This is a genomic window from Streptomyces guryensis (assembly GCF_021261325.1).
Classification (GTDB): Bacteria; Actinomycetota; Actinomycetes; order Streptomycetales; family Streptomycetaceae; genus Streptomyces; species Streptomyces guryensis.
The window spans coordinates 1-57130 of sequence record NZ_JAJSBI010000012.1 but is presented as its reverse complement, the minus strand read 5'-3'; the positions used below and the strand labels follow the sequence as shown (position 1 = coordinate 57130).

Below are 57130 nucleotides of genomic sequence, written 5' to 3'. Positions count from 1 at the left end.
CCGGCACGCACCACGTGTCAAGTGGGTGGGACGGGAGTCTCATTATGTGAGCGGAGGGCACTACCGCCTCCCAGGACAGCGGGCACACCACCTGTGTACACCCCGGCGCCACCGCCCGCGAACGCAGGCTCGATCGGTCCGTGCGGCACCGGATAGTGGCCGGAAGTCAGCGCCCGGCGCAGCCGGTACTCGTCCAGCGGACCGGAGAACGCCATGCCCTGGCCGTGCGTGCACCCCATCGCCCGCAGCGCCACGACCTGCTCGGGCAGGTCCACACCGTCGGCCACGGACTGCAGCCCGAGGTCGCAGGCGATCCGCAGCAGCCCACTGGTGATCTTGTGCAGCCGCGCGGACTCGACGACTCCCTCGACCAGACCGCGGTCGAGTTTCAGTACGTCGACGGGGAGTCTGCGCAGTGCCGTGATCGCCGCGTGACCGCTGCCGAAGCCGTCCAGGGCGATCCGGACGCCGAGCCTGCGCAGCGCGCCGAGACGTCGCTCCAGTTCGTCCAGGGAGACCCGGGGGTCGGTGTCGGACAGCTCGATCACCAGGGACCCGGACGGCAGCCCGTGCCGGGTCAGCAGGGCCTCGATCGAGCCGAGCGGCATCGACCGGTCGAGCAGCCGCCGGGCACTCATCGGGACCGCGACGGGCACGGTCAGCCCCGTGCCGGTGCGCTCGGCGGCCTGCTCCACGGCCTCCTCCAGCATCCAGCGGCCCAGCTCGGCCGTCCGGTCGCTGTCCTCGGCGACCCGCAGGAACTCGGCAGGGGTGAACAGCACCCCCTGCGAGGAGCGCCAGCGCGCCTGGGCCTCGACCGACGTGATCCGGCCGTCCTCCAGACAGACCACGGGCTGGTGCAGCAGGGCGAACTCGCCGTCGTGCAGTGCGGCACGCAGCCGTGTGGCCAGCTCCGCCTTGCGTACGACGTCCTGCTGCATCTGCGGGGCGTACAGCTCGACGCGGCCCTTGCCGGCCCCCTTGGCGCGGTACATGGCGAGGTCGGCGTTGCGCAGCAGTTCGCCCGCGCCGAGGCCCGGTTCGGCGAAGGCGACGCCGATGGAGGCCGCCACCCGGACATCGTTGCCGTCGATGAGGTACGGCTGCGAGAGCGTGAGCCTCAGGCGGTCGGCGAGCTCCAGGATGTGCCGTTCGCGCGCGGAGCGGTCACGGGTGCCGTCCCCCGCGATCAGGGCCGCGAACTCGTCGCCGCCGAGCCGGGAGGCGGTGTCCCCGTGCCGGACCGCGTCCTGGAGTCTGCGGGCGGCCTGGACGAGGAGCTCGTCCCCCGCCTGGTGCCCGATCGTGTCGTTGACGGCCTTGAAGCCGTCGAGGTCGATGAAGAGGACCGCCGTCCCGCGCAGGGACACCCGGTCGGCGGCCCGGCGGCCGGACAGGGCCTGCTGCACGCGCCGGGTGAACAGGGCGCGGTTGGGCAGGTCGGTGAGCGGGTCGTGCTCGGCGTTGTGCTGCAGCTGGGCCTGTAGACGCACTCTTTCGGTCACGTCCCGGCTGTTGAAGATGAGGCCGCCGTGGTGGCGGTTGACGGTGGACTCGACGTTGAGCCAGCTTCCCCCGCCGCCGGACCGGAAACGGCATTCGATGCGCGTAGTGGGTTCCTCGAGCGGGCTGGCGGCGAGGAAGCGGCGCACCTCGTGCACCACGCAGCCGAGGTCCTCCGGGTGGATGAGATTGGCCAGTTCTGTTCCCACCAGTTCCTCCGCGGGCCGTCCGTAGACCCCGGCGGCGGCCGGGGAGACGTAGCGGAGGATGCCGTTGGGTGCGGCGATCATGATGACGTCGCTGGAGCCCTGCACCAGGGAGCGGAAGTGGTTCTCCTTCTGCGCCAGTTCCTGGGTGAGGGTGATGTTGTCGAGCAGCATGATGCCCTGGCGCACCACGAGGGCGAGCACGACCGTGCCGCCGGTGAGGAGCACCACGCGGTCGACCCGGTGGCCGTTCAGGACGGTGTAGAGGATTCCGAGGGTGCACACGGCTGCGGCGAGATAGGGCGTGAGGGCGGCCAGGGAGCCGGCGATGGGCCGGGCGGCCGGATACCGGCCGTGATCACCTCCCTGTGGTGCGGCGTGATGCTGGTGCGCGCCGCCCCGCTGTCCCGGCACGTGTTCGTGCACCACGCGCGTGTGCCCGTCGAGGTCGCACCTGTCGGCCTCGGACTGCTGCCCGTGCCGGGGTGCGGCCCAGGGGGCGTACGCGAGGAGCAGGGAGCCGGCGAACCAGCCCGCGTCGAGCAACTGGCCGGAGTGGTAGCTGTTGTGCAGCAGCGGCGAGGTGAACAGGGCGTCGCACATCACCGTCAGCGCCAGCGCGCCGATGGCGGTGTTGACCGCCGTGCGGTTCACCGCGGAGCGCCTGAAGTGCAGCGCGAGCACCATGCTGACCAGGGCGATGTCCAGCAGCGGGTACGCGAGTGAGAGCGCTGTGTGCGCGACGCTCGGCCCGTCGAACTTGGCCGCCTGGGCCAGCGCGAGGCTCCAGGACAGCGTGAGCAGCGAGCCGCCGATCAGCCAGGCGTCGAGCGCGAGGCACACCCAGCCGGCCTTCGTCACCGGCCGCTTGGCGAGCACCAGGAGCCCCACGATCGCGGGCGGCGCGAAGCACAGGAAGAACAGGTCGGCATAGCTGGGAGTGGGCACCTGCTCCCCCAGGACGACCTCGTACCACCCCCAGACCGCGTTGCCAAGGGCGGCCATCGCCGAGGAGAGGGCGAACAGCAGCCAGGCGGGTCGAAAGCGGACACGGCGGCTACGGGCGTACAGGAACAGCGACACGGCGGCGGTGCCCGCCGCGGCGCTCAGTCCGAAGTCACCCATGATCAGCGAGAGTTCGTCCGAACCCCAGCCGAACGCGGAACCGACGGCGTATCCCGCGCAGACAAGGGCCAGAACGAGTTGGCGGACCAGACCGGGTCCGCGGCCGGTGGCCGGCGGACGGGGCAGCAGCGTCCCTGACGAAGGCTGTACCCGCAGCGCTCCGTCGAGGGTGGGAGCGGGAGGCAGGGGCGAACTCACCGGGCCCACCCGGTCCGCGTCGCTCCCAGGTCCCGCGGCTCCAGGTGCGCCGGGTGCGCATGTCCCCGGCGGCCGTGCCTGCGGTGGTGGTGGCTGTGACGGCAGCCGTGACTGCCGTGGTGACCGCGTCTGCGCGCGGCCGTACGCCAGAGTCGCCTCCGGCGGCCCCGTCGCGTCGGATCGCTCGCCCATAGGCCGTGCATCGCCCGTCGCCCCCCTCACAGTCTGAAATGTTCATCCAGTCTGAAATGTTCATCCCCGGCGCCGATCGGTACGCGGCGCAGCCCCTGCTCGGGACGATACACCAGTCTCGTCACTCAGGGACATAGTTCCTCTACGCTCCGTGACGACCAGCGGGAATGCGAGCACGGACCGCGTCCGCAAGGTTGCGGAGCGTACCGGAAACGGATTACGCGCCTGTTGCGCCCGTCGCGCGGGGCGTGCACGGGACGCTCAAGTCGTCGGGGTCACACGCCGGTTGCGCCTGTCGTAAGGATCACGTTGCGCAGCGGCTCCCGGTTCACGAACCGGGTCAACTGGTCCACCAGAAGTCGCTTGGCACGGGGCAGGAACGCGGACGTGGGGCCGCCGACATGGGGGCTGATCAGGACGCCGGGCGCATGCCACAGGGGGTGTTCGCGGGGCAGCGGCTCCGGGTCGGTGACGTCGAGGGCGGCGGTGATACGGCCGCTCTCCACCTCGGCGAGCAGGGCCTTGGTGTCGACCACGGGGCCGCGGGAGACGTTCACGAGGAGTGCGCCGTCCTTCATGCGCGCCAGAAATTCGGCGCCGACCAGGCCCCGGGTGGCCCCGGTGAGGGGCGTGACGAGGACGACGACATCCGCTTCCGGCAGCAGGGTGGGCAGATCGGTGAGCGGATGCACCGGACCGCGCGCCGTGGTGCGCTCAGAGCGCGCGACGCGCGCCACCCGCGCCACCTCGAACGGAACGAGCCGGTCCTCGATGGCGGACCCGATCGCCCCGTAACCGACGATGAGGACGTTCTTGTCGGCCAGCGCGGGCCGGAACCCGCCGAGCCACTCCCCGTTGCCCTGGGCGCGCACGAAGTCGGGGACGCCGCGCAGCGAGGCGAGGATCAGCGTGAGAGCGAGTTCGGCGGTGCTCGCCTCGTGCACCCCGCGCGCGTTGCACACCCGCACGCCGGGACGCAGGTGCTTCAGCCCCGGCTCCAGGGTGTCGATGCCGGCCGACAGGGTCTGCACGACCTGCACGCCGCTCAACTCGGGCAGGGGACGTACGCCCACCTCAGTGGGCTTCATGTACGGCACGACGTAGTAGACACAGTCCGCGGGGTCGGCCGGGAACTCGTCGGCGCCGTCCCAGAAACGGTAGTTGGGGCCTTCGGGAAGCCCTTCGATGGTGTCGGGCGGGATGGAAAGCCACACGTCAGCAGTCATGTCAGGAGGCTATGTCAGGGCCGCGGCAGCGCAGAGGTTAGGTTGGGGGGCCAGGAGAGGGAGGGTCACGAGCAGGTGGAGCGCAGGACGATCGGCGCGGGGGCACTCGCGGTGGGGGCCGTCGGACTCGGGTGCATGCCGATGAGCTGGGCGTACAGCGGGTCGCGGCAGCGTGGCGACGCGTCGCTCAGGGCGGTGCACCGCGCGCTGGACGCGGGCTCGACACTCCTCGACACGGCCGACATGTACGGCCCGTTCACCAACGAGCTGCTGGTGGGGCGGGCGTTGAAGGAGCGCCGCCAGGACGCTTTCGTGTCGACGAAGGTGGGGCTGCTGGTGGGCGAGCAGCACATCGTGGCCAACGGCCGCCCCGGCTATGTGAAGCGCGCCTGTGACGCGTCGCTGCGGCGCCTGCAGACGGATGTCATCGACCTCTACCAGCTGCACCGCGAGGACCCCGAGGTCCCGGTCGAGGAGACGTGGGGCGCGATGGCGGACCTCGTCCGGGCCGGGAAGGTACGGGCGTTGGGACTGTGCGCGGTCGGCGCACGAGCCGGCCGCCGGTCCGGCGGACGGCTGCACGACGCGACGATCAGGCAGCTCCGGCGCGTCCAGCAGGTGTTTCCGGTGAGCGCGGTGCAGGCCGAGCTGTCGGTGTGGTCGCCGGAGGCCCTCGAATCGCTCCTGCCGTGGTGCGAGGCGCGCGACGTCGGCTTCCTGGCCGCGATGCCACTCGGCAACGGCTTCCTGACCGGCACGCTCACCCCGGGCCAGGGCTTCGAACCGGACGACGTGCGCGCCCGCCATCCCCGTTTCACCGCGGAGATGATGGCCGCGAACCAGCCGATCGTGGCCGGTCTGCGCCGGATCGCGGCCCGGCACGGCACCGAGGTCACGCCCGCCCAGGTGGCCCTGGCCTGGGTGCTGGCGCAGGGACGGCACGTGGTCCCGGTCCCGGGCACCAAGCACGAGCGCTGGGCGACGGAGAACGCCGCGTCCGCGGCACTCCGGCTCAGCCCGCAGGACCTCGCCGAGGTGGCGCAGCTGCCGGGCGCACGGGGATCCTGGGACTGACGACAACGGTTACCGCGGAACCAAGTCACGCCCACCCGGGACCGCCTGGCCCGGGCACCGGCGCAAAGGCAGCACCTCGCCCCGGTCCCCGGCACCGAACAGGAACGCTGCGCCACGAAAACGCGGCGTCCGCGACCCTGCGACCGGTCCCCGGCGACCTCACCGAGGTGGCGCAGCTGCCGGGCGCGGGGATCCTGGGACTGAGGACAGCGGTCGTGAGGCCGGAAGCGGAGGGGTCCGGGGCGTCGGGGATTCGGTACCCGTGGACCGGGAACCTGCGAGGCGCGAGCGGTGTAAGACAAGTAGAACCTGCCGCCGGACCGCCGCCCGAAGGGACCAAGACCGTGCTACGACGAGCTGTGCCGGCCGTGCTGGCCACGACCGCACTCCTGCTGACGGCGGGCTGTTCCTCCGGGGGAGGGTCCGGAGGCGGCGGCGACAGTACGGCGCCAAGGGGTGCATCCGGGAACGCTTCCGCGTCGGAGCATGCCGCCGGACAGGCGGCGCCCGCCAAGGGTTCCGTCAAGGTGCTGCGCACGGTCACCACGGGCCTGAACACCCCCTGGGGCCTCGCCCCGCTGCCCGGCGGCGGCCTGCTGGTCTCCTCCCGGGACAAGGGGACGATCACGAAGGTCGACGAGAAGACGGGCCGGAAGACCGAGCTGGGCAAGGTTTCCGGGGTGTCCCCCGCCGGAGAGGGCGGCCTCCTCGGCATCGCGCTCTCCCCGGACTACGCCGCGGACCACATGATCTACGCGTACTTCACCTCGGCCTCGGACAACCGCATCGTCCGCCTGCTGTACGACGCGAAGAAGCCGGCCGGCGAACAGCTGGGCGCGCCGGACACCATCTTCAAGGGCATCCCCAAGGGCTACATCCACAACGGCGGCCGGATCGCCTTCGGCCCGGACAAGATGCTGTACGCGGGCACGGGCGAGAGCGGAAACCGGGGGCTGGCCCAGGACAAGAACTCCCTGGGCGGCAAGATCCTCCGCCTGACCCCGGAGGGCGACCCGGCTCCCGGCAATCCGTTCGCGGACTCCCCCGTCTACACCTACGGCCACCGCAACGTTCAGGGCCTGGCCTGGGACCCCGAACAGCGCCTGTTCGCCTCGGAGTTCGGCCAGGACACCTGGGACGAGCTGAACGCGATCAAGCCGGGCGACAACTACGGCTGGCCGGACGCCGAGGGAAAATCGTCCGACCCCAAGTACCACAACCCGATAGCCCAGTGGCACACGGACGACGCCTCCCCCAGTGGCGTCGCCTACGCCGGGGGCTCGATCTGGATGGCGGGCCTGAAGGGCCAGCGCCTGTGGCGCATACCGCTGAAGGGCACGGCGGCCTCGGCCGATCCGCAGCCCTTCCTGGAGGGCAGGTACGGCCGTCTGCGCACCGTGGTCTCGGCCGGCGGCGACAAGCTGTGGCTGACGACGAGCAACACCGACGGAACGAGGAGACCCGAAGTCCGGAGACGACCGAATACTGGAGCTGCAGGTCGGCTGAGGAATCACTCCTCGGCAGCGTCCTCCCGCCGGGGCGGCCGCACTACGACCTTCCCGGCCTCGAGGTCTATCGGCCCGCGACCGGGGTCGTTGTCGCCGACGTCCTCGCGGGTCAGTTCCAGCCTCTTCTTCTCGTCACGGGTGTGCTTGCGGCCGGGTGCGAAGAGTTCCTCGAAGACGTTGAACATCGCTTTCCCTTCAGCTGCTCCGTCATCCGGCGATCAGCCGGTCGCCGTCCCCCGGCGGGAAGAGTCCCCGTCGGTGGGCCACCGCCGCCGCCTCTCCTCTTCCTGAGACGCCGAGCTTGGCCAGAATGTTCGACACATGCACGCTCGCGGTCTTCGGGGAGATGAAGAGCTCCTCGGCTATCTGGCGGTTGGTGCGACCGGCGGCGACCAGGCGCAGGACGTCGCGTTCCCGGCCGGTGAGGCCGAGGGCTTCGGCGGCGTCGGCGGGCCTCTGGTCCGGGACGCGCTTCAGAGGAAGGCGGGCCCGCTGGGCGAGCAGGGTGACGGCGTCGCCAAGGGGACGGGCGCCGAGGTGGTCGGCCACGGCGTGGGCCAGGCGCAGCAGTTCGGTGGCGCGGTCGCGTTCGTCGTCACCGCCCGAGGTGAGGAGGGCCTCGGCCAGCCGGTGGCGGACGCGGGCGAGGTCGTAGGGGCGGTCCAGCGATTCGAAGGAGGTGACCACGTCCGACCAGGTGTCGGTGGTGTCGCGGCCCTCGGCGCGGGCGAGTTCGGCGCGGACCCACTGCTCGTGGGCGAGCCAGATGGGGGTGTCGGTGGTGGTTTTCTTGACGGCCTCGCGGAGTCGTTCGAGGGCGTCGGCGCGGCCTTGTGCCGCGGCGGGCAGGGCGCGGGCGTCGGCCTCGGCGGTGGCGGCGGCGAGGAGCAGGGGCCAGCCGTAGTCCTGGGTGCCGGGCGGGAAGCCGGGGGCCAGGACTCGGGCGAGTTCGGCGCGGGCGTCGAGGATCCGGCCCTCCGCCGCGGCGACGCCGACTGCGATGCAGGAGAGCGGCAGTGACTGCTGGGGCATGGGGTCGTGCGTGCCGAAGTGTCCACGGGCGGTGCCCAGTTGACGGGCCGCCTCGGCCACGTCGCCCCGGCCCAGTGCGACCTTCGCCAGGCACATGGCTCCCGTGCCCTGAGGTTTGGCGTTCTGCCCCCGCAGCAGTGTGTTCTCCGCGGCCTGGGCTGCCTCGTCCCAGCGGCCGAGCGCGTAGAGCGCGTCGGAGAGGTTGGCCCACACCCATGCCTCGGAGTTCAGCAGCCCGAACTTCCGGGTGTGGAGGACCCCCTCCTCGAGGATCGGGACGGCTTCACGTGAACGCCCCACCGAGTCCAGCTCCGACGGCAGGTTGATGTAGGCCCGGCCGGCGACATAGGCGATGCCGTCCGCGACCGCCCGTTCCTTGACCTCGTACATCGTCGCGAGCCCCGCTTCTACGTCACCCGCGTCGACCATCAGGCCGCCGAGCGTGAGACGGGCGTTCATCTCGGTTTCCTGGGCACCCACCATGCGCGCGTACTCCACCGCACGCTCGGCGGCGTGGAAGGCGTCCGGACCGGGTGCGCGCAGCATCGACCAACCGGCGACGGCGGCCAGCACCTCGGCGTGCACCTCCGACGGCGGCAGGCCGCGCACCAGTTCCTGGGCGGTGGCGAGTTCCTTCCAGCCGTCGCCACGCGCCTGGCTCTGCACCAGCATGGAGCGCTGCGTCCAGAACCAGGCCGCGCGCAGCGGATCGCCCTCGTCCTCCAGCAGATGCAGGGCCCGCTTGGTGATCTTCAGGGCGCGTTCGCGTTCACCGGACAGCCGGCCGGCGACCGCGGCCTCGGCCATCAGGTCGAGGTAGCGCAGGGGTGTGGTGGCCGGGTCGCAGCCGCTGGGAGGGTGGACCTCGGTGTAGTCGATGGGGCGCAGCTGGTCCCGTACGTCTTCGGGGGCGGTGTCCCACAGCTCCATCGCCCGTTCCAGGAGCCGCAGTTGCTCGCTGTAGGCGTGGCGGCAGCGGGCCTCGACGGAGGCGTCCAGGACGGCGGGGAGGGCCTTGGCCGCGCTGTGGGCGTGGTACCAGTAGCTGGCCAGGCGCATGACGCGCTGGTCGGCGGGGACGAGCGCCGGGTCGGCCTCCAGGGCCTCGGCGTAGCGGCGGTTGAGGCGGGAGCGCTCGCCGGGCAGGAGGTCGTCGCTGACGGCCTCGCGGACCAGGGAGTGGCGGAAGCGGTAGCCGTCGCCGACGGGCGTGGCGAGCAGGATGTTGGCGTTCACCGCGGCCCGCAGCGCTTCGATGAGGTCGTCCTCGGCGAGCCGGGCGACGGCGGCGAGCAGCCGGTACTCGACGGTGGAGCCGCCCTCGGCGACGATCCGGGCGACCCGCTGGGCGATCTCGGGCAGGCCCTCGACACGGACCAGGAGCAGGTCGCGGAGGGAGTCGGTGAGGCCGGTTCCGCAGCCCTCGGTGGCGCAGACGGCGAGTTCCTCGACGAAGAAGGCGTTGCCGTCGGAGCGTTCGAAGATGTCGTCGACCTGGGTGGGGTCCGGTTCCGCGGCGAGGATGCCGGCGATCTGGCGGCCCACTTCCTCCCGGTTGAAGCGGCCGAGTTCGACGCGGCGGACGGTGCGCAGCCGGTCGAGTTCCGCGAGCAGGGGGCGCAGCGGGTGGCGGCGGTGGATGTCGTCGGCGCGGTAGGTGGCGAGGACGACGAGGCGGCCGGTGCGCAGAGTGCGGAAGAGGTAGGCGAGGAGGTGGCGGGTGGAGGCGTCGGCCCAGTGAAGGTCTTCGAGGGCGACGACGACGGTCCGGTCGGCGGCGACGCGCTCCAGGACGCGGACGGTGAGTTCGAAGAGGCGGGCCATGCCTTCCTCGTCATGCCGGCCTCCGGAGGTTTCGCCCAGCTCGGGCAGGAGCCGGGTGAGCTCCTCCTCCTGCCCGGCGGCCGCGGCGGCAAGCTGGTCGGGCAGTTCACGGCGCAGGGCGCGCAGGGCGGTGGAGAAGGGGGCGAAGGGCAGTCCGTCGGCGCCTATCTCCACACAGCCGCCGAGCGCGACGACGGCACCCGCACGGCAGGCCGCGGTGGCGAACTCCTCGACCAGCCGGGTCTTGCCGACCCCGGCCTCCCCGCCGATCAACAGTGCCTGCGGGGTGCCCGCGGCGGCTTGGGCGAGGGCGTCGTTCAGGGTGTCGAGTTCTTCGGCTCGGCCGACGAACACGGGACTTACGGACCTGGTCTCCACGACGCCGAGCATCGCATGGGGGGCCGATGGCGTGGGAGCGGTTTTCGTCTGGGGGCCGCCGCCCCCAGACTCCCGCTTCGGCCCTGAACGGGCCTCGACCTCAGACACCGGACGGGCTGGAAATGTGCCGCCGCCCTCCCGGAGAGGCCCCGCGCTCACGCCGCGCGGGCGGACCGGAGCCGGCGAAGGCGTGGGCTATGGCTTTCGTCCTCGGCGGAGCGCTGTGTGGCCTCGCGGCGGGCGGCGCGGCGGCCGCGGACGACCGCGCGTGCCAGTCGCTCGTGCTCGGCCTGGCGGATCAGTTCGGCGGAGCGGAACTGGGAGATCTCGTACTCGTACATGTGGTGTCCCTTGTGAGAGGCGGTTTTCGGGCTTCGCTTGCTGCGATGCCTCAACCTTCGTCTCCAAGGGGGGTGCGCCACATCGGGAGAGTTCCGCATCTTCGGGCGCACCGGGGGCCTTAGATGCGCGTGAGGGGCCTCAGGACCTCCGTAAGGTGCTTACGGACGCCCTAAGACCCCTCAGGACCTGCGCTGATTCAGCCGGCGGACGGCAGCCCGAGCAGGATGTCGGTGTACTTGAGGACGGCCAGGAGCAGGCCGATGACGCCGAGTGCGACACCGCCCCAGGCGACCGACTTGATCCACACCGGCTGTGCCTTGCCGGGCGCGCCGAAGGCGGGCCGGGCGAGCACCACGACACCCACGACCAGCGCGAGGAGCGCAAAGAGGCCACCCCACAGGGCGCTGGTCTGCCAGGCGTCGCCGTAGACCGCCTTGACCTGCTTGGCGACGGTCGCGGACTGGGAGGTCCCCAGCTGGCCCACGAGCGTCTGGCGTGCGGCGGCCACCGTGCCGATCCAGCTGCCGGTCAGCGAGACGATGCCGAGCCCGGCGGAGACGACGGCGCCCGCACCCATGCCGACGCCGGCCGGGCCTTCCTCGTCGCTCGCACGGTCGCTCTCGACAAGGTCTGCCTCGGCGGTCGCCTCCTCGGGGGTCTTTTCGGCCGCGGTGGCGTCCACCGTCTCCTCGTCGGGCTTCACTTCGGTGGCCGCGGTCGTGCCGGCCTCGTCATCAGTCTTGGTGGTTCCCATACCTCGCACCGTACGGACGCTGTCTGAGAAGTCTCTTAATGATCGTCGCGGCGATCGCGGAGGCCTCTTCTTACTGATCTTTACTGATCGTTCTGTTCGGCACGCGCGCGTGCTTCACGCCACTCCGGGGCGAGGATCGACCACACCTCGAGGTCGTGCCGCACCCCACCATAGGGGTGCGCCTGGCGTCGTACCCCATCGCGGGTCATTCCGAGGCGCCGGGCGACGTTCAGGCTGGGTACGTTCCCCGAGGCGGCGACCCATTCGATGCGGTGGATGCCGCGCTCCTCGACCACCCAGTCGATGAGCACCCGCATCGCGCGGGTGATCAGCCCGCGGCCCGTCGCCGCGGGCTCCAGCCAGCAGCCGACCTCGGCGTTTCCGGTCTCCGCGTCGAAGTTGAGCGTGAGCACGCCGCCCACGAGCCTTCCGTCCAGCCAGATGCCGTGGTGCGAGGCGGTGTCGGCGGCGCGCATGTCGGCGTACCGCTGGAGCACCTCCCGCGCGGAGGGCACGTCGACGGCCTTGGAGCCGAACCCGATGAACTGCCCGATGAAGTCCCGCCCCCGCTCCAGGTGCGCCAGGAACTCCTCGGCGTGCCAGGGCTCCAGGGGACGAAGTTCGGCATCGTCACCCAGAGGTATCGCGTACATCCTCTTCCTGCCCCTTCGCCAGCACGTCCGCCACCTCGGCGTCCGTCGCAGCGGCCAGCCTTTCATGAGCCGCGCGGGCCTCAGGAGGTTCGATGCTGATGCGGGGCAGGCGCTGGTCGAGCCAGCGGGGCAGCCACCAGTTGGCGCCGCCGAGCATGTGCATGAGGGCCGGTACGAGCAGGGTGCGGAGCACGAAGGCGTCCAGGGCGACGGCGGAGGCGAGCGCGATGCCGAACATGGCGATCACACGGTCGCCGCTGAGGACGAAGGCGAGGAAGACGGAGATCATGATGACCGCGGCGGAGTTGATCACCCGGCTGGTCTCGGCGAGGCCGACGCGAACGGCGCGCCGGTTGTCGCCGGTCTCCAGCCACTCCTCGTACATCCGGCTGACCAGGAAGACCTGGTAGTCCATGGAGAGACCGAACAGGACGGACACCATGATCACGGGGAGGAAGGGCTCGATCGGCCCGGCCCGCCCGAGGCCCAGGAGTTCGCTCCCCCAGCCCCACTGGAAGATCGCGACGACGACACCGAAGGCTGCGGCGACCGCTGCGACGTTCATCGCTGCGGCCTTCACCGGGATGCCGATCGACCGGAAGGCGAGCAGCAGGAGCAGGCAGCCGAGGCCGATGACGACGCCGACGAACAGGGGCAGCTTGCCGACGATGACGTCCGCGAAGTCGTCGTACGAAGCCGTCACACCGCCGACGTGCAGGTCGAGCGAGGTGCCGGTCTCGGCGCGCGGCAGCACCTCGGTGCGCAGCCGGTCGACCAGGTCGCTGGTCTTCTGCGACTGGGGCGCCGACTCGGGGACGATGGTGAAGTACGCGGTGTCGCCGCCGGTGTCGTACGTCACCGGGGTCACCGACGCGACACCCTCGGTGGTGCGGATGGTGGCGTCGAGGTTGTCGAGGGCGAGTTTGTCCTCGGCCCCGTCGACGCGCGTCACCACGGTGAGCGGGCCGTTGACGCCGGGCCCGAAGCCGTCCCCGAGGAGGTCGTACGCCTGCCTGGTGGTGGACGACTTGGGGTCGTTGCCCTGGTCGGAGGTGCCCAGGTGGAGGGAGAGCGTGGGCAGCGCCAGGACGGTCATGACGACCAGCGCGACGATGCCGAGCACCTTGGGGTGGCGTTCCACGAACGCCGACCAGCGGTGGGCGAAACCGGTCGGCAGCTCCGGTTGGGGGCCGTGCTCCTCCAGATGGCGCCGCTCACGCCGGCTCAGGGCGCGCGGGCCGATGAAGGTCAGCAGGGCGGGCAGCAGGGTGACGGAGGCCGCGACCGTCAGGACGACGGTCAGACAGGCGGCGATCGCGACGCCGTTGAGGAAGCTCAGCCGCAGGATCAGCATCCCCAGCAGGGCGATGCAGACCGTGGCACCCGCGAAGACCACGGCGCGTCCCGTCGTCGCCACGGCGCCCGTGACCGCCTCGGTGACGGACAGCCCGCGTTTGAGTCCGCGCCGGTGTCTGGTCACGATGAACAGCGCGTAGTCGATGCCGACGCCGAGCCCGATCAGCATCCCGAGCATGGGCGCGAAGTCGGCGACGGTCATGGCGTGCCCGAGCAGCACGATCGCGCCGTACGCGGTCCCGACGCTCACCAGCGCGGTCGCGATGGGCAGCATCGAGGCGGCGAGCGAGCCGAAGGCGAGGAACAGCACGGCTGCGGCGACGACCACGCCGACCACCTCGGCCAGGTGTCCGCCGGCCGACTCGGTGAGCGCGACGGCACTGCCGCCCAGCTCCACCTGGAGACCATCGGCCCGGGCCGCCTCGGCCGTGTGGACCACCGCCTCGGCCTCGGGCTTCTTGATGTCCTCGGCCCGGTCGTCGAAGGTGACCGTGGCGTACGCGGTGTGCCCGTCGGCGCTGATCCGGCCCGTGCCCTGACCGTCGTAGGGACTGGCGACGGAGGCGATGCCGGGCAGGTCGGCGATCTTGTCCAGGGTCTCGGTCATCGTCTGCTCGACATCCGCGGCGCGGACGGTGCCGGACGTGGTGTGCCAGACAACGGTGTCGCTGTCGCCGCCGAACCCCGGGAAGCCCTCCTGCAGCAGTTGCATGGCCCGGCCGGACTGGGTGCCGGGAGCCTCGTAGTCGTTCGAGTACGCCGAGCCCGTGACGGCGGCGGCCGCGCTCACCCCGCCGAAGGCGAGGAGCCACAGCAGTACCGCGACGAGGCGGTGCCGAACACACCAGCGTGCAAGGGCTGCCACGAACGTGCTCCCAGGTGGATTTGTGGATCTTTGACCGGGAACAGTCGTTCACAAGATGAACAGCCCGCAAAGAACGCATGAGCAATGCGAAGACCACTCTTGCAGGGAGAAGTGATCGTTTATGCCGTTCGTGGACTTATTCACACGAGTGGGAGGCAGATCACAGGACAGTAACGGGAACTCTGTCACCTCAGTCGAACTGGTCCCCCAGCGCCATCACCATCGCCCCGATGATCAGCAGCCACAGCGCCCGTCGGGTGTGCCCCCGAAAGCCCAGCGCCGCGGCCGCCGCGCACACGAAGGCACCGGAGGCACAGGCGGTCGGCACCGGCGCCGGAGCGGAGCCGGTGCCCCGGAGCACCGACGCGGCCAGCCCCGCGAGGGTCAGCAGCGCCCCGGTCCCGGCCGCCGTCCAACGGGCCCGCCGCGCGTCCCCGCCCGGATCCGCGACGTCATGCACCTCCCCCCGAGAAACCGGGTGCGGTGCATCCGGGGCAGTTGCTAGCGTCCGTCCGTCGACCGTTCCCGGCTCCTCGCCGACGACCGAAGCGGGTGCATTGTTTGAAGGTCCGACCGAGCTCCTACGCATCTCTTTCCCCTACGAAGGACTCAAGGAGCCCGTTCACCGATGTCCGGCACCAGGACCACGAACGACGACCTGACTGACCGCGTCACCCACCCCCGCTACCCCCGCAGCAGCCGCTACGACGCCCGCTGGTGCGTCGAGAACCAGATGGGCCCGCACGCCCTGTGGCTGCTGGAGTGGCTGGCCCCCGCACTCGGCCTGGAGGAACTGCGCCCCGGCGCCCGCGTCCTCGACCTGGGCTGCGGCCGCGCCATGACCTCCGTCTTCCTCGCCAAGGAGTACGACGTCCAGGTCACCGCGGCCGACCTGTGGGTGAAGCCCGACGACAACGCCGTACGCATCGCCGAGGCGGGCGTGGGCGACAAGGTGCTGCCCGTGTACACCGAGGCGCACGACCTGCCCTTCGGCGAGGGCACCTTCGACGCGATCGTCTCCGTCGACGCGTACCAGTACTTCGGCACCAATGATCTCTATCTGCCCACGCTGACCCGGCTGTTGAAGCCGGGCGGACGGATCGGGATCGTCGTACCGGCACTTCGGCAGGAACCGGAGGGCGACGAGCCGCCGGAGCACCTGAAGGAGTACTGGGAGAAGGACCCCGGTTTCTGGGCGTTCCACACCCCCGCGTGGTGGCGCCGCCTGTGGACCCGCAGCAAGGCCGTGGAGGTCGAGACGGCCGACTGGCTCGAGGACGGCTGGCGCGACTGGCTGCTGTGGAGCGAGGTGTGCGCCGAGGAGAGCTCCAGCGAGTTCATGGCGGACATGGCGCGCTGGTCGGTGGACCTCATGCACGCCGACGTCGGGCATCTGCTCGGTTTCGCGCGGATCGTGGGACGCCGACTGTGAGTTGACATGACTCGGGGGCTGCGCCGGTACGCCGGCGCAGCCCCCGAGTCGCGTGCTCAGCCCTCGCTGACGCCCAGCTTCTGGAGGATCAGCTCCTTGACGCGGGCCGCGTCTGCCTGACCGCGGGTCGCCTTCATGACCGCACCGACCAGGGCGCCGGCCGCGGCCACCTTGCCGCCGCGGATCTTGTCGGCGATGCCCGGGTTGCCGGCGATGGCCTCGTCGACCGCCGTACCCAGCGCCGAGTCGTCGGAGACGACCTTCAGACCGCGCTTGTCGACGACCTCGTCCGGGGTGCCTTCGCCCGCGAGAACGCCTTCGATGACCTGGCGGGCCAGCTTGTCGTTCAGGTCACCGGAGTTGACCAGCGCGGTGACCCGGGCGACCTGCTCCGGCGTGATCGCCAGCTCGTCGAGCGAGGTGCCCGACTCGTTGGCGCTGCGCGCCAGTTCACCCATCCACCACTTGCGGGCGGAGGCCGCGTCGGCGCCGGCGTCGATCGTGGCGACGATCGGGTCCAGCGCACCGGCGTTGAGGATCGCCTGCATGTCGGTGGCGGAGATGCCCCAGTCGGCGAGCAGCCGGGTACGGCGGGCCAGCGGCATCTCGGGGAGCGCCGCCCGGATCTCCTCGACCCACTCGCGCGAGGGGGCCACCGGCACCAGGTCCGGCTCGGGGAAGTACCGGTAGTCCTCGGCCTCTTCCTTCACTCGGCCCGAGGTCGTCGACCCGGTGTCCTCGTGGAAGTGGCGGGTCTCCTGGATGATCGTGCCGCCGCTGTTCAACACGGCCGCGTGCCGCTGGATCTCGAAACGGGCCGCGCGCTCCACGGACCGCAGCGAGTTGACGTTCTTCGTCTCGGAGCGGGTGCCGAACTTCTCGGTGCCGTTCGGGCGCAGCGACAGGTTCACGTCGCAGCGCATCTGGCCCATCTCCATACGGGCCTCGGAGACGCCGAGCGCCCTGATGACCTCGCGCAGCTCACGGACGTACGCCCGCGCGACCTCGGGAGCGCGCGCCCCCGCGCCCTCGATCGGCTTGGTGACGATCTCGATGAGCGGGATGCCGGCGCGGTTGTAGTCGAGCAGCGAGTGCGAGGCGCCGTGGATACGGCCTGTCGCGCCGCCCACGTGGGTCGACTTGCCGGTGTCCTCCTCCATGTGGGCGCGCTCGATCTCCACACGGAAGGTCTCGCCGTCCTCCAGCTGTACGTCGAGGTAGCCGTTGAAGGCGATCGGCTCGTCGTACTGGGAGGTCTGGAAGTTCTTCGGCATGTCCGGATAGAAGTAGTTCTTCCGGGCGAAGCGGCACCACTCGGCGATCTCGCAGTTCAGCGCGAGACCGATCTTGATCGCCGACTCGATGCCGATCGCGTTGACGACCGGGAGCGCGCCGGGCAGGCCGAGGCAGGTGGGGCAGGTCTGCGTGTTGGCGTCCTGACCGAGTTCGGTCGAACAGCCGCAGAACATCTTGGTCTTGGTGCCGAGTTCGACATGGACCTCTAGGCCCATGACGGGGTCGTACGACGCCAGCGCGTCCTCGTACGACTCCAGGTCGGTCGTGGTGGTCACGGTGAAACTTCCCTCTCAGCCCAGCAGGACGTCGTCGTCGCCCAGCCGCTTCAGCTCGCGGTACAGGATGGCGAGGCCGGTGACGACGGCGACGGCGGACACGGTGGCGTCGATCAGGACCAGCGTGTCGTTCTCGGCACGGGCCTTCTTGAGCCGCTTGGCGACACCGATGGCGCCGAACGCCGTGGTGGCGATGGACAGGTACGTACCGGACTTGGACTTCTTGAAGTCCTTCGCCTTGGACAGCTTGCTCACAGCGACGGTGCCTCCTCCAGGAGCGGGTGGCCCCACTTTTCCACGAAGGCGGCCTCGACGGCAGCGCCCACCTTGTACAGCCGGTCGTCCTTCAGGGCCGGGGCGATGATCTGCAGACCGACCGGGAGGTTGTCCTCCGGGGCGAGACCGCAGGGCAGCGACATGGCCGCGTTGCCCGCGAGGTTCGTGGGGATGGTGCAGAGGTCGGCCAGGTACATCGCCATCGGGTCGTCGGCGCGCTCGCCGATCGGGAAGGCGGTGGTCGGGGTCGTCGGCGAGACGATGACGTCGACCTGCTCGAAGGCCTTCTCGAAGTCGCGCGTGATGAGCGTGCGGACCTTCTGGGCGGAGCCGTAGTAGGCGTCGTAGTAGCCGGAGCTCAGCGCGTACGTGCCGAGCATGATGCGGCGCTTCACCTCGGGGCCGAAGCCCGCCTCGCGGGTGATCGAGGTGACCTCCTCGGCGGAGTGCGAGCCGTCGTCGCCGGTACGCAGGCCGTAGCGCAGGCCGTCGAAGCGGGCGAGGTTGGAGGAGCACTCGGAGGGCGCGATCAGGTAGTACGCCGACAGCGCGAGGTCGAAGCTCGGACAGTCCAGTTCGACGATCTCGGCACCCAGTTCCTTCAGCAGCGCGACGGACTCGTCGAACCGCTGGATGACGCCGGCCTGGTAGCCCTCGCCGCGGAACTGCTTGACGACACCGACGCGCATGCCCTCGACGCTGCCGTTGCGCGCGGCCTCGACGACCGGCGGGACGGGCGCGTCGATGGAGGTGGAGTCCAGCGGGTCGTGGCCGGCGATGACCTCGTGCAGGAGCGCCGCGTCCAGGACCGTACGGGCGCAGGGCCCGCCCTGGTCGAGGGAGGAGGAGAACGCGACCATGCCGTAGCGGGAGACCGCCCCGTACGTCGGCTTCACGCCCACGGTGCCGGTGACGGCGGCCGGCTGGCGGATGGAGCCGCCGGTGTCGGTGCCGATGGCGAGGGCGGCCTGGAAGGAGGCGAGCGCGGCGGACGAGCCACCGCCGGAGCCGCCGGGGATGCGGGTGAGGTCCCACGGGTTGCCGGTCGGCCCGAAGGCGCTGTTCTCCGTCGACGACCCCATGGCGAACTCGTCCATGTTGGTCTTGCCGAGGATGACGACGTCGGCGGCCTTGAGCCTCTTGGTGAGGGTGGCGTCGTACGGCGGAATCCAGCCCTCGAGGATCTTCGAACCGACGGTCGTCGGGATGCCCTCGGTGGTGAAGATGTCCTTGAGCGCGAGAGGGACGCCGGCGAGCGGGCCGAGCTTCTCGCCCCGCTCCCGCTTCTCGTCGACGGCACGGGCCTGGGCCAGCGCACCCTCGCGGTCGACGTGCAGGAAGGCGTGCACCTTCTCGTCGACGGCCTCGATACGGGCCAGATGAGCCTCGGTGACCTGGACGGCCGTGAGCTCACCGGCGGAGATCTTCGCGGCGGTCTCGGCGGCGGTCAGTTTGATGATGTTGACGTTGTCCGTCATGGCGGTTAGTCCTCCCCCAGGATCTGCGGCACCTTGAAACGCTGCTGCTCCTGGGCCGGGGCGCCGGAGAGCGCCTGCTCGGGGGTGAGCGACGGACGGACCTCGTCCGCCCGCATGACGTTCGTCAGCGGGAGCGGGTGCGAGGTCGGCGGTACGTCTTGGTCGGCGACCTCGCTGACGCGGGCCACCGCGCCGATGATGTCGTCCAGCTGTCCCGCGAAGTGCTCGAGCTCTTCGGGCTTCAGCTCCAGACGCGCCAGCCGGGCGAGGTGGGCGACCTCCTCGCGCGTGATGCCAGGCATGCAGCGTTCCTCTGGGGTGAGTGTGTGTGGTTTGGGGCCAATCCTATGGGGCGGGGCCCCGTGCCCGTGAAACGGTTTGCCGGAGCCCTGCTCCGACTCAGCCGCGGCGGCTCTCCCAGGTCTCGCTCTTGAGGAATCGGTTGTCGTACCGCTCCTGCACTTCGAGGATGCTCTCCGGGGTGGCCGCGCCGAGGCGGATGCGCTGGAGGTGGCGGAAGTACTCGAAGCGCTCGACGCCCGGGGTGATCACGATGAGGATGTCCGCCGTGGCCCCCGGGACTGCGGCGAAGGCGTGCGGCTTGTCGGGCGGGACGATGACGAGATCGCCGCGTTCGGCGGTGACGATGTCGTCGCCGGACAGGATCTCGGCGGACCCGTCGAGCAGGTAGAACATCTCGGCCGAGTTGCGGTGGAGGTGGGGCCGCGCGCCGTCGGCGCCCTCCGCCAGGGTGACGCGCACGGTGGACAGCGCCCCTCCCGTCGCACTGCTGTCGGCCAGCAGACGGATACCGACGGGGGTGCCCCCGACCACCTCGGCCTCGGCTTCGCGGACGATCACGGAGTCGTCGGACTTCGGCACGAACAGTGACATCGCTTCCTCCCATTGTGGTGCCGTCGGATGTGGTGCCGTTTTGGTGCGGCCAGATGTGGTGCGGCCAGATGTGGTGCGGCCAGATGTGGTGCCGTCAGATGTAGTGCCGTCAGACCGCGAAGAGAAGTCCGGCGCTGATCAGGATGACGACTGCGGTGGCGAAGTGGATCCCGAAAGCCACGGCCTTGGTGCCGCCGTGACGCAGCACTATCAATGTGTCTCCGAGCGGTACGAGTGCCACGACGAGCATGAACCACGCCTCGGCGCGCGCGCCGGCGAAGGCCAGAAGGGCCAGGCCCAGCAGGCCGAAGGTGCCGTCATTCAGCCCTTTGTTCGAGAGGTAGGCCCCGGCGTCGCCGTCCGGCCGGGCGGGGACGCCGTATCCGGCGGCGGCAGGACCGGGCTGGAACAGGAACCGGTAGCCGAGGAACAGGCAGAACAGGTCGAGCAGGACAGCCAGGGTGTACGCGGTGACGGTCACGTCTTCTCTCCTCTTCGGCATTTCCTAGCAACGCTAGGCACAAGAGCGAAGCTAGCAGAGCGTCGAAAGATTGGCTAGCGCTGCTAGAATTTCTGGCATGTCGATCCAGACGCGCCGGGAGCGCGAACGAGCGGAACGGGAACGGCTGATCGTCACAGCCGCCCGTGAACTGGCCGAGGCGGAGGGCTGGGACGCGGTCACGACACGGCGCCTGGCCGCCGAGATCGAGTACAGCCAGCCCGTCCTCTACAGCCACTTCAAGGGCAAGGACGCGATCATGGCGGCGGTCGCGGTCCAGGGATGCGCGGATCTGGCCGAGGAGTTGCGTACGGCGCGTACGGCGGCCAAGGGCGTGCGGGAGGCCCTCGCGGCGGTGGGAACCGCGTACACCGCCTTCGGACGGCGGCGACCGGCCCTGTACGACGCGATGTTCACCCACGCCGTGGACCTCCCGTTCGCCACACCCGAGGCTCCGGAGCCCCTCAAGGCGGCGTTCGGCGAACTGCTGCAGGCCGTGGAACCGATCGCGAACGAGGGCGACGACCCGGGCCTCCTGACGGAGACGTACTGGGCAGGCCTGCACGGCCTGGTGACACTGATGCGCAGCGGCCGGCTACCGGAGAACGCCCATGAGGACCGACTGGCGCTGCTGATCGGTCATTTCACGGCGGGGTGAGCCGAGGCGAACGCACTGGGACTCGGCCCCGCAACCGACCGCGCCGGCCAGCACACGGACACAGCTCGGGTGGGCACACCAAACGGCCCGGCGCCGATCGAACACGGCGCGGCCCGCGCAGGCCTCCGACGGGCCGCCCACCCACGCAACCAAGGCCGCCCGGCTGAGCACACCACACGGCCCGACTGCTGGTCGGGCGTGGCGCAGTGCCGCGTCAGGGCGTCGGCCGCACCAGCCGTGCGACCGCCCCTTCCTCCCCCCGCCGTCGCCGACGGCGGGCAACCTCGCGGGCGCCGTCGCGTCTTCGCCGTCTCGCGCGGGCGGGCTACTCGTCGGTCGCCACGGCCGGCAGTGCCGCGCGAGGCCGCTGCCAGCCCCGCGAGCCGCGCGCCCGCAGCCACGCCGTCGTCTCCTCCGCCGGCATCGCGGCTGCGACCAGCCAGCCCTGTACGGCGTCGCAGCCGAGATCCCGCAGCCGTTCCCAGGTCTCGTCGTCCTCGACGCCTTCCGCGACGACCAGCAGTCCGAGGGAATGGGCGAGGTCGACCGTGCAGCGGACGATCTCCGCGTCCTCCGTGTCGACGGCGAGGCGGGCCACGAACGAGCGGTCGATCTTCAGCTCGCTCACCGGAAGCCGCCGCAGATGCACCAGGGACGAGTAACCGGTGCCGAAGTCGTCCAGCGACATCTTCACGCCGTGACCGGTCAGGCCGGCCAGCGTGTCGGCGGCACGCTGCGGGTCCTCCAGGAGGACGTGTTCCGTTATCTCCAGCTGGAGCGCTCCCGCCGGGACCCCGTGCCGGGCCAGCCGGGCGGCGACGGAGCCCGCGAAACCGGGGGTGTGGACGTCACGCGGGGAGACGTTGACCGCGACCGGCACATAGAGTCCTTGGGCCCGCCACCGGGCCACCTGCGCCAGCGCCGTGTCCAGTACGTACTCCGTGAGATGGGGCATCAGCCCCGAGGACTCGGCGATCGCTATGAACTCGTCCGGCGGCACCTTCCCGCGCTCGGGATGCACCCACCGGACCAGGGCCTCCAGGCCGGCGACCTGTCCGTCGAAGCGGACCTTGGGCTGGTAGTGCAGCTGCACCTCCCGCGCGTCCAGCGCCCGGCGCAGATCGCCCAGCAGGCCCAGCCGGTCCGGTGTGTTCGAATCCCGCTTGGACTCGTACACCTCGACGCCCGTACGGTCCCGCTTCGCCTGGTACATCGCCACGTCCGCCCGCCGCAGCAGCCCCTCGGCATCCAGCGCGTGGTCCGGGAAGACGGCGACACCCGCGCTGGCCTCCAGGACGAGGGTGAGCCCGTCGAGGTCCAGCGGGGAGCTGAGCTCGGCGACCAGGCCGCGGGCGACCCGGGTGGCGGAGGTCGTGGAGTCGGCCACCGGCAGTAAAACGGCGAACTCGTCGCCGCCGAGCCGCGCGGCCTCCGCTCCCCGTGGGAGCGCGAGACGCAGCCGGTCGGCTATCTGCAGCAGCAGCCGGTCACCGGCGAGATGCCCCAGCGTGTCATTGACCGAGCGGAAACGGTCCAGGTCGATCAGCATCAGGGCGGCGCGGGCGCCGATGCGTTCGGCGTCGTCCAGCGCGGTCCAGATGCGCTCCAGCAGCCACTGCCGGTTGGGCAGCCCGGTCAGCGGGTCGCGCAGCTGCTCCTCGGCCCGGGCGCGGGCTATCCACAGGGTGGAGTCGAGGGCGATCAGCGGGATGGCGAACAGCGGCAGCAGCACCGGCTGGGCTACGGCGACCACGCAGACCAGCGGGGCGATGCCGAGCAGCGCGACCGCGACGAGTCCCTGTCTGGCCAGTGCGGTGCGGGCGACGGTGGGCAGGCCGCCGTGGCGCGGTGCGTGCAGATACCAAAGGAGGGTGCGGGTGACCAGGAGGTACCCGACGGCGACCAGCATCACCTCGGGCGCGGTGTAGAGGGTCCAGCTGTCGGGGTTCCAGGGTTTCTCCACGGACGGCACGCGGCCGAAGGCGCCCAGCACCAGGGCTCCGGCTCCAATGCCGAGGATGTCCACCGAACCGTGCAGCACGCCCTGGCGCCAGCGGTTGCGCCGGGCTATGCCGACCAGCACGACCACGGTGAGGCTGACCATTCCGGCGGGCACCCAGCCGTACAGCATCAGGACGGCGAGGGTGAGGGCGGCGCCGGAGCCGGTGCCGCCCCACCAGCGGGAGCGGCCGAGCATGACCAGGTGGCCGACGATGATGCCGGTCAGCACGGCGAAGGACCAGCCGACCGTGCCGGCCGGGAAGAGCGCGTGGGTCCCCGTGAAACCCCGGTAGAAGCCGGCGCCGAGGACGAAGGCCGCCGCCGCGACGACCGCCGCGGGCAGCGCGGGCCAGGACAGGTGCCGGTCGTGTTCGGGATCCGGCAGTCCGGGAGGGTGGTCGGCCGTGAGGTGCGGGGCGCGCCCGTCCGTCACGGTGTACTGTCCGGTGGCGCGCCCCTCCGCGCCCGGACGCCCCGAAGGCCGCCCGGCCCACCGGCTCGCCCGCCACACGCCGGTGACCCGGCGCAGGCGCAGCCGTGAATCAGGGGCGGCGCTCTCGGTCGGTTCCATTCCCGTCCCTCTCACAGCCGGCGGTGCCCACGCCACACGGCCCGTTGCCCGACATCCGTCAACGGCACCGCGTTGGAAAACCCTTCCCCCTGCTCGTCAGGAGCAAGGGATTGCCCCAACCGCAGCTGGGCACGGCAGGTGCACACCTCAACAGTAGGCCGCAGAAGGCTTCCACGGGCAGCGGTCGTAGACGGTTGCCCGAATGCACCCCGGCCACCCGTATGCATCTGGTATGCGCCGATCGGGTGGCCTTCAACCGCTATTCCGCTGTGGGAAGCGCAACTTCGGCCGCCGCGTCCGGTCCCTGTTCCAGCAGGACGTTGAAGCCCTCTTCGTTCAGGACAGGCACTTTGACCTGCATCGCCTTGTCATATTTCGACCCGGGATTGTCACCTACGACAACGAAGGATGTCTTCTTCGAAACGGAACCGGTTACTTTCGCTCCGCGGCTCTGCAGCGCCTCCTTCGCTCCGTCGCGGGTGAAGTGTTCGAGGGTGCCGGTGACCACGACGGTCAGCCCTTCCAGCGGGCGCGGGCCCTCGTCCTCACCCGAACTCTCCTCCTCCATGCGGACGCCCGCGGCCCGCCACTTGCGGAGGATCTCCTGGTGCCACTCCTCGGCGAACCATTCCTTGAGGGACGCAGCGATGATTCCGCCGACGCCGTCCGTGTTCGCCAGCTCCTCCTCGGTGGCGTGCTCGATGCGCTCCACCGACCGGAACTCGCGGGCCAGCGCCTCGGCGGCGACCGGGCCGACATGACGGATCGACAGACCGGTGAGGATGCGCGCGAGCGGGCGCTCCTTGGCCGCGGCGATGTTCTCCAGCATGGCAACGGCGTTCTTCTTCGGCTCGCCCTGCTGGTTGGCGAAGACCGTGGCGACCTTCTCCTCGCCGGTCTTCGGGTCGCGCTTGGGCAGGCCGCTGTCCTGGTCGAGGACGTACGCCTTGATGGGCAGCAGCTGCTCGATGGTGAGGTCGAAGAGGTCGCCCTCGTCCACGAGCGGCGGGTCCTCGGGCTCCAGCGGCTTGGTGAGGGCGGCCGCGGCGACATAGCCGAAGTGCTCGATGTCCAGCGCCTTGCGGCCCGCCAGATAGAACAGCCGCTCGCGCAACTGGGCCGGGCAGGTGCGGGCGTTGGGGCAGCGCAGGTCGACGTCGCCCTCCTTCATCGGCCTCAGTGCCGTACCGCACTCGGGGCACTCGGCCGGCATCACGAACTCGCGCTCGCTGCCGTCGCGCAGGTCGACGACCGGGCCGAGGATCTCCGGGATGACGTCACCGGCCTTGCGCAGCACCACCGTGTCGCCGATGAGGACGCCCTTCAGCTTGACGACGTCCTGGTTGTGCAGGGTGGCGAACTCGACCTCGGAGCCGGCCACGGTGACCGGCTCGACCTGGGCGTACGGAGTGACCCGGCCCGTGCGGCCCACCCCCACACGGATGTTGATGAGCTTGGTGTTGACCTCCTCCGGCGCGTACTTGTACGCGATCGCCCAGCGCGGCGCGCGGGAGGTGGAACCGAGCCGTCCCTGGAGCGGGATCTCGTCCAGCTTGACGACGACTCCGTCGATCTCGTGCTCCACGGAGTGCCGGTTCTCCCCGTAGTACGCGATGAACTCCCGTACTCCGTCGAGGTCGTCGACCACCTTGTTGTGCCGGGAGGTGGGCAGGCCCCAGGTCTTGAGGAGCTCGTAGGCCTGGGAGAGGCGGGTGAGGCCCTCGAAGCCCTCCAGGGCGCCGATGCCGTGGACGACCATGTGGAGCGGGCGGGTGGCGGTGACGCGGGGGTCCTTCTGGCGCAGTGAACCGGCCGCCGCGTTGCGCGGGTTGGCGAAGGGTTTGTCGCCGGCCTCCACCAGGCGGGCGTTGAGCTCCTCGAACTTCTCCATCGGGAAGTAGACCTCGCCGCGGATCTCCACGAGGTCGGGGACGCGGTCACCGGTCAGCCTGTCCGGAATCTCCGCGATCGTACGGACATTGGGAGTGATGTCCTCGCCCGTGCGGCCGTCGCCGCGTGTCGCCGCGCGCGTGAGGCGGCCGCGCTCGTAGGTGAGGTTGACGGCGAGGCCGTCGACCTTGAGCTCGCACAGGAGGTGGTAGCCGGGCCCGCCGACGTCCTTGGCGACGCGCTCGGCCCAGGCGGCCAGCTCCTCGTCACTGAAGGCGTTGTCCAGGGAGAGCATGCGGGAGCGGTGCTCGACGGAGGTGAACTCCGTCTCGTACGCCCCCGCTACCTTCTGGGTCGGCGAGTCGGGCGTGCGCAGCTCGGAATGTTCCTCCTCCAGCGCCTCCAGGGAGCGCAGGAGCTTGTCGAACTCCGCGTCGCTGATGACCGGAGCGTCCTTCACGTAGTACCGGAAGCGGTGCTCCTCGATCTGCTCAGCGAGCTTCGCGTGCTTCTCCCGCGCCTCGGCGGGCACCGTCGTCTCCGCTTGCTTGTCGCCGGCCACCGTGTTGTCCTCCCGTTACTCTGGGTTGTCCGCGAGGGATCTCGCCGCCCTGACGCAGTGGGCGAGGGCCTTGCGTGCGTAGTCCGGGGAGGCCCCCGCGAGTCCGCACGACGGCGTGACCGTGACCGCCTCCGCGAGAAGACCCGGTTGCAGCCCCAGCCTGCGCCACAGCGTCCTGACACCCATGACGCTACCGGCAGGGTCTGACAATGGGCCGTCCGTGCCCGGCACGACACCTGCGAAGAGCCGGGTACCCGCCTCCACCGCCTCTCCGATCGTGTCCTCGTCACGCTCGGTGAGGAGTGCGAAGTCGAAGGAGACCGCCGCCGCGCCCGCCCTTCGCAGCAGGGCGAACGGGACGTCCGGTGCGCAGGAGTGGACCACGGTCGGGCCGTCGCCGTGAACCCCGACGACGTCGCGGAGGGTGGCCTCGACGAGCTGGCGGTCGACGGCGCGGTGGGTGCGGTAGCCGCTGGCGGACTTCACCTGGCCGCGGAGTACGGCGGTGAGGGAGGGTTCGTCGAGCTGGAGGACGAGGTGGGCGCCGGGGATGCGGCGGGCGATCTCGGTGAGGTGCAGCCTCAGGCCCTCGGTGAGCGAGGCGGCCAGGTCGCGGCAGGCACCGGGGTCGGAGAGGACCGCCTCACCGTTCCTCAGCTCCAGGGCGGCGGCGAGGGTCCAGGGGCCGACCGCCTGTACCTTCAGCGGGCCCTCGTAGCCCTGCGTGAACTCCTCCAGTGCGTCGAGGTCTTCGCCGAGCCAGGAGCGTGCGCGCCTGGTGTCACGGCCGGGGCGGTCGCCGATGCGCCAGCCGCTGGGCTCCACGCGCGCGTACAGCTCCACGAGCATGCCTGCGGTTCTGCCGATCATGTCGGCCCCAGGGCCGCGGGCCGGAAGCTCGGGCAGGAAGGGGAAGTCCTCGAAGGTCCCGGTGACGGTTCTGGCCGCTTCGCGGGCGTCGCCGCCGGGCATCGAGCCGATGCCGGTGGCCGGCCCGAAGGAAAGGTCTGCGTTCACACGAGAAGCCTATGGTTTCGCCCCCGCCGCCCCTACCCGTCCCGTACCTGGGGGCTGCCGCCCCCAGACCCCCGCTTTCGGCCTGAACGGCCTCGTCCTCAAACGCCGGACGGGCTGAAAAGATCAAACCCAGCCGGAAAACTCAGCCCCTCCGGCGTTTGAGGAGCGGGGGTCCGGGGGCTGGCCCCCGGGTCGGGACGGAAGCGACGGGGGCGAAAACGTCCGTCAGCGGCCCGGGCGCACCGTCAGGTCGTTGACCTCCGCGTCCCGCGGCAGGTCCACCGCCATCAGGATCGTCGTCGCGACCGACTCGGGGTCGATCCACTTCGACGCGTCGTACTCTTTGCCCTCCTGCTGGTGGACCTTGGCCTGCATCGGGCTGGCCGTGCGGCCGGGGTAGACCGAGGTGACACGGACGCCGTTGCCGTGCTCCTCGTGGCGCAGGGAGTCCGCCAGGGCCTTCAGTCCGTGTTTCGAGGCCGCGTAGGCGGACCAGTCGGCGTGGGCGTTCAGCCCCGCTCCCGAGTTGACGAAGACCACATGGCCGCGGACGGCGCGGAGTTGGGGCAGGAAGTGACGGGTCAGCTCGGCCGGGGCGATCAGGTTGACGTTGAGCTGGTGGCGCCATGACTTCGGGGTGAGCTCGCCGACCGGGCCCAGGTCGACGACGCCTGCGATGTGAAGGAGGGAGTCGACGCGGTCCGGCAGCGTCTGGTGCGAGAAGGCCCAGGACAGCCTGTCCGGGTCGGCCAGGTCGCCGACCAGCGTCCTCGCGCCGGGAAACTCCACCGCCAGTTCCTTCGCGCGGCCCGCGTCGCGCGCGTGCAGGACGAGTTCGTCCCCGCGCGCGTGGAGGCGGCGGGCGACGGCCGCGCCGATGCCGGAGCCCGCTCCGGTGATCACATGTGTAGCCATGCCTGTCATGCTCGCACCCGCCGGAGTCCGCTCGACGCCCCGCCCCGGCTCCCCGCTCGCGTCATGCGCACCTCACTCGACGCCCTGGCTCTCCTCCAGGTAGGCCAGCGCACCCACCGGCTCCTGCGCGAAGAACACCAGGTCGGTGAGGGGCCTGGGCAGGAACCCCTCGTCCTCCATGCGCCGGAACTGCTCCTTGAGGCCGTCGTAGAAGCCCGCGGTGTTGAGCAGGACCACCGGCTTGTCGGTGTGGCCGTGCTTCTTCAGTTCCAGGATCTCGGTGGCTTCGTCGAGGGTCCCGGTGCCGCCGACCATGATCACCACCGCGTCGGCCTTCTCCAGGAGCAGCTTCTTGCGCTCGGCGAGGTCACGGGCGATCACCATCTCGTCCGAGCCCGGTCGCGCCTTGGCCGCCAGGAAGCCCACGGAGACCCCGCAGAGCCGCCCTCCCGCCTCCTGCACGCCGTCGGCGACCACCTTCGTCAGGCCGACGTCCGAACCGCCCCAGACGAGCGTGTGTCCGCCCTTGCCCAGCAGTTCCGCGAACTCGCGCGCGGGGCGCGTGTAGCGGTCGTCGAGGTCGGCGGCGGAGAGGAAGACGCAGATTCGCATGCCCTCACCGTACGTGGGAAGAAAGAGGCCTCCGCGAACGCTTTCCCGGTATGGCCGAAGGACACAAGATCACCATCGAGCAAAGCGACCGGCACGTGCGCGTGGTGTACGGCGGGCAGGTCCTGGCGGAGAGCGAACGGCCCCTCGTGCTGCGGGAGACGGGCTGTCCGCCGCGGTACTACCTCCCCGCCGAGGACGTCCGGCTCGATCTGCTGACCCCCTCCGACACCCACACCTACTGCCCGTTCAAGGGCACCGCGAGCTACTGGTCGCTGCCGGACGCGGCGGACCTCGTGTGGTCCTATCCCGAGCCCAAGCCCGAGGTCGCCGAGATCAAGGACCACCTCTGCTTCTACGAAGTCGAGGTGTCGTGAGCGAGGTCTTCAGCGCGTAAGAGCGATTATTTCCCTGCCTTGGGGCAGTCTCCACAGGCATGGACAAGAAGACCATTTCGCACGACGGCACCTCCCTCGCCTATCAACGCACCGGGCAGGGGCCCACGGTCATCCTCGTCAGTGGAGCGATGTCCACGGGCGCCACCGTGGCGCCCCTCGCCGGGCCGCTCGCCGGCCGTTTCAGCGTCGTCTCCTACGACCGCCGGGGCCGCGGCGAGAGCGGCGACACCCAGCCGTACGCGGTGGCCCGCGAGGTCGAGGACCTCGCCACGCTGATCGAGGCGGTGGGCGGCGAGGCCTCGCTGTACGGCATCTCGTCGGGCGGCGCGCTCGTCCTGGAGGCGGCCGCGAGCGGGCTGCCGGTCCGGCGGGTCGCCGTGTACGAGGTGCCGTTCGCCGTCTACGCAGGCGGCGCGAAGGAACGCGCCGAGTACACCGAGCGGCTCGACGAGGCGCTCGCGAACGGCCGGCGCGGGGACGCCGTCGAGCATTTCCTCAGGCTCACCGGGCTGGCCGAGGAGATGATCCAGGGTGCCCGCAACTCCCCCATGTGGCCCGGCATGGAGGCGATCGCGCCGAGCCTGGCGTACGACAACGCCGTGATGGGAGACGGCCTGGTGCCGCGGGACCGGCTGGCCGGGATCGATGTGCCTGTGCTGTCCCTCGCGGGCAGCGCGAGCCCTGCCTGGATGCGCGAGGCCGCCCGGGCCGTGGCCGAAACGGCACCCCAGGGGACGTATCGGGTCCTGGAGGGCCAGACCCACATGGTGGATCCGAACGTCCTCGCGCCGGTGCTGGCGGAGTTCCTCTGAACAGATGATCACGGCGCGCCCCCTGCACGACGGCGGCAGGGGATCCGTCAGGCGACCGAAGTCGTCGTCCTCGCGCGCGTGGTCGTCGCGATCGTCGCCGAGCCCACCACGCGCGTGCCGTCGTACAGCACGATCGCCTGGCCGGGGGCGACGCCGCGGACCGGCTCGGTGAAGGAGACCTCCAGGGCGCCGTCGACCAGTTCGGCGGTGGCCTCGGTCTCGCCGCCGTGGGCGCGCAGCTGGGCCGTGTAGCTGCCCGCGCCGGAGGGGGCGGTGCCGCACCAGCGGGGCTTGATCGCGGTCAGGGAGGTCACGTCCAGGGCGTCGGCCGGGCCGACCGTCACCGTGTTGTTCACCGGCGAGATGTCCAGGACGTAGCGCGGCTTGCCGTCGGGTGCGGGGGTGCCGATGCGCAGGCCCTTGCGCTGGCCGATGGTGAAGCCGTACGCGCCCTCGTGGGTGCCCAGCTTGGCGCCGGACTCGTCGACGATGTCGCCCTCGGCCCTGCCCAGGCGGTTCGCCAGGAACCCCTGGGTGTCGCCGTCGGCGATGAAGCAGATGTCGTGCGAGTCGGGCTTCTTGGCGACCGCGAGGCCCCGGCGCTCGGCCTCGGCGCGGATCTCGTCCTTGGTCGTCACCGTGTCGCCGAGCGGGAAGAGCGCGTGCGCCAGCTGCTTCTCGTCCAGGACGCCCAGGACGTACGACTGGTCCTTGGCCATGTCGGAGGCGCGGTGGAGCTCGCGGGTGCCGTCCTCGTTCACGATCACCTGGGCGTAGTGGCCGGTGCAGACGGCGTCGAAGCCGAGCGCGAGGGCCTTGTCCAGCAGGGCCGCGAACTTGATCTTCTCGTTGCAGCGCAGGCAGGGGTTCGGGGTGCGGCCGGCCTCGTACTCGGCGACGAAGTCCTCGACCACGTCCTCACGGAAGCGGTCGGCGAGGTCCCAGACGTAGAACGGGATGCCGATGACGTCGGCGGCGCGGCGGGCGTCGCGGGAGTCCTCGATGGTGCAACAGCCACGTGCGCCCGTGCGGAACGACTGGGGGTTCGCGGAGAGCGCGAGGTGGACGCCGGTCACGTCATGGCCGGCTTCGGCGGCGCGGGCGGCGGCGACGGCGGAGTCCACTCCGCCGGACATGGCGGCGAGTACGCGAAGGGGGCGGGGGCGCTGCGAGGTGTCAGTCATAGCCCTTCAAGAGTACGGGGGCGCGGGAACCGGAGCCCACGAGTATCCGTTGGTGATCACATGGGGGCGAGGAGGAGTGACTCGGACCGGCGGATCGGGCGCCGTGCGCTGCTGGTGGGCGGGGCGGCGGCCGCCGTCGGCACGGCGGTGCTGGCGCGCGACGAGCTGTCGCATCTGTGGTGGCGGCTGCCGGGGGTGGAGAAACCGCGCACCCCGGGTGCGGTCGACTTCCGGGGTGCGCAGTGGGTCGCGGCCTCGTCGGCGAACTACCGGCGGGCCGACCGGCCGGACGACTACGCGATAGACCGGGTGATCATCCATGTCACCCAGGGCGGCTTCGCGAGCGCGGTCAAGGCCTTCCAGGATCCGGACCACCAGGCCGCGGCCCACTACATAGTCCGCAGGGACGGGCACGTCACCCAGATGATCCGCGAGCTGGACGTGGCGTTCCAGGCGGGCAACCGGGAGTACAACGAACGCGGTGTCGGCATCGAGCACGAGGGCTTCGTGGAGCGCAGATCGTCCTTCACGGACGCGATGTACGCATCCTCGGCGCGCCTGACCGCGGGGATCTGCGGGCGCTACGGCATACCCGTCGACCGGGAGCACGTCATCGGGCACGTGGAGGTGCCGGGGACGGACCACACCGATCCGGGGCCGTACTGGGACTGGGACCGGTACATGGGGCTCGTGCGGTCTGCGAAGACAACGAAGTCGTAAAGCCTTCCGCCGGGACGAGGTGTCCGTTGCGTCCCTCACACACTGCGCGATCTGGCCTTCCTCAACTTGGCTACTTTTCAGGGCAGTTGGGCGGGGCGGACGCTCAGGGCGCCCTCACAGCCGACGGGGCTTCTTCCTAACTTCACCCCAGTCCTCGCACAGTCCTCGGTTCAACGATCCCGCCCATGACTCACACCACAGAGCCCGGCTCGGGCACGGGCGGACACGGCGAGAACCCCCGCAAGGGCAAAGGCATGCACCGCCGCAGGTTCCTCGGCGGCATGGCCGGAGTCGGCCTCGGGGTCGTCGCGGGAGCCGGGGGCGCCTTCTCCCTGCTGACCGAGGCGGGCAGGAACAAGGCGAGCGCCGCGACCAACACCGCCACCCTGACCGTCCCGGACCTGCTGGAGGGCACCACGTCCGGCAGCACCACCACCTTCACCCTGGAGGCGAAGACCGGCACCGCGGAGGTGCTCTCCGGGGTCACCAGCGACACGATGGGCTACAACCAGTCGTTCCTCGGCCCGACCATGAAGTGGACCAGCGGCGACACCGTCCTGCTCAACATCACCAACAGCCTGGGTGAGGACACCACCGTCCACTTCCACGGCGCCCACGTCCCCGCGAAGATGGACGGCGGCCCGCAGGTCGCCTTCTCCGACGGAACCACCTGGTCCCCGACGTTCACGGTCAAGGACGACGCCAAGACGCTCTGGTACCACCCGCACGCCCTGGGCACCACGGCCAAGCAGGCCGTGCACGGACTGGCCGGCATGATCATCGTCGAGGACGACTCCACCGCGTCCTCGGACCTCCCCAGCACCTACGGCACCGACGACATCCCGCTGATCTTCCAGAGCCTCGCCGCCGACAGCTCCGGCGACCTCAAGTACAATCTGTCCGGCTATCTCAGCAGCGGGCTGAGCTTCCCGCTCCTGCTGAACGGCACCAACGTCGACGACACCACGCTCACCTTCACGGCCACCAGGACCCGCACCCGGTTCCGCGTGCTCAACGCCTCGCCGTCGGACATCATCACCATCCAGCGCAGTGACGGCGGCAACCTCGACCAGATCGCCACCGACCAGGGCTACCTCACCGCGGCCACCGAGGTGACCAGCATCCGGCTGGTGGCGGGCGCCCGCGCCGAGTTCGTGCTGGACCTGTCGGACGCCGTGACGCTCCAGGCCGTCGTCACCACCGGCTGGGTGCGCGGCGGCAGCGGCACCTACGACGTGCTCGCCATCACCGCGTCCGGCACCGACACCCCGGACAGCCTGCCGAGCTCGCTCAACACGATCGACCGGTACGACACCAGCGACTTCACCGCGCGGACCATCACGCTCGGCCAGAGTGGCACATCGATGACGATCGACGGCTCGGTCGGCACGAGCATGTCCTCCATGGCCATGATCAGCACCACGCTGGGGTCCAAGGAGATCTGGACGATCAAGAACAACACCCAGCTGGAACACTCGTTCCATCTGCACGACGTGCCGTACCAGTTGATCTCCGTCAACGGCGCGGATCCGACCGGAGTCGACCTCGGCTGGTTCGACACCTACGAGGTGGTCGGCGGCGGAACCATCAAGATCGCCATGGAGTTCACGGACTTCTCCGACGACACCTACATGTACATGCTCCACTGCCATCTGCTGCAGCACGAGGACGAGGGCATGATGGCGTCCCTCATGGTGACGGAGAGCTAGCGGCGCTTTTCAGGTGAGCCCGGCGGCTCGAGCTCGCTCGACCGCCGGGCCGATCGCCTTCGCCAGTGCCTCTACGTCGGCCTCCGTGGAGGTGTGGCCGAGGGAGAAGCGCAGGGTGCCGCGGGCCAGGTCGGGGTCGGTGCCGGTGGCCAGCAGGACGTGGCTGGGCTGGGCGACGCCCGCGGTGCAGGCGGAGCCGGTGGAGCACTCGATGCCCTGGGCGTCGAGGAGCAGCAGCAGGGAGTCGCCCTCGCAGCCGAGGAAGGTGAAGTGGGCGTTGGCCGGGAGGCGGTCCACCGGGTCGCCGCCCAGGATCGCGTCCGGTACGGCCGCACGGACCGCCTCGACGAGGCTGTCGCGCAGGGCGCCGATCTCCCGCTCGAACCACTCACGCTGCTCGGCGGCGAGGCGTCCGGCCACCGCGAAGGAGGCGACGGCGGGGACGTCGAGGGTGCCGGAGCGGACGTGGCGCTCCTGGCCGCCGCCGTGCAGGACCGGTACCGGGGTGTACTCGCGGCCGAGGACCAGGGCACCGATGCCGTACGGGCCGCCGATCTTGTGGCCGGAGACCGTCATCGCGGCGAGGCCGGAGGCCGCGAAGTCGACCGGGACCTGTCCGAAGGCCTGGACCGCGTCGGCGTGCAGCGGGATGCCGGACTCCCCCGCCACCTCGGCGAGTTCACGGACCGGCATGACCGTGCCGATCTCATTGTTCGCCCACATCACGGTGGCCAGGGCCACGTCTTCGGGGTTGCGGGCGATCGCCTCGCGCAGCGCCTCGGGGTGGACCCGTCCGTACGGGTCGACGGGGAGGTACTCGACGGTGGCGCCCTCGTGTTCACCGAGCCAGTGGACGGCGTCGAGGACGGCGTGGTGCTCGACGGGGCTGGCGAGGACGCGGGTGCGGGCCGGGTCGGCGTCGCGGCGGGACCAGTACAGGCCCTTCACGGCGAGGTTGTCGGCCTCGGTGCCGCCGGAGGTGAGAACGACCTCGCTGGGGCGGGCGCCGAGCGCTTCCGCGAGGGTCTCGCGGGCCTCCTCGACGGTACGGCGGGCCTGCCTGCCGGAGGCGTGGAGGGAGGAGGCGTTGCCGGTGACGCTCAGCTGCGCGGTCATCGCCTCGACCGCCTCGGGGAGCATCGGCGTGGTCGCGGCGTGGTCGAGGTAAGCCATGGTGGGGCCGATTCTACGGGGCCCCTGCCGTCGGCCGTACGTCAAGGTTGGGCTCGGCGACCGGGCCCCGTCGTCCTCGGGGAGGTCTGCCGTTCGTCATGGTGTGCGCCTCGGGTCTACAGGCTCCACGAAACCGTGTTGGACATCTGCATGGCGATCACCAGGACCGCCAGGTCGGCCACCCCCAGAGCCATACCCAGGTACGCGCGACCGCGGCGGGCGGTGCCGCGCCAGAGGGCGACGGCGGCCAGGATGATGGCGACCGGGCCGAGGAAGACGTTCAGCACGAGAAGGCCGAGCAGGCCGAGGATGAAGGACGCGACGGCCATGCCGTCGGCGTCGCGGGCGGGCTTGCGGGTGATGGTGTCGGTGCGGCCGGCGGCCGGGGCGGTGAGTTGCATCGTGCTCATCTCCAGGAGACGGAAGGTCGGAAGTCGGGTCGGGCGGGCGGTGGCCCCGGCGGTCAGTTGGCCGAGGTGCGGCGGCTGTGGCGCTCGCGGGCGGCGAAGATGCCGAGCCAGACGGCGATGCCGACGGCCACGAGAGCGGTGACGGTCAGCGGCGCGTGGGCCACGGTGCCCAGGACGACGCCGAGCAGCATGAGTGCGGCGACGAGGAACAGCATGGGATTCGATCCCCCTCCGTGCGCCCGGCGAGGGCGCTTGTGGTTAAGTTTCGGTGAACGGTTGTAGTAACACTTGTTCACTGACTACAGAGTCTAGCGCGCCTCACGGCTTTTCAAATCCAGAGAACAGTTGTTAACTAGATGACATGAGTCACACTCTCGGCATCCGGCAGGCCCAGAAGCAGAAGACCCGCCAGGCGCTCCTGGACGCGGCGCTCGGTCTGCTGGAGGAGCAGAGCCTGAGCAGTCTGGGCCTGCGAGAGGTCACGCGCGCCGTGGGCGTCGCCCCGACCGCCTTCTACCGCCACTTCCGATCCATTGCGGATCTCGGCGTGGCGCTGGTCGAGGAGGCGCTGGGCAGCCTGCACCCGATGATCCGGACGACGGTGTCCACGGCCGACTCCAGCGAGGAACGCATAGCGCGCGCCATCGAGTTGATCGCCGGCCACGTGGACGGGTACCCCGCCCATGTCCGCTTCATCGCCCGGGAGCGACACGGCGGGGTCCAGCCGGTGCGGGACGCCATCCGGGACCAACTGGCCCGGTTCGCCGAGGAGGTGAAGGGCGAACTCGCCAAGGACCCGGAGTCCGAAGGCTGGAGTGACGACGACCTTCTCATGCTGGCCCATCTGTACGTGGACCAGATGCTGATCACCGCCTCGCTGTTCCTGGAGGCCCTGGAGGGCACCGAGGCGGACCGGGAGCGGGTGGCACAGGTCGCGACCCGCCAGATGAAGCTCATCAGCATCGGACGGCACCACTGGCCGGCCTGAGCCCGGGCAGCGCGAAGGGGCGGCACCCCCGTTCACCGGGGTGCCGCCCCTTGTCGTACGACGTCCGAGTTGCCGTACGGCGTCCGAGGTCAGTTCCTGGTCGCCTGTGCGGTGGGGGCGCCGCTGGGCGCGGCACCGCCACCGCCGGGACCGCCGCAGCCGCCGCCCTGGCCGCCTCCGCCGGGGCCGCCCTGACCGGCGCCAGCGGCCGCGCCGGCGCTGGGCGCGCCGCTCGGCATGCCCGAGGGGGCGCCGGACGGCCTGGCGGTGGCCTTGCCTGTGGGGGCGCCCGTAGGAGCACCCGAGGAGGCACCGCTGGGACGCCCGGAGGCGTTGCCGGTCGGCGCCTGACAGGCCTGCTGCTGCCCGGAGTTGCCGCTGTTCGAGGACGACGACGAGTCGCCCGAGCCGCAGGCCGCCAGGACCAGAGGCGAGAGCGCCAGCAGGGCCACTGCGGGGACGAGACGCACACGCTTCATGAGGAACAACTCCAAGGAAGACGAAGGAAGATGAGGGAGCCTTGAGTGCGGGAACTCAATCAACGGCGCTTAGGGCTTCCTTGGGGGCGGTCTGTCCGCGGCCTGTGATTCAGGTAAACAGGATCTATAGGTACCGCTCTGACCTGCGACTTCAGAAGCCTCCCTCGCCTGCTCCCCGGTACAGGTCCGTGACAGAAGCGGCCGCCGCGGCCAGCTCCGCCCGCACCTCGGGCGGCGAGAGGACCTCCACGTGGTCGGCGAACTGCAGCAACTGGCGCGCCTGTGCGACGACGCCGTACGAGAGCCGCGCGGTCACCCACTCACCCTCGCCGTCGCCGTCGGGAAGTCCGGCCAACTGCGAGGCGTTCAGCCGCAGGAACATGTCGAGGCGGACGCGGCGGACGCGGACCGTGACGTCGATGCCGCCTGGCCGCTCCTCCACCTGGCGGCGCAACACCTCCCAGGCATCGCCGAGTTCGACACCCGGCCGCCGCCTCACCTCCTCGTCCAGGACGTTGGCGGACCGCACCCGGTCGGCGCGGAAGAGCTGCGGTTTCCCACGGCGGTCGGCGACGAGATACCAGACACCCGCCTTCGACACGAGCCCGTACGGGTCGACGGTGTACGTCCGCGCCTCCCGCGCCCCGCTGTGCCGGTAGCGCAGCCGCAGCCGGCGGTCGGCGAACACGGCGTCCTGCAGGGTGTCCAGGTCCACCGCGGGCTGCGGACCGCCCTTCCAGCGCGTGGCGTCGACGAGGATGCGGCGTGAGGTCACCTCGGCGGCCGGGCGGTACGGCGCCGGCAGCGCGGCCATCACCTTGCGCAGCGCCGAGCCGAGCGCGGCGTCCAGGCCGAGCGCGGCGTGCGCGCCCTGGGCCGCGAGGATGAACAGGGCGCGGGACTCGTCGGCGGTCAGGCCGGTGACGTCCGTACGGAACCCGGCGAGCAGCGCGATGCCGCCGTGCCGCCCGCGCTCGGCGTAGACCGGGACGCCGGAGGCGGACAGGGCCTCGACGTCCCGGTAGATGGTCCGCACCGACACCTCCAGCCGGTCGGCGAGTTCGTGCGCGGGGACGCGGCCGCGGGTCTGCAGGAGCAGCAGGATCGAGAGCAGTCGGTCGGACTTCACGGCACCAGAATCACGCCGTTCTCAGGCCTCCGGCAAATGTTGACGGAAGTTGTCAGGTTATGCGGGGAACCTCGGCGTACCGACTCACGAAGGAGCCCGTGACCATGAACGCCATGGACCCCCGCCCCGTCTACAACCGAGCCACCGAGCAGGCGGCGGCCCTCATCAAGACGGTACGTCCCGACCAGCTGACCGGCCCGACCCCGTGCACCGAGTTCGACGTGCGCACCCTGCTCGGCCACATCGTGGGCGGCTCCCTGCGCATCGCGGTCGTCGGCGAGGGCGGCGACGGGCTCGCCGTACGCCCGTTCGCGGACGACGTGGCGGACGACGCCTGGACGACCGTGTACGACGAGGTCCGCACCCGGGTCCTCAGGGCCTGGGCGAGCGACGACCGCATGGCGGCCCCCGTACGCGTCCCCTGGGGCGAGGTCCCGGGCCGCGCGGCCCTCTCCGGCTACGTGATGGAACTGGTCACCCACACCTGGGACCTGTCCGAGTCCCTGGGCCACCCCCTCGAACTCGACCCGGACCTGGCCGAGTTCGCCCTCACCACCGCCCGCCGCGTCCTGCCCGACCCCGAGCGCGACGAGCAGACCCCCTTCGCCGACGTCCTGGCGGCCCCTGAAGGAGCCGACACCTACCGGCAGCTGGCGGCCTGGCTCGGGCGGGCTCCGCTCAGCCCGGCCTGACCGCCCACCCCGCCCTCGGCGGACAGCCACCCGCACGCCGCGGGCCGAGCGGCGCCCTCGGCCACGCGGCGAAGCCGCATGTCGGACACAACACCATGGGGTCCGACTGGGAACGCGAGGAGCAGGCATCTTCGCGTCGGCCCTTTCGACTGCCGAAAAGGCGGATCCCTATCCTTTCGACTGCCGAAAGGCGGATCCCTATGGACAGTTGGCGGCCTGCCCGGGCCGGAAGCCGCCTCCTCAAGGCTGCCTCGCCCGCCACACTGCGCCCAAGCAGCGGACCGCGGACGCGCCCCCGCCCCGCCTCTGCCGGCCGGCCCCGAAGACTCCGGCGCTCGCGGGGAGAGGGCATCCCGACCGGGGGTGAGCCGCTCCCCGGCCCCGACCCGCCCCGGCGCAACCCGCGGCGCGCCGTGCTCAGCCGAGTCTGACCCGTGCCAGCTGGCGGGACTGGGCCACCAGACGGTCGTTGCTGTCCCAGACCTCCGCGTCCTCCTCCAGGAAGCCGCCGGCCAGGTTGCGGGTGGTGATCGAGACACGCAGGGGGCCGGGGGCCGGGCGGGAGCGGACGTGGACCGTGAGCTCCACCGTGGGCACCCAGCCCTTCAGCCCGAGTTCGAAGGCGGTGGGCGGGAGTGCGTCCACCGCCAGGAGGAGGGAGAGCGGGTCGGCGTCCCGGCCGTCCGCCAGGCCGAACCAGGCGCGCATCTCACCCTTGCCGGACGGCGCGCCCACCGCCCAGCCGAGGGTGGCGGGGTCGATCTTGATCATCAGGCGGTCGGCGATCGCCGAGCTGCCGGACACGGGGGCCGGCCCGTCTTGGGGGCCGAAGCACTGGTCCAGCGGCGGGATCGCGGGCGGCTCCGCCGTCGTACGGACGTCGTCCGGCAGTGCGTCCAGGTCGCCGTAGGACGCCAGGACGCGGATGCGTTCCACCTCGCGGCCCTCCTCGTCGTACTGGAAGAGCGAGGCCTGGCCGGTCGACAGGGTGCGGCCGGTCCGTACGACGTCGGTGCGGACCACCGCCGGGCCCGGCTGGGACGCCGTCAGGTAGTGCGCCGAGATCGTGAACGGGTCGGCGTGCGGCAGGGCATCCGCGAGGGCGCGGCCCAGGACGGCCAGCAGATAGCCGCCGTTGACGGCGTTGATGATGGTCCATCCGGCGGAGAGGTCGATGTCGTACACCCCGGGGGCGCGCGGGATGAGCGCGGTGTCCCGGTCGAACTCGCTGTCGCCGATGGCGGCCCTGGTGGCCTGCGCGGAGGCTGCTTCTGACATGCCTGAACCGTACAACGAGAAACTACTAAGCGGTAGCTTTTCGGGTTACGAGCACATGACACGTTCTCGGCCGGCGCCCTCCTCCCGGGTGAGGTTCCGGCAATTTCTTGGTAAGTGTCCGCACTCGTCCTCAACCCGGAGGCCGGTCTCCCCCTCTATGGGGACATGAGCCTCACCGGGACTCCGTTCCTCTACACGCTGATCGTGCTGTTCGCGATCGCCCTGATACTGCCGCTCGCCCTGTGGACGCGCATGCGCGGCCCGCAGGCCCTGCGCGCGGCGGCCAGGATGCTGATGCTGCTGTTCGCCCAGGGGACGGCGGTCGCTCTGGTCTTCGTACTCGTCAACAACTCCAACAACCTGTACGACAACTGGGACGACCTTCTCGGCACCGGCAACCATGTGCAGCAGGCGGCCAACCTGGGCGCCGACGGTACCGGCGGAATAGCGCTGAAACGGTTGCCCAAGGTCAAGCAGGACTTCACCCCGGCCACCGGACCGGGCATGCGCGGCGTGCGCGAGACCCAGCTCAAGGGCCGTGTCTCGGGCGTGAACGCCGAGGTCTACGTGTGGCTGCCGCCGCAGTACGACGAGCCCGCCTACCGCCACCACAAGTTCCCCGTGGTGGAGCTGCTGCCCGGCTACCCGGGCTCGGCGAAGGCCTGGTTCGGGTCGATGAAGGCGACCCAGCAGCTGGCCCCGCTGATGCGGAGCGGCCAGGTCGCGCCGTTCATCCTGGTCGCCCCGCGCACCAACCTGCTGGCCGGTGTGGACACCGGCTGCGCCAACATCCCGGGCCAGGTCAACGCCGACAGCTGGCTCAGCATCGACGTACCGAAGATGGTCATGGACAACTTCCGCGCCGAGCCGGGCCCCAAGGGCTGGGCGACCGCCGGGTATTCGGCCGGTGGGCACTGCGCGGCCAAGCTCGCCATCGCGCACCCGAACCGCTACATGGCCGCGATCAGCATGTCCGGCTACAACGACCCGATCGGCGAACGCAACTCGCTCGCCGCGCAGAACCCGACGGTCAGGGCCGAGAACAACCCCTTCATGCTGCTGAAGAAGTCACCCACCCCGCCTCGGGTCGCCCTCTACGTCTCCGGCCAGCCGCACGACGGCTACGAGGCCGGCATCGGCCTCGAACAGGCAGCGAAGGCGCCGACCACCGTGCACGTCGTCTTCATCCCGAAGAGCGCGGGCGGTCACACCATGGCGCTGTGGCGGCCGCAGGTGCTCCCGTCGTTCCGCTGGCTCACGGTGGAGATGGGCCAGCACCACCTCCGGGCCACTACTCCTCCCGCACTGTCGACCGGCGGTTCCACGCACGCGGCGCTCGCCAGTGGTACTTCATCGCAAGCAGGCGCAGGACGAAGGCGGTGACGACCGCGAGCCCGCTGGTGACCGGGGTCAGGACGTCGTAGCGGAGGCACAGGACGGCCATGGTGGAGCCGACGATCGCTGGGACCGCGTACAGGTCGCGGTCCCAGCGCAGCAGTGACGGCACCTCGTTGGCCAGGACGTCCCTGAGCACTCCGCCGCCGACCGCGGTGGCGAGGCCGAGGGTCGCCGACTGGGTGAGGCCGAGCCCGTACTCGTACGCCTTGATCGTCCCGGCGACGCAGAACAGGCCGAGGCCGGCCGCGTCGAAGACGTTGACGGCGACCTGGATGCGCTCGACGTGCGGGTGCAGGAAGACGACCATCAGGGCGGCGAGGAGCGGGGTGATGAAGTAGCCCAGGTCCGTGAAGGCGGCCGGGGGCACGGCCCCGATGATCAGGTCCCGGAACAGCCCTCCGCCCAGCGCGGTGACCTCGGCGAGCACGGCGATGCCGAAGACGTCGAAGTTCTTGCGGACGCCCATCAGCGCGCCGGAGATGGCGAACACGAAGATGCCGATGACGTCGAGCGTGTGCTGGACGGAGGGGCTGAACAGTTGCTGGAGCACCCCCACATTCTTACCTGCCGAGGGGCATGCACCTTACAAAGGCAGGTCTACAACGCCGGTTTGCCTGTCGTGTAGATCCACTTCTGGAACAGGTCGTCGAGGTTCTGCCCGGAGATCTTCTCGGCGAGCTTGATGAACTCGGCGGTGTTGGCATTGCCGTAGCGGTGGATCCTCGTCCAGGTCGGCAGCAGCTTGAAGAACGCCTTGTCGCCGATGCGTTCGCGCAGCGCCTGGAGGGTCATCGCGCCGCGCTGGTAGACCGCGGAGGCGAACATGGTGTCGCGCTGCGGGTCGGCGACGGTGATCTGCCAGAAGGCGTTGTCGGCGGCGCGGGAGTTGTAGGCGGCCAGGAACGAGTCATGGGCGCTGCGGGTGCCCTGGTGCTCGGCCCACAGCCACTGGGCGTAGGTGGCGAAGCCCTCGTTGAGCCAGATGTCCTTCCAGCGCTCCACCGAGACCGAGTCGCCGAACCACTGGTGGGCCAGCTCGTGCACGATCGTCGTCTCGTTGCGGACGGCCGAGTACGCGGGCTTGCTCTGCACCTCAAGGGAGAACCCGGCCTCCGGCATGTCGTCGACGATCGCGCCGGTCTCCTCGAAGGGGTACGGCCCGAAGACCTGCTGCCAGTAGTCGGTGGCGGCGGCCGTGACGGCGTACACGTCGACGTTGTTGCTGTTGGCGAGCACCGGGTCGATGGCGACGTAGATCGGGATGCCGGCGGGGGTCTTCCCGGTCTTGACGTCGAACTTCCCGATGGTGGCGGTCGCGAGGTAGGTCGCCATGGGCTTGCTCTCGCGCCAGTGGGTGTACGTCGAGTCACCCTTGTCGTACGTCGAGACGAGCCGGCCGTTGGAGACGCCGGTCAGACCCTTGGGCGCCTTGATACGGATGTCGTACGTGGCCTTGTCGTCCGGGTGGTCGCTGGACGGGAACCAGGTGGAGGCGGCGTTGGGTTCACAGGCGACGAAGACGCCGTCGGGGGTCTTCATCCAGCCGTAGTCGGAGCCGAAGACGATCGGGCCGTTGAGGGGTTCGGGAACGCCGCCGTAGGTGACGGTGACCGTGAAGTCGTGGCCCTTGGGGAGGGCGCCGCGCGGGGTGATGTGCAGTTCGTCGCCGTCCCGGGTGAACTCGGCGCGTCTGCCGTTCACTTCGACGCTGCTGACCTCCAGCTTCTGCAGGTCCAGGTCGAAGGCGGAGAGGGTCTGGGTGGCGCGCGCGGTGAGCGTGGTACGGCCGTCGAGGCGGTCGGTGTCCGGGTTGTACGCCACGTCGAGGGCGTAGTGGCGGGCGTCGAAGCCGCCGTTGCCGAGGTTCGGGAAGTAGGGGTCGCCGATGCCTGGAGCGCCCGGAGTGGGGGCGGAGGAAGCGGCGATGACCAGGAAAGAGGCCGCCGCGGTCGCGAGGGCCCCTAAACGTGCCGAGCGGGAGAGTTTCATGAGTCGTCCCTTCGAGCGTGTGACCGATAAGTCGGACACGGACGACTCTTGACTCTCCCGCTCGGTCATGTGCATGACTTTGCCAACTTGTCATGCGCTACTTGTCGGTTGACTCCTGGCTCTCGGCCGCCGGGGTCACATCGGCCTCAGCGGTTTCGGTGGCTTCGGCTCCAGCGGTCTCGGTGGCTTCAGCGGCTTCGGTCGTTTCCGCGACCTCCGCCGCCACCGCCGCCGACGTCTCCGCCGATTCCGCGAGCACCTCGTCCGCGACCAGTTCGGCCGCCTCCTTGGCCATGGTCAGCAGGACGGTGTCCTGCGGGGCCTGGTCCTCGAAGTTCTCCGGGTGGTGGCAGGCGACCTGCTGGCCGGGCTTGAGCGCGACGAGCTTCGGCTCGGTCGTCGTGCAGATCTGCGTCGCCTTCCAGCACCGGGTGTGGAAGCGGCAGCCGCTCGGCGGGGAGATCGGCGAGGGCACGTCGCCCTTGAGCAGGATGCGCTCGCTCTTGGCGTTCTTGCGCCGCGGGTCCGGGATCGGCACCGCCGACATCAGTGCCTTGGTGTACGGGTGCATCGGCGCCCGGTACAGCGACTCGCGGTCGGCCAGCTCCACGATCTTGCCGAGGTACATCACCGCGATCCGGTCCGAGACGTGCCGGACGACGGAGAGGTCGTGCGCGATGATCACATACGTCAGACCCAGCTCCTGCTGGAGGTCGTCGAGCAGGTTGACGACCTGCGCCTGGATCGACACGTCCAGCGCGGAGACCGGCTCGTCCGCCACGACCAGCTTCGGGTTCAGGGCCAGCGCGCGGGCGATGCCGATGCGCTGGCGCTGACCGCCGGAGAACTCGTGCGGATAGCGGTTGTAGTGCTCGGGGTTGAGACCGACCACCGACAGCAGCCGCTGCACTTCCTTCTTGATGCCGCCCTCGGGCTCGACGCCCTGCAACTTGAAGGGGGCGCCGACGATCGTGCCGATGGTGTGTCGCGGGTTCAGCGAGGAGTACGGGTCCTGGAAGATCATCTGCACGTCGCGGCGCAGCGGACGCATCCCGCTCACCCCGAGGTGCGTGATGTCCTTGCCCTCGAACTCGACCTTGCCGCCGGTCGGTTCGAGCAGCCGGGTGATCAGCCGGCCCATCGTCGACTTGCCGCAGCCGGACTCGCCCACGACGCCGAGGGTTTCGCCGGCCCTTACCTCGAAGTCGATGCCGTCGACCGCGTGCACGGCCCCGACCTGCCGCTGGAGCAGGCCCTTTTTGATCGGGAAGTGCTTCTGGAGCCCGGTCACCTTCAGCAGGGTCTCGCCGGGGGCGGCGTCCTTGGTGAGGGTGGCACCGTCACTCTGCGCGGGAAGGGTCACGGCTGTGTCCTTAGGGTTCTCGCTCACAGCTTCGGCGCAATCTCTTCGGTCCAGATGCGTTCCCGCTGCTCCTGCGTCATGTGGCAGGCGGCCCAGTGCCGGCCGCCGACCTCGGTCAGCTCGGGGCGGACCGTGCGGGTGACGTCGTCCTTCGGGATGTCGGCGTACGGGCAGCGCGGGTTGAAGGCGCAGCCGGACGGGATGTTGATCAGCGAGGGCGGGGAGCCCTTGACCGGGATCAGGCGCTCCTGCTGCTCGCGGTCCAGACGCGGCATCGAGCCCAGCAGGCCCCAGGTGTAGGGGTGGCGGGGCTCGTAGAACACCTTCTCCGCCGGACCGCGCTCGACGCAGCGGCCGCCGTACATCACCAGGATGTCGTCGGCCAGCTCGGCGACGACACCCAGGTCGTGGGTGATGATGATGACCGCGGAGCCGAACTCCTTCTGCAGATCCCGGATCAGGTCGAGGATCTGCGCCTGGACGGTCACGTCCAGAGCGGTCGTCGGTTCGTCAGCGATGAGCAGTTCGGGGTTGTTGACCAGCGACATCGCGATCATCGCGCGCTGGCGCATACCGCCGGAGAACTCGTGCGGGTAGCTGTCGACTCGCTTGTCCGGCTGCGGGATGCCCACCCGGTCGAGCATCTCGACCGCGCGCCGCTTGGCCGTCTTCTTGTCGACGTCGTGGTGGATGCGGTACGCCTCCACGATCTGCTGACCGATCGTGTAGTACGGGTGCAGCGCCGACAGTGGATCCTGGAAGATCATCGCCATCTGACGGCCGCGCAGCTTGCGCACCTCGTCCGGGTCGGCGGTCAGCAGCTCGGTGCCGTCCAGCCAGATCTCGCCGGAGATCCGCGCCTTGCGCTTGCCGTACTGGCCGGCCGTGTGCAGGCCCATGATGCCGAGCGAGGTCACCGACTTGCCGGAACCCGACTCCCCCACGATGCCGAGGGTCTTGCCCTTCTCCAGCTTGAAGGAGAGCCCGTCGACGGACTTGACCAGGCCGTCGTCGGTCGGGAAGTGCACCTTCAGGTCGCGCACTTCCAGGAAGGAGTTCGGGGCCGGCGAGGCCGAGGTGGGTTCGCCCACGGCTGCTCCGGTCTTGCTCAGTTCGGTCATGCGAGCCTCACTCGGGGGTCGATCACGGCGTACAGGACGTCCACCACGAGGTTGGCGAGGAGTACCGCGAGGGAAGTGATCAGGGTGACGCCCAGGATGATGGGCAGGTCCTGGTTCCGGATGGCGTCGAGCACGGCGCGGCCGAGGCCGGGCAGGTTGAACGTGGACTCGGTCAGGATGGCACCGCCGATGAGGGCACCGAGGTCCATGCCGAGCATGGTCAGGATGGGCGTCATCGTGGAGCGCATGGCGTGCTTGCCGATGACGACCTGCTCCTTGAGGCCCTTCGCGCGGGCCGTGCGGATGTAGTCCTCGCCGAGGATCTCCAGCATGGTGGCGCGGGTGATCCGGGCATACATCGCGGCGTACAGGAACGCGAGGGTGATCCAGGGCAGGATCATGCCGCCCAGATAGCCTCCGAAGCTCTGGCTGAGAGGCACGTACTGGGCGTCGATCCATTTCAGGCCGAAGGCGAAGATCGCCAGGCTGAGCAGACCGGTGAAGTAGATGGGCAGGGAGACACCCGCCAGGGCGACGACCATCGCGCCGCGGTCCCAGAGGCTGCCCCGCTTGAGCGCGGAGAGCACACCGGCCGCGACACCGAAGACCAGCCACAGCACGGCCGCACCGAGCGCGAGACCCAGGGTCACCGGGAAGCGGTCGGTCAGGACCGGCCATACGGCCTGCTCGCTGCGGAAGGAGTAGCCGAAGCACGGCGCGGCGCAGTGGGTGACGTCGCCGCCGCCCGAGTAGGTGCGGCCGACGAAGATGCCCTTGAAGAACTCCCAGACCTGCGAGTAGATCGGGGTGTTCAGGCCCAGCTTCTCCCGCACCGCCTCGACGGAGGCAGGGTCGGCCTGCTTGCCCACGAAGCTCGCGGCGATGTCGACGCCCGCCCACTTCGGGACGAGGAAGAAGATGCCGAAGACCACCATGACGATGACCACGAGCATCACTACGGCGGCGAAGAGCCGCCTGATGAGGTAAGCGAGCACAGCTTACGGCCCGCCGCGGGACCGCGGGCCACCGGAGGTCGTCCGATGGCCCGCGACCACGCCGCGCCGGCCTTCACCTGCCTTTCGTGCCTGTACGGCGGGTGTGCCGGATTTACTTCGGGTTCTTCAGACCGAGGTTGACGAAGTCGTACGTGCCGTTGTACGTGTCCGACGTGTAGACGTTCGCCAGGTTGTTGGAGCGCCAGTTGATGAACTTCTCGAAGGTGAAGGGCAGGTAGTACGCGCCCTCCATGACCTTGTGGTTGATCTGCGTGGCGATCTTGGCCTTGCCCGCGGCGTCCAGCGTCGTCGTGTACTGGTCGAACAGCCCGTCGATCGTCTTGTCGTTGATCAGGGCGTAGTTGTTGTTACCGCTCGCCGCGATGTACTTGCTGTTCCACAGCGGCAGACCGAAGCCCTGGACCGTCGAGAAGTCCGGCCCCCAGCCCATGACGATGATGCCGTAGCCCTTCTTCTTCACGTTCGAGGGGCTGCCGATGATGCCGGGGCTCTGCGAGCCGTCGTACTGGTCGATCTGCGCGTTGATGCCGATCTTCTTCAGCGAGGCCTGCAGGGACTGCGCGGTGGCCACCTCGACCGGCTTGTTGTTGCGGACGGCGATGGTGGTGGAGAAGCCGTTCGGCTGGCCGCAGGCCTTCAGAGCCTTCTTCGCCTCGGCGACGTTGCCGTTCTTGTTGGCGCCGGCGATGCCGTACGGGTCGTACTTCTGGCCCTCGGCGCCCGGGACGGTCTGCGGGAGCATGTTGGTGCCGATGTCGCCACCGGCGATCGGGCCACCACGGGCGGTCTGCAGCGACACGTGGTCGGCACCGAGTATGACGGCCTTGCGGCACTCGATGTTGTCGAACGGCTTCACGCTCTGCGGGAAGACCGCGTAACGGATGTAGGCGGACAGCGGGTTGTCCAGGTTCGCCTTGTGCTCCTTCAGGGCGGTGGTACGGCCCTGCGGCGACATGCCGGTCTGGTTGATGTCCAGGTCGATGTCACCGTTGAGCAGACGCTGGTCCAGCTGGTTGGCGTCCGAGAACAGCTGGAGCGTGATCTTGTCCGGGTACGCCTTGCGAACCGGGTCGGAGGACTGCTTCCAGTTGGTGTTGCGCACCATCGTCAGGCTCTTGCCCGGGCTGTACGACTGGAACTTGTACGGGCCCGAGGAGAAGGGGTGCAGGCCGTACTTGGACTTGGTGTCCATGTCCTGGCGCACCGGGGAGGCCGAAGGCAGGGACAGCACCTGCTCGAAGTCCGAGTTGGCCTTGGGCAGATGGAAGACGATCGTCTTGTCGTCCGGCGTGGCGATCGCCTTGAGACCCAGCTTGTCCGCGGACGTGTCCTTGTAGGGGCCCTTGTACTCGCCCTTCGGGTCCAGGAAGTCCTTCAGGTACGTCGGACCGCCGGACAGCACGTCCTGCGCCCACACACGCTCGATGCCGTACTTGATGTCCTTGGAGGTGATCGGCTTGCCGTCCTCCCACGTGATGCCGTCACGCAGGTGGTACGTGTAGGTCTTGCCGTTGTCCGTGACCTTGGCGAGACCGGTGGCCAGGTCCGGGGTCAGCTCGGCGCCGGCCTTGCCCGGCTCCGTCTTGGCCGTGATCAGCTGGCGGCTGTAGTAGCGCGCGAAGTCCCACATGAAGCCGTAGTAGCCACGCGTGGTGTCCCACGAGTCGGCGTCCTGGGCGCCACCGAACTTCAGCGTGCCGCCCTTCTTCACCAGCGAGGCCTGGGCGACCTTGTTGTTGCCGGCGTCGAAACCGGCGGCACCGTCCTTCGATCCACTGCTGTTGCCACCGCCGCCGCACGCTGCCAAGGCCAGCATGCCTGCGACCGCGGCAGCAGCGGCCAATGCCTGCTTACGCCGCCCTGAGGTGCGTTGGGTAGTCACGATCTCGGATCCTCCGGTTTTGATGAGAGACCCCGTGTTGGTGCCACGGGACGCTTGGGGTACGGCGGTTCAGCGGGAGGCCTTCGGGTCCAGCGCGTCCCGCACGCCGTCGCCGAAGAGATTGAAGGCCAGAACGGTGATGAAGATCGCCACACCGGGGACCACCATGTACATGGGGTCCGAGTCGTAGTAGTCGATCGCGCTCGAGAGCATCTGGCCCCAGGAGGACGTGGGGGGCTTGACACCCACGCCCAGGAAGCTGAGTGCCGCCTCGGTGAGGATGTTCGTGGGGATCATCATCGTCGTGTACACGATGATCGGGGCGACGAGGTTGGGCAGCAGCTCCTTGAACAGGATGTAGTACCGCCCGGCGCCCAGCGATCGGGCGGCCTCGACGTACTCGCGCTCGCGCATCGAGAGCGTCTGTCCGCGCACCACGCGTCCGATGTAGGGCCAGCCGAAGAAGCCGATGACCAGGATCATCACGAACACGCGCACGTTGGAGCCGGTCAGCCCCAGCATGTCGTTCGGCATGACGGAGACCAGGGCGATGGTGAACAGCAGCTGCGGGAAGGCCAGCAGACCGTCCATCACACGGCTGATCACCGAGTCGACCACGCCGCCGAAGAAGCCGGCCACGATGCCCAGCACGGTGCCGAGGACCACGGCGACCATGGCGGACAGGAAGCCGACCAGGAGCGAGACGCGGGCCCCGTAGAGGACGCGGGCGAAGATGTCGCGGCCGTTGACCGGCTCGACGCCCAGCAGGTGGTCGCCGCTGATGCCGCCCAACGCCCCCTTGGGGGTGCCGAACAGCGGGTCGATCAGGTTCTCGTGGTAGACGTCCGGGTCCTGCCCGAGGAGGTTTGTGATCACCGGTGCGAGCAGGGCCAGCGCGATGAGGACGAGCACGACCACGCCGCCAGCGAGGGCGAGCTTGTCCCTCTTCAGGCGCTCCCAGGCGATCCGGCCCAGGGAGCGCCCCTGTACGGCCTTCACGCCGGCGCTGGCGACCGCTGCTTCCTCGGCCGCGCTCGGGGCCGCTTCCGCAGTCGGCTCGTGCAATGGTGCCGTCATCTGGCAGGGACCCCTCTTCGATTCAACCGGCGGTAGCCGGCCCGCACTTTGCCGCGGTGGCGGCGTGATCAGTCCGTCGTACACGGGGGCGAACCCCCCTGGAGCGGGAGTCTTCAACGCTTTGGCGATCTGTTGCCAGACTTGACGGCGAAAGGATGCGTAAACGTGATGCGGGCTGGAGGGTTCCGTTATCCGGACAGCGGGTAACGGCCGCCGGACGAGGAGCATTTCGGACATTAATTGACAGACGCTGACCTTCCGGCGCCATCTACGCGCGAAGATCGACTGTCGACCTGGTATGAACCAGGCCTCCGTCTCAGTATCCGCCGTGCACCGGTGGGTAGCCGTACCCGGCCGCCGGGGCCTGGGCCGGAGCCGCCGCGTGCGCCTCGCGGTCGTAGAAGGGGCGGGCGCTCGCGCGCATCCACAGGGCGACGGGGTCGTACTCGTCCGACATCGCCACCGTCGACACCGGCAGTCCGTCCGGGACGGCGCCGATGGACTGCTGCATCATCGCCCGCACCGAGTCCACCGCGGGCGGGCTGGTGTCGTACACGTCCAGGCCGATGGCGAGGTACGGCGCCCCCAGCGCCGGCTGCACCCAGGCGCGGCGAAGCGAGCGGACGGCCGGGGTGCGGTGGGCGTTCTGCGCGAGCAGGGCGTAGAACTGCGGGATCTCGATCGCCGGTTCCGACATCCGCAGCGGGCCGGCGGCCTGGCGCTCCAGGCCGGTGGCGATACGGCGGAGGTCCAGCCAGGGGATGCCCAAGCCACCGCCCGGCGCGTGCGGGTTGAGCCAGAGGCCGAAGTGGTCGGGGTACAGGGTCCGGGCGACGTCCAGGCCGTCGACCACCTCGTACGACCTGTTCCAGCCGCTGGCCGAGAGTTCCTGGGCGGAGGTGACGCACGGGGCGTAGCCGTAGCCGCCGACCTCCATGTTTCCGTACTGGGCGTCCGGGGAGCCGGCCTGACCGTGCCACAGGAGCATCCAGACCTGGCCGGAGGCCGGGGTCGCGAGTGCGCGGAGGAGTGCCTCGTAGGCGTCGTAGCGCCCTGGCGTCACCTGGCGCAGCATGTGCTCGACGCTGCCGCTGAGGCTCGCGCTCACCTGTCGTACCGCCCCTTCGAAGTCGCCCCGCATTGTTGGACAGCTTAAGCGCCTGAGAGCTCGGGACCTGCTGTGCGTGTGGGGTGCGCTGTGGCTTGCGCGCCACGCGGCAGCCGCAAGTCGATACAGCCCCGCGCCCCCAGGTCCGTTGCCCCTCAGCGACGCCTACAAGTGATCCCTCATATAGAAAGGGCGTACCTGTTCGCGCATCCAGTTCGCCACCGGGTCGTCCGTCACGTCCAGGAGGACCAGGTTGACCGGCCACTGGGTGGGGATCCTGGTGATGGCCCGGCCCAGGGCCTCCAGGGGGAGTGCCCTGATGTCCCCTTCCCGCTGGGAGAGTTCGACGCCCACGAACATCACCGGGTCCGCCGTCTCGACGGCGGCGAGGCAGCGGCGGGCGGTGACGACCACTCCTGTTTCCGCGAACTCGGCGGAGGCCGCGGCGAGGAAGTCGATCGGGTCGTCCTGCCAGTCCGGTTCGTAGAGCTTGACGCGGCCGCCGGAGGCGGGGCCGTCCAGCGGGGTGCGGCCGACCCGGCAGAGTTCGGCGACGGCGGGCGGCGGGAGCGGGATGCCGACCACTCCGTCCGGGTTCACGGCGAGGCCGACCTGCGGGGGCAGTCCGCGGGCGAACTCGACGGCCGGGGCGATCGTGTACGACATGTGGGAGCCGACGACCTGGCGGAACTGCTCCTCGGAGCTGAAGACCGGAACGTACGCCTGGCCCTCGATCTCCAGCGTGGGCAGGTCGAGGGGGCCGCTGTTCAGGTCGCCGCCGTTCGGCAGCGGCACCCAGACGAAGCTGCGGCCGAGCACCTCGAGGATCCGGCCGCCGGCCGAGGGGATGCCGAGGGAGGCCGACAGCACCTCCTCCAGCTCGTTGCCGGGCCATCCGCCGTGCGGATGGGGGTGCGCCTGCATGGGAAAGTCCGCGGGAAGATCCGCTGGGAAGTCCATCTGTGTCCGACCGCCTGCTGAGAACCACTGCTTTGGCTGGAAAGGCTAACGTCATTCCTTTGGGATCCGTACTGATGCGTCGTCCCCGCCGGTGTCATGCCGTGTGCCCGGTACCCGACCGTCGGTGCCGTACGAGAGTACGCAGATCGAATACGTGACCTTTCCCGGGGTGCGTCGTTGATCAGATGACAGCATCAGGAGCGGGTGGGGGTACCGGTGAGCCGAAAGCTGCCGCTCGGCGAGGGCGAGACCGCCCGTATCGCCTGCGGCCGTGGCCTACTGCGGACGGGTGTGGTGGAGGAGACGGGCGAGGCCCTGTCGGCCGCTGCGCTGGCCTCACGGGTGGACTGGGCGGCCGCTCTGGTCTCTGGCATGGCCACCGATCTACTGGCGGCACACTGGAATGCCGCCGACGTAGACGTACTCGCCTCCGGTGTAGATGCCGGCGGCCGGGCGCTGCCGTCGAACGCATGGATGGCGCTTCGGCGCCTGGGCTGGACCGTAGCCTCGGCCGAGGGTGTCCGCGTCAATGACCGGATCGTGCGCATGGCCCAAGAGCACGCCGGGCGCACCCTGCGGTCCGTGAAGTGGCGGGCCGACCTCACCGCTGGAGTCATCGAAACCTGGCCCACCGAGGCAGGACGGCGTACCCCGGATGAGTGGGACGCCGTCCGCGAGGCCGTCCCCGACGGCCGACACCTGCCCTCCAGCGTGATCATGTCCCGCACGCGGCAGGTCACCGCCTTCGAGCGGCGGCACGGCCGGTTGCCCATCGACGTGTTCGAACTGGAGGCCGCCCCCGACGGCGGGCGGTCGCTGCTGCTGTCGGCGTGCGACGGGCAGCAGGCGTCGATCAAACGCTGTGACGATCCGGGCCGCGCACTGCTGCGAGTGCAGTTACCCACCCGTCCCGACCCCCACTCCTACCGGGACTGGACGTGGGTGGCCTGCCCCATCAAGCTGCCGCCAACGATCCCGCCCAGTGCGGTGTTGCACCTGCCAACCCTGCATGTCCGCCAAGGCCGGGTGCGGGCCGACCTTGCCTATACGCACGCCGTACCGAAGGCCCGACGCACCGGGCACACGATCGCTCTCGGCGTGGACTGGGGCCTGAACACCCTGCTCAGCGCGGGCGCCATCCGGATGCACGCCGATGGGAAGATCACCACTGTTGGCGTGGGCGGAATGTTCCGTGCCGCCGGAGTGCTGGCCAAGCAACACCGGCTGCGCCGCACGTCGGAACACCTGCACGCCAAAACCGACCACTACGAGCGCCTCATCAACGGAACCGACGGGCATCCCCTGACCGGCAAACACGCCGTCCTGGCCGAGGAAATCCGGCACGTCTCCAATCGTCGCTCCAACCTGAACGACGCGCTCGCCTGTTCATCCGCCCGCTGGGCCGTGGATCAGGCCATCGCTGCCGGTGCGAGCGTGATCTATGTCGAAGACCTCCGGTCAATGGAGGCACGCGGCATGGGCCGCACCCTCAACACCCGCCTGTCCCAGCAGGTGCGCGGTCAAATCGTGGACCGTATGAGACACCTGGCTGCCGAAGTCGGTATCGCCGTCGTCACCGTCCCTGCCCGCAACACCTCCCGGCACTGCCCCCAATGCCTCGTCCCGCTGCGCCATCGCAAGGCCCCCGACCGGCCCACCACGCCCGGCTGGAAATGGGCTTTGTGCCCGAATCCCCAGTGCGGCTGGCAGGGCGACCGCGACACCGGCGCCTGGCAGCGAATCGCCACCCGCGGCCTAACCCACCAGACGAAGACCGTCACCGATCGCGCGAGCGGCACCATGGTCATCCGCAGCGTCGTGGACACATTCGAAGCCAAAGCCGTGGTCACCCCGACCGCGACCAAAAACAGCCGGAAGGACCGGTCCAAGACCGGACCCACTCGGCACAGGACCACACGCCCCGCGCCCAGGCGACGCAGGGCACCCTCCCCCACCAAACCCCTCGGTCCGGCGGGCAAGCGTCCGGAGGGACACGCATCACCGGGCCGGAGGCGGCTGCCCCGTGCAGCCCACCGGCACCAGGGCGTGACGACGATCAGCACACCCTCCCCCAGACTTCGTCCAGGGGGACCCCCATCCGGCCAACACCGGCCACGAGGAGCGGCACTGGGCGCAGGATTCCACCTGCACGCCCACGCCACCCCGCCACGATGGGCACATCCCATACCAGGCATCACGCCTTGCGTGGGATCGCTTAGCTGATCTGAGACGCTAGCGGGTGGCACGGACAATGCGTCAACCCGTGAACCCGATCCTACGCAGGACGTCCGCCGCGTCCCGGTCCAGCAGCACCGCCGAGCCGACCCCCTCGGGCAGGTCGCCCTGCCCGACCGCGCGGATCAGGCGGGCCGCTGCCGTGCGGTGGCGCAGGAAGGCGTAGCGCGAGACGCCGCGGCCGCGCTCGCGCTGGCCTTCCAGGGCCGTGCCGGGTGTGACGTCGAGCAGCAGCAGGTGCAGGGTGCCGCCGCGGCGGCGGGCCTCGCGGGCCAGCCAGCCACGCACCCAGGCCTGCGTACCGCAGTCGTGCACGACGACGCCCTCTCCGCTGCGCAGGGCGCGGCGCAGTCCGGCGTAGTGGGCGAGGCGGACCAGGGGCCGGTAGACCGCGTACGGCAGGAAGCGGGGCGCGCGGGCGTCCCAGCGGTCGCGGGCGTCCTGGGAGTCGATACGGAGGCCGCGGACGGCACGCTCCATCAGCGTGGACTTGCCGCTGCCGGGCAGGCCGGTGATCACCACGAGGTCACGGGGTCCGAAGAGCAGGGCGTGCGGGCTGTGCCCCGAGCGGTCGCGCAGGTCGCGGACCACGGGTGCCGGGCAGTCGCCGCATGCGTCCCTGGCCGGGGCCGCGGGCTGCTTGGGCAGCGCGACGGCCGAGGTCGTGGCGTACACCGTGGTCCTGTTCACCGTGATCGTCCTTCCTGCGGGGTCAGGAAAGCTTCTCCCCACTGTTTGTAAAGGGAAGGTAATGCACGGTGTCTCGCGGTTCCGTTCGGTTCCGGCCACAGCCCGGTTACAAACAGGAGATGCCGAAGAGGAGGTGGCGGATGCGGCCCTGCCGGACGCGGACGAGGCGTGCAATGATGTGCGCGCCAACTGCATACCGGCCGTTTGAATCCGCGCGGGAGAGTCCCCGGCAGTACGTCTGTGTCGCTGGGGCGCCGAAGGAGCAAGTCCCTCCCTTGAATCTCTCAGGCCCCGTTACCGCGCGGGCGAGGCACATCTGAAAAGCGGGCCGCTGTGTCAGTGGTCCCACCCAAGGTGCAAGCCAGGAGCCACACTTGTGGTCATGGCGAACCTCTCAGGTTCCGATGACAGATGGGGAGGAACGACCTCGCCCGTCATGCATTCGCCCTGGGAGACGACCGTCCGATGAGCAGCACCGCACCCCGTCACACCGCGCTCGATGCCCTGCATCGCTCGCTCGGTGCGACGATGACCGACTTCGCCGGCTGGGACATGCCCCTGCGCTACGGCTCCGAGCGCGACGAGCACCTCGCCGTGCGGACGAGGGCCGGGCTCTTCGATCTCTCCCACATGGGTGAGATCACCGTGACCGGCCCGCAGGCCGCGCAGCTCCTGAACTTCGCCCTGGTCGGCAACATCGCCTCCGTCGGCGTCGGCCGCGCCCGCTACACCATGATCTGCCGGGCCGACGGCGGCATCCTGGACGACCTGATCGTCTACCGACTCGCGGAGACCGAATACCTGGTCGTCGCCAACGCCTCCAACGCCCAGGTGGTGCTGGACGCGCTGGTGGAGCGTTCGGCCGGCTTCGACGCCGAGGTGCGCGACGACCGGGACAACTACGCGCTGATCGCCGTGCAGGGCCCCGAGTCCCCCGGCATCCTGGGGTCGCTCACCGACGCCGACCTCGACGGCCTGAAGTACTACGCCGGCCTGCCCGGCACCGTCGCCGGCGTCCCCGCCCTCATCGCGCGCACCGGCTACACCGGCGAGGACGGCTTCGAGCTGTTCGTCGCCCCCGGTGACGCGGAGAAGCTGTGGCAGGCGCTGACCGATGCGGGAGCGCCCGTCGGGCTGGTGCCCTGCGGGCTGTCCTGCCGGGACACCCTGCGCCTGGAGGCGGGCATGCCGCTGTACGGGCATGAACTGTCCACCTCGCTGACGCCGTTCGACGCCGGGCTCGGCCGGGTGGTGAAGTTCGAGAAGGAGGGCGACTTCGTGGGCCGCGAGGCGCTCCGGGAGGCGGCCGACAGGGCTGCGGAGACCCCGCCGCGCGTCCTCGTCGGACTGGTCGCCGAGGGCCGCCGGGTCCCGCGCGCCGGGTACGCGGTCGTCGCGGGCGGCGAGGTGATCGGCGAGGTCACCTCCGGCGCCCCCTCCCCCACCCTGGGCAAGCCGATCGCGATGGCGTACGTCGACGCCGCGCATGCGGCGCCGGGCACCGAGGGTGTCGGCGTGGACATCCGGGGCAGTCACGAGCCGTACGAGGTCGTGGCGCTGCCGTTCTACAAGCGCCAGAAGTAGACACTGACGACACTGGGCGAGCAGGCTCCGTCCCCGGACGTGACCCCGCGCACATTTTCGCTGCTCACACGCGTTTTCAGCAGTCCCCAATTCATCAGCACTCCACCGCGTACAGGAGAATTCAGGCCATGAGCAACCCCCAGCAGCTGCGTTACAGCAAGGAGCACGAGTGGCTGTCGGGCGCCGAGGACGGCGTCTCGACGGTCGGCATCACGGAGTTCGCGGCCAACGCGCTCGGCGATGTCGTCTACGCCCAGCTTCCCGAGGTGGGCTCCGCCGTGACCGCGGGCGAGACCTGCGGCGAGCTGGAGTCGACCAAGTCGGTCAGCGACCTGTACTCCCCCGTCACCGGTGAGGTCACCGAGATCAACGAGGACGTGGTGAACGACCCGTCCCTGGTCAACTCGGCCCCCTTCGAGGGCGGTTGGCTCTTCAAGGTCCGCGTCACGGAGGAGCCGGCCGACCTGCTCTCCGCCGACGAGTACACCGCCCAGAACGCCGGCTGAGGAGCCGTAGACGCATGTCTGTACTGAACACGCCCCTGCACGAGCTCGACCCGGACATCGCCGCCGCGGTCGACGCCGAGCTGCACCGTCAGCAGTCCACCCTCGAGATGATCGCCTCGGAGAACTTCGCGCCGCTGGCCGTCATGGAGGCGCAGGGCTCGGTGCTGACCAACAAGTACGCCGAGGGCTACCCGGGCCGGCGCTACTACGGCGGCTGTGAGCACGTGGACGTCGCCGAGCAGATCGCCATCGACCGGCTCAAGGAGCTGTTCGGCGCCGAGTACGCCAACGTGCAGCCCCACTCGGGTGCCTCCGCCAACCAGGCCGCGCTGTTCGCGCTGGCCCAGCCGGGCGACACCATCCTGGGCCTGGACCTGGCGCACGGCGGCCACCTGACCCACGGGATGCGGCTGAACTTCTCCGGCAGGCAGTTCAACGTGGTCGCCTACCACGTGGACGACTCCGGTCTGGTCGACATGGCCGAGCTGGAGCAGCTGGCCAAGGAGCACCGCCCCAAGGTGATCATCGCGGGCTGGTCGGCCTACCCCAGGCAGCTGGACTTCGCCGCCTTCCGGCGGATCGCGGACGAGGTCGGCGCCTACCTGTGGGTCGACATGGCG

The 57130-nt window shown here is 70.1% G+C and carries 51 protein-coding genes, 1 pseudogene and 2 riboswitches; of the genes and pseudogenes, 15 read left to right on the top strand and 37 right to left on the bottom strand.

All coding sequences use genetic code 11. The annotated features are described in order from the left end of the window. Positions 1-17 precede the first annotated feature (17 nt). Both LJ657_RS23885 and LJ657_RS23880 read right to left on the bottom strand, forming a co-directional pair. Positions 18-3032 (bottom strand): putative bifunctional diguanylate cyclase/phosphodiesterase, encoded by a 3015-nt coding sequence (locus tag LJ657_RS23885; RefSeq protein ID WP_232650794.1) that lies wholly within the window; start codon positions 3030-3032, stop codon positions 18-20. Positions 3033-3499: 467 nt separating this feature from the next. Then, positions 3500-4450, bottom strand: a complete 951-nt coding sequence (locus tag LJ657_RS23880; RefSeq protein ID WP_232650793.1) for a 2-hydroxyacid dehydrogenase — start codon at positions 4448-4450, stop codon at positions 3500-3502. Between the two features lie 75 nt (positions 4451-4525). On the opposite strand from LJ657_RS23880, the gene LJ657_RS23875 reads away from it, so the two are divergent. Both LJ657_RS23875 and LJ657_RS23870 read left to right on the top strand, forming a co-directional pair. Continuing rightward, a complete protein-coding gene (locus LJ657_RS23875) occupies positions 4526-5524 on the top strand; it encodes an aldo/keto reductase (RefSeq protein ID WP_232650792.1) in 999 nt (332 codons plus the stop codon). A 359-nt stretch (positions 5525-5883) separates the two neighbouring features. Then, positions 5884-7030: pseudogene (locus LJ657_RS23870) on the top strand (PQQ-dependent sugar dehydrogenase). Positions 7031-7034: 4 nt separating this feature from the next. On the opposite strand, the gene LJ657_RS23865 reads toward LJ657_RS23870, so the two are convergent. From LJ657_RS23865 to LJ657_RS23835, 7 genes are all read right to left on the bottom strand, one after another. Then, on the bottom strand, positions 7035-7217 hold the full coding sequence (locus LJ657_RS23865; RefSeq protein WP_232650791.1) for a DUF6191 domain-containing protein: 183 nt from the start codon (positions 7215-7217) through the stop codon (positions 7035-7037). A 22-nt stretch (positions 7218-7239) separates the two neighbouring features. Further along, the gene (locus LJ657_RS23860) at positions 7240-10278 is read right to left on the bottom strand and encodes a helix-turn-helix transcriptional regulator (RefSeq protein WP_232650790.1); all 3039 of its coding nucleotides are present in this window, start codon (positions 10276-10278) and stop codon (positions 7240-7242) included. A gap of 143 nt (positions 10279-10421) precedes the next feature. Then, entirely contained in the window at positions 10422-10607 is a 186-nt protein-coding gene (locus LJ657_RS23855) for a hypothetical protein (RefSeq protein ID WP_232650789.1), read from the bottom strand. Positions 10608-10804: 197 nt separating this feature from the next. Further along, positions 10805-11362, bottom strand: a complete 558-nt coding sequence (locus LJ657_RS23850; protein WP_232650788.1) for a hypothetical protein — start codon at positions 11360-11362, stop codon at positions 10805-10807. A gap of 80 nt (positions 11363-11442) precedes the next feature. Beyond that, a complete protein-coding gene (locus LJ657_RS23845) occupies positions 11443-12015 on the bottom strand; it encodes a GNAT family N-acetyltransferase (protein WP_232650787.1) in 573 nt (190 codons plus the stop codon). Beyond that, positions 11993-14236: an MMPL family transporter gene (locus LJ657_RS23840; RefSeq protein ID WP_232650786.1), complete on the bottom strand. Its 2244-nt coding sequence runs from the start codon at positions 14234-14236 to the stop codon at positions 11993-11995. Before LJ657_RS23840 ends, LJ657_RS23845 begins: the two co-directional genes overlap by 23 nt. Before the next feature lie 190 nt (positions 14237-14426). Continuing rightward, positions 14427-14825: a hypothetical protein gene (locus tag LJ657_RS23835; protein ID WP_372487960.1), complete on the bottom strand. Its 399-nt coding sequence runs from the start codon at positions 14823-14825 to the stop codon at positions 14427-14429. A 39-nt stretch (positions 14826-14864) separates the two neighbouring features. Between LJ657_RS23835 and LJ657_RS23830 the strand changes: the two genes are divergently transcribed. Further along, the gene (locus tag LJ657_RS23830) at positions 14865-15668 is read left to right on the top strand and encodes a methyltransferase domain-containing protein (protein ID WP_232650784.1); all 804 of its coding nucleotides are present in this window, start codon (positions 14865-14867) and stop codon (positions 15666-15668) included. A gap of 56 nt (positions 15669-15724) precedes the next feature. Here the strand turns inward: LJ657_RS23830 and gatB are convergent, their stop codons facing one another. From gatB to LJ657_RS23800, 6 genes are all read right to left on the bottom strand, one after another. After that, complete coding sequence (gatB, locus tag LJ657_RS23825; protein WP_232650783.1) at positions 15725-17239, bottom strand: Asp-tRNA(Asn)/Glu-tRNA(Gln) amidotransferase subunit GatB; 1515 nt, start codon at positions 17237-17239, stop codon at positions 15725-15727. 15 nt (positions 17240-17254) lie between these two features. Further along, positions 17255-17494 (bottom strand): hypothetical protein, encoded by a 240-nt coding sequence (locus LJ657_RS23820; protein ID WP_232650782.1) that lies wholly within the window; start codon positions 17492-17494, stop codon positions 17255-17257. Next, positions 17491-18993 (bottom strand): Asp-tRNA(Asn)/Glu-tRNA(Gln) amidotransferase subunit GatA, encoded by a 1503-nt coding sequence (gene gatA / locus LJ657_RS23815; protein WP_232650781.1) that lies wholly within the window; start codon positions 18991-18993, stop codon positions 17491-17493. Before gatA ends, LJ657_RS23820 begins: the two co-directional genes overlap by 4 nt. Before the next feature lie 5 nt (positions 18994-18998). Beyond that, positions 18999-19295: an Asp-tRNA(Asn)/Glu-tRNA(Gln) amidotransferase subunit GatC gene (gene gatC / locus LJ657_RS23810; RefSeq protein ID WP_007384860.1), complete on the bottom strand. Its 297-nt coding sequence runs from the start codon at positions 19293-19295 to the stop codon at positions 18999-19001. 97 nt (positions 19296-19392) lie between these two features. Next, a complete protein-coding gene (locus LJ657_RS23805; RefSeq protein ID WP_232650780.1) occupies positions 19393-19887 on the bottom strand; it encodes a cupin domain-containing protein in 495 nt (164 codons plus the stop codon). 109 nt (positions 19888-19996) lie between these two features. Continuing rightward, on the bottom strand, positions 19997-20368 hold the full coding sequence (locus tag LJ657_RS23800) for a DUF4267 domain-containing protein (RefSeq protein ID WP_232650779.1): 372 nt from the start codon (positions 20366-20368) through the stop codon (positions 19997-19999). A gap of 97 nt (positions 20369-20465) precedes the next feature. On the opposite strand from LJ657_RS23800, the gene LJ657_RS23795 reads away from it, so the two are divergent. Further along, complete coding sequence (locus tag LJ657_RS23795; RefSeq protein WP_232650778.1) at positions 20466-21044, top strand: TetR/AcrR family transcriptional regulator; 579 nt, start codon at positions 20466-20468, stop codon at positions 21042-21044. Positions 21045-21369: 325 nt separating this feature from the next. Here LJ657_RS23795 and LJ657_RS23790 read toward each other — a convergent pair whose 3' ends face one another. From LJ657_RS23790 to LJ657_RS23770, 5 genes are all read right to left on the bottom strand, one after another. Next, positions 21370-23616, bottom strand: coding sequence for a putative bifunctional diguanylate cyclase/phosphodiesterase (locus LJ657_RS23790; protein ID WP_232650777.1), 2247 nt, complete (start codon positions 23614-23616; stop codon positions 21370-21372). A 259-nt stretch (positions 23617-23875) separates the two neighbouring features. After that, complete coding sequence (ligA, locus tag LJ657_RS23785) at positions 23876-26068, bottom strand: NAD-dependent DNA ligase LigA (protein ID WP_232650776.1); 2193 nt, start codon at positions 26066-26068, stop codon at positions 23876-23878. Positions 26069-26083: 15 nt separating this feature from the next. Continuing rightward, positions 26084-27040 (bottom strand): methionine synthase, encoded by a 957-nt coding sequence (locus LJ657_RS23780; RefSeq protein WP_232650967.1) that lies wholly within the window; start codon positions 27038-27040, stop codon positions 26084-26086. Positions 27041-27310: 270 nt separating this feature from the next. Then, a complete protein-coding gene (locus tag LJ657_RS23775) occupies positions 27311-28009 on the bottom strand; it encodes an SDR family oxidoreductase (RefSeq protein WP_232650775.1) in 699 nt (232 codons plus the stop codon). Positions 28010-28072: 63 nt separating this feature from the next. Further along, positions 28073-28612 carry an LOG family protein gene (locus tag LJ657_RS23770; RefSeq protein WP_232650774.1) on the bottom strand — a complete coding sequence of 180 codons (540 nt, stop codon included), beginning with the start codon at positions 28610-28612 and terminating at the stop codon, positions 28073-28075. Positions 28613-28662: 50 nt separating this feature from the next. Between LJ657_RS23770 and LJ657_RS23765 the strand changes: the two genes are divergently transcribed. Together LJ657_RS23765 and LJ657_RS23760 are read left to right on the top strand one after the other, a co-directional pair. Next, positions 28663-28986, top strand: coding sequence for a DUF427 domain-containing protein (locus tag LJ657_RS23765; RefSeq protein WP_232650773.1), 324 nt, complete (start codon positions 28663-28665; stop codon positions 28984-28986). Positions 28987-29045: 59 nt separating this feature from the next. Beyond that, positions 29046-29819, top strand: a complete 774-nt coding sequence (locus LJ657_RS23760; RefSeq protein ID WP_232650772.1) for an alpha/beta fold hydrolase — start codon at positions 29046-29048, stop codon at positions 29817-29819. A 47-nt stretch (positions 29820-29866) separates the two neighbouring features. Here the strand turns inward: LJ657_RS23760 and mnmA are convergent, their stop codons facing one another. Further along, positions 29867-31003, bottom strand: coding sequence for a tRNA 2-thiouridine(34) synthase MnmA (mnmA, locus tag LJ657_RS23755; RefSeq protein WP_232650771.1), 1137 nt, complete (start codon positions 31001-31003; stop codon positions 29867-29869). Positions 31004-31063: 60 nt separating this feature from the next. Between mnmA and LJ657_RS23750 the strand changes: the two genes are divergently transcribed. Then, positions 31064-31723, top strand: coding sequence for an N-acetylmuramoyl-L-alanine amidase (locus tag LJ657_RS23750; protein ID WP_232650770.1), 660 nt, complete (start codon positions 31064-31066; stop codon positions 31721-31723). Positions 31724-31908: 185 nt separating this feature from the next. Further along, positions 31909-33432 carry a multicopper oxidase family protein gene (locus tag LJ657_RS23745; protein WP_232650769.1) on the top strand — a complete coding sequence of 508 codons (1524 nt, stop codon included), beginning with the start codon at positions 31909-31911 and terminating at the stop codon, positions 33430-33432. Between the two features lie 9 nt (positions 33433-33441). Here LJ657_RS23745 and LJ657_RS23740 read toward each other — a convergent pair whose 3' ends face one another. From LJ657_RS23740 to LJ657_RS23730, 3 genes are all read right to left on the bottom strand, one after another. Then, positions 33442-34605: a cysteine desulfurase family protein gene (locus LJ657_RS23740; RefSeq protein WP_232650768.1), complete on the bottom strand. Its 1164-nt coding sequence runs from the start codon at positions 34603-34605 to the stop codon at positions 33442-33444. 116 nt (positions 34606-34721) lie between these two features. Then, positions 34722-35006: a DUF4190 domain-containing protein gene (locus tag LJ657_RS23735; RefSeq protein WP_232650966.1), complete on the bottom strand. Its 285-nt coding sequence runs from the start codon at positions 35004-35006 to the stop codon at positions 34722-34724. A gap of 62 nt (positions 35007-35068) precedes the next feature. Further along, positions 35069-35230: a hypothetical protein gene (locus LJ657_RS23730; RefSeq protein WP_181922309.1), complete on the bottom strand. Its 162-nt coding sequence runs from the start codon at positions 35228-35230 to the stop codon at positions 35069-35071. A 146-nt stretch (positions 35231-35376) separates the two neighbouring features. Here LJ657_RS23730 and LJ657_RS23725 point away from each other — a divergent pair, with 146 nt between their 5' ends. Beyond that, positions 35377-36003 carry a TetR family transcriptional regulator gene (locus LJ657_RS23725; protein WP_232650767.1) on the top strand — a complete coding sequence of 209 codons (627 nt, stop codon included), beginning with the start codon at positions 35377-35379 and terminating at the stop codon, positions 36001-36003. Positions 36004-36092: 89 nt separating this feature from the next. Here LJ657_RS23725 and LJ657_RS23720 read toward each other — a convergent pair whose 3' ends face one another. Beyond that, complete coding sequence (locus LJ657_RS23720; protein ID WP_232650766.1) at positions 36093-36482, bottom strand: hypothetical protein; 390 nt, start codon at positions 36480-36482, stop codon at positions 36093-36095. Between the two features lie 151 nt (positions 36483-36633). Further along, positions 36634-37611 carry a helix-turn-helix transcriptional regulator gene (locus LJ657_RS23715; protein WP_232650765.1) on the bottom strand — a complete coding sequence of 326 codons (978 nt, stop codon included), beginning with the start codon at positions 37609-37611 and terminating at the stop codon, positions 36634-36636. Between the two features lie 104 nt (positions 37612-37715). Here LJ657_RS23715 and LJ657_RS23710 point away from each other — a divergent pair, with 104 nt between their 5' ends. Next, positions 37716-38303 carry a TIGR03086 family metal-binding protein gene (locus tag LJ657_RS23710; RefSeq protein ID WP_232650764.1) on the top strand — a complete coding sequence of 196 codons (588 nt, stop codon included), beginning with the start codon at positions 37716-37718 and terminating at the stop codon, positions 38301-38303. 417 nt (positions 38304-38720) lie between these two features. Here LJ657_RS23710 and LJ657_RS23705 read toward each other — a convergent pair whose 3' ends face one another. Beyond that, on the bottom strand, positions 38721-39581 hold the full coding sequence (locus LJ657_RS23705) for a thioesterase family protein (protein ID WP_232650763.1): 861 nt from the start codon (positions 39579-39581) through the stop codon (positions 38721-38723). 165 nt (positions 39582-39746) lie between these two features. Between LJ657_RS23705 and LJ657_RS23700 the strand changes: the two genes are divergently transcribed. Continuing rightward, positions 39747-40964, top strand: a complete 1218-nt coding sequence (locus LJ657_RS23700) for an alpha/beta hydrolase (protein WP_232650965.1) — start codon at positions 39747-39749, stop codon at positions 40962-40964. On the opposite strand, the gene LJ657_RS23695 is transcribed toward LJ657_RS23700, so the two are convergent. The 9 genes from LJ657_RS23695 to LJ657_RS23655 all read right to left on the bottom strand — a co-directional run bounded on the left by LJ657_RS23695 (position 40873) and on the right by LJ657_RS23655 (position 51495). After that, positions 40873-41529, bottom strand: coding sequence for a trimeric intracellular cation channel family protein (locus LJ657_RS23695; protein WP_232650762.1), 657 nt, complete (start codon positions 41527-41529; stop codon positions 40873-40875). The genes LJ657_RS23700 and LJ657_RS23695 overlap by 92 nt on opposite strands. A 47-nt stretch (positions 41530-41576) precedes the next feature. Next, positions 41577-42968: a M1 family metallopeptidase gene (locus LJ657_RS23690; RefSeq protein WP_232650761.1), complete on the bottom strand. Its 1392-nt coding sequence runs from the start codon at positions 42966-42968 to the stop codon at positions 41577-41579. Positions 42969-43065: 97 nt separating this feature from the next. Beyond that, positions 43066-44358 carry an ABC transporter ATP-binding protein gene (locus tag LJ657_RS23685; RefSeq protein ID WP_232650760.1) on the bottom strand — a complete coding sequence of 431 codons (1293 nt, stop codon included), beginning with the start codon at positions 44356-44358 and terminating at the stop codon, positions 43066-43068. Then, positions 44355-45452, bottom strand: coding sequence for an ABC transporter ATP-binding protein (locus LJ657_RS23680; RefSeq protein WP_232650759.1), 1098 nt, complete (start codon positions 45450-45452; stop codon positions 44355-44357). The genes LJ657_RS23685 and LJ657_RS23680 overlap by 4 nt, the downstream gene beginning before the upstream one ends. Continuing rightward, the gene (locus LJ657_RS23675) at positions 45449-46447 is read right to left on the bottom strand and encodes an ABC transporter permease (RefSeq protein WP_232650758.1); all 999 of its coding nucleotides are present in this window, start codon (positions 46445-46447) and stop codon (positions 45449-45451) included. The genes LJ657_RS23680 and LJ657_RS23675 overlap by 4 nt, the downstream gene beginning before the upstream one ends. A gap of 112 nt (positions 46448-46559) precedes the next feature. Further along, positions 46560-48350, bottom strand: coding sequence for an ABC transporter substrate-binding protein (locus LJ657_RS23670; RefSeq protein ID WP_232650757.1), 1791 nt, complete (start codon positions 48348-48350; stop codon positions 46560-46562). Positions 48351-48419: 69 nt separating this feature from the next. Then, positions 48420-49427 carry an ABC transporter permease gene (locus LJ657_RS23665; protein WP_232650756.1) on the bottom strand — a complete coding sequence of 336 codons (1008 nt, stop codon included), beginning with the start codon at positions 49425-49427 and terminating at the stop codon, positions 48420-48422. A 316-nt stretch (positions 49428-49743) separates the two neighbouring features. After that, positions 49744-50568, bottom strand: coding sequence for an enhanced serine sensitivity protein SseB C-terminal domain-containing protein (locus LJ657_RS23660; protein ID WP_232650755.1), 825 nt, complete (start codon positions 50566-50568; stop codon positions 49744-49746). A gap of 132 nt (positions 50569-50700) precedes the next feature. Continuing rightward, the gene (locus LJ657_RS23655) at positions 50701-51495 is read right to left on the bottom strand and encodes an enhanced serine sensitivity protein SseB (RefSeq protein ID WP_232650754.1); all 795 of its coding nucleotides are present in this window, start codon (positions 51493-51495) and stop codon (positions 50701-50703) included. A 216-nt stretch (positions 51496-51711) separates the two neighbouring features. On the opposite strand from LJ657_RS23655, the gene LJ657_RS23650 reads away from it, so the two are divergent. Next, positions 51712-53718, top strand: coding sequence for a zinc ribbon domain-containing protein (locus tag LJ657_RS23650; protein ID WP_232650753.1), 2007 nt, complete (start codon positions 51712-51714; stop codon positions 53716-53718). 33 nt (positions 53719-53751) lie between these two features. Here the strand turns inward: LJ657_RS23650 and LJ657_RS23645 are convergent, their stop codons facing one another. After that, on the bottom strand, positions 53752-54420 hold the full coding sequence (locus LJ657_RS23645; RefSeq protein ID WP_232650752.1) for an AAA family ATPase: 669 nt from the start codon (positions 54418-54420) through the stop codon (positions 53752-53754). Positions 54421-54625: 205 nt separating this feature from the next. Continuing rightward, positions 54626-54730, top strand: a riboswitch (glycine riboswitch). Continuing rightward, a riboswitch (glycine riboswitch) is annotated at positions 54731-54841 on the top strand. It abuts the riboswitch before it with no gap. Positions 54842-54885: 44 nt separating this feature from the next. Here LJ657_RS23645 and gcvT point away from each other — a divergent pair. The 3 genes from gcvT to LJ657_RS23630 all read left to right on the top strand — a co-directional run. Next, positions 54886-56004, top strand: coding sequence for a glycine cleavage system aminomethyltransferase GcvT (gcvT, locus tag LJ657_RS23640; RefSeq protein ID WP_232650751.1), 1119 nt, complete (start codon positions 54886-54888; stop codon positions 56002-56004). A 128-nt stretch (positions 56005-56132) separates the two neighbouring features. Beyond that, complete coding sequence (gene gcvH, locus LJ657_RS23635; protein WP_232650750.1) at positions 56133-56510, top strand: glycine cleavage system protein GcvH; 378 nt, start codon at positions 56133-56135, stop codon at positions 56508-56510. Between the two features lie 14 nt (positions 56511-56524). Next, positions 56525-57130, top strand: a 606-nt coding sequence (locus tag LJ657_RS23630) for an aminotransferase class I/II-fold pyridoxal phosphate-dependent enzyme (RefSeq protein ID WP_232650749.1), incomplete at its 3' end; no start/stop codon positions are given.

Excerpts from the sequence above, each read along its gene's own strand:
- LJ657_RS23745 (WP_232650769.1), top strand. The coding sequence starts at position 31,909 with ATGACTCACACCACAGAGCCCGGCTCGGGCACGGGCGGACACGGCGAG.
- LJ657_RS23775 (WP_232650775.1), bottom strand. The coding sequence starts at position 28,009 with ATGACAGGCATGGCTACACATGTGATCACCGGAGCGGGCTCCGGCATC.
- LJ657_RS23750 (WP_232650770.1), top strand. The coding sequence starts at position 31,064 with ATGGGGGCGAGGAGGAGTGACTCGGACCGGCGGATCGGGCGCCGTGCG.
- LJ657_RS23680 (WP_232650759.1), bottom strand. The coding sequence starts at position 45,452 with ATGACCGAACTGAGCAAGACCGGAGCAGCCGTGGGCGAACCCACCTCG.
- gcvT (WP_232650751.1), top strand. The coding sequence starts at position 54,886 with ATGAGCAGCACCGCACCCCGTCACACCGCGCTCGATGCCCTGCATCGC.
- LJ657_RS23805 (WP_232650780.1), bottom strand. The coding sequence starts at position 19,887 with ATGTCACTGTTCGTGCCGAAGTCCGACGACTCCGTGATCGTCCGCGAA.
- LJ657_RS23790 (WP_232650777.1), bottom strand. The coding sequence starts at position 23,616 with ATGGAACCGACCGAGAGCGCCGCCCCTGATTCACGGCTGCGCCTGCGC.
- LJ657_RS23730 (WP_181922309.1), bottom strand. The coding sequence starts at position 35,230 with ATGCTGTTCCTCGTCGCCGCACTCATGCTGCTCGGCGTCGTCCTGGGC.
- LJ657_RS23880 (WP_232650793.1), bottom strand. The coding sequence starts at position 4,450 with ATGACTGCTGACGTGTGGCTTTCCATCCCGCCCGACACCATCGAAGGG.
- LJ657_RS23660 (WP_232650755.1), bottom strand. The coding sequence starts at position 50,568 with ATGCGGGGCGACTTCGAAGGGGCGGTACGACAGGTGAGCGCGAGCCTC.
- LJ657_RS23860 (WP_232650790.1), bottom strand. The coding sequence starts at position 10,278 with ATGCTCGGCGTCGTGGAGACCAGGTCCGTAAGTCCCGTGTTCGTCGGC.
- LJ657_RS23830 (WP_232650784.1), top strand. The coding sequence starts at position 14,865 with ATGTCCGGCACCAGGACCACGAACGACGACCTGACTGACCGCGTCACC.
- mnmA (WP_232650771.1), bottom strand. The coding sequence starts at position 31,003 with ATGACTGACACCTCGCAGCGCCCCCGCCCCCTTCGCGTACTCGCCGCC.
- LJ657_RS23655 (WP_232650754.1), bottom strand. The coding sequence starts at position 51,495 with ATGGACTTCCCAGCGGATCTTCCCGCGGACTTTCCCATGCAGGCGCAC.
- gcvH (WP_232650750.1), top strand. The coding sequence starts at position 56,133 with ATGAGCAACCCCCAGCAGCTGCGTTACAGCAAGGAGCACGAGTGGCTG.
- LJ657_RS23760 (WP_232650772.1), top strand. The coding sequence starts at position 29,046 with ATGGACAAGAAGACCATTTCGCACGACGGCACCTCCCTCGCCTATCAA.
- LJ657_RS23665 (WP_232650756.1), bottom strand. The coding sequence starts at position 49,427 with ATGACGGCACCATTGCACGAGCCGACTGCGGAAGCGGCCCCGAGCGCG.
- LJ657_RS23845 (WP_232650787.1), bottom strand. The coding sequence starts at position 12,015 with ATGTACGCGATACCTCTGGGTGACGATGCCGAACTTCGTCCCCTGGAG.
- LJ657_RS23700 (WP_232650965.1), top strand. The coding sequence starts at position 39,747 with ATGAGCCTCACCGGGACTCCGTTCCTCTACACGCTGATCGTGCTGTTC.
- LJ657_RS23795 (WP_232650778.1), top strand. The coding sequence starts at position 20,466 with ATGTCGATCCAGACGCGCCGGGAGCGCGAACGAGCGGAACGGGAACGG.
- LJ657_RS23855 (WP_232650789.1), bottom strand. The coding sequence starts at position 10,607 with ATGTACGAGTACGAGATCTCCCAGTTCCGCTCCGCCGAACTGATCCGC.
- LJ657_RS23725 (WP_232650767.1), top strand. The coding sequence starts at position 35,377 with ATGAGTCACACTCTCGGCATCCGGCAGGCCCAGAAGCAGAAGACCCGC.
- LJ657_RS23865 (WP_232650791.1), bottom strand. The coding sequence starts at position 7,217 with ATGTTCAACGTCTTCGAGGAACTCTTCGCACCCGGCCGCAAGCACACC.
- gatC (WP_007384860.1), bottom strand. The coding sequence starts at position 19,295 with ATGCCTGGCATCACGCGCGAGGAGGTCGCCCACCTCGCCCGGCTGGCG.
- LJ657_RS23770 (WP_232650774.1), bottom strand. The coding sequence starts at position 28,612 with ATGCGAATCTGCGTCTTCCTCTCCGCCGCCGACCTCGACGACCGCTAC.
- LJ657_RS23705 (WP_232650763.1), bottom strand. The coding sequence starts at position 39,581 with ATGTCAGAAGCAGCCTCCGCGCAGGCCACCAGGGCCGCCATCGGCGAC.
- LJ657_RS23710 (WP_232650764.1), top strand. The coding sequence starts at position 37,716 with ATGAACGCCATGGACCCCCGCCCCGTCTACAACCGAGCCACCGAGCAG.
- LJ657_RS23765 (WP_232650773.1), top strand. The coding sequence starts at position 28,663 with ATGGCCGAAGGACACAAGATCACCATCGAGCAAAGCGACCGGCACGTG.
- LJ657_RS23720 (WP_232650766.1), bottom strand. The coding sequence starts at position 36,482 with ATGAAGCGTGTGCGTCTCGTCCCCGCAGTGGCCCTGCTGGCGCTCTCG.
- LJ657_RS23740 (WP_232650768.1), bottom strand. The coding sequence starts at position 34,605 with ATGGCTTACCTCGACCACGCCGCGACCACGCCGATGCTCCCCGAGGCG.
- LJ657_RS23690 (WP_232650761.1), bottom strand. The coding sequence starts at position 42,968 with ATGAAACTCTCCCGCTCGGCACGTTTAGGGGCCCTCGCGACCGCGGCG.
- LJ657_RS23735 (WP_232650966.1), bottom strand. The coding sequence starts at position 35,006 with ATGCAACTCACCGCCCCGGCCGCCGGCCGCACCGACACCATCACCCGC.
- LJ657_RS23835 (WP_372487960.1), bottom strand. The coding sequence starts at position 14,825 with ATGCGTAGGAGCTCGGTCGGACCTTCAAACAATGCACCCGCTTCGGTC.
- LJ657_RS23850 (WP_232650788.1), bottom strand. The coding sequence starts at position 11,362 with ATGGGAACCACCAAGACTGATGACGAGGCCGGCACGACCGCGGCCACC.
- gatA (WP_232650781.1), bottom strand. The coding sequence starts at position 18,993 with ATGACGGACAACGTCAACATCATCAAACTGACCGCCGCCGAGACCGCC.
- LJ657_RS23780 (WP_232650967.1), bottom strand. The coding sequence starts at position 27,040 with ATGCCCGGCGGCGACGCCCGCGAAGCGGCCAGAACCGTCACCGGGACC.